44 protein-coding genes are annotated in these 42,002 nt (G+C 70.8%); 32 read left to right on the top strand and 12 right to left on the bottom strand.

The genetic code is table 11. From position 1 onward, the window contains the following. Positions 1–99: 99 nt before the first annotated feature. The 11 genes from ACWEOZ_RS40095 (at position 100) to ACWEOZ_RS40045 (ending at position 11,037) form a co-directional block, all read left to right on the top strand. Entirely contained in the window at positions 100–639 is a 540-nt protein-coding gene (locus ACWEOZ_RS40095; protein ID WP_451915911.1) for a flavin reductase family protein, read from the top strand. Positions 640–748: 109 nt separating this feature from the next. Then, entirely contained in the window at positions 749–1,144 is a 396-nt protein-coding gene (locus tag ACWEOZ_RS40090) for a DUF485 domain-containing protein (RefSeq protein WP_451915910.1), read from the top strand. Beyond that, positions 1,144–2,823, top strand: coding sequence for a solute symporter family protein (locus ACWEOZ_RS40085; protein ID WP_451915909.1), 1,680 nt, complete (start codon positions 1,144–1,146; stop codon positions 2,821–2,823). The genes ACWEOZ_RS40090 and ACWEOZ_RS40085 overlap by 1 nt, the downstream gene beginning before the upstream one ends. Before the next feature lie 71 nt (positions 2,824–2,894). Continuing rightward, positions 2,895–3,860, top strand: coding sequence for an NAD-dependent epimerase/dehydratase family protein (locus ACWEOZ_RS40080; RefSeq protein ID WP_451915908.1), 966 nt, complete (start codon positions 2,895–2,897; stop codon positions 3,858–3,860). Positions 3,861–3,970: 110 nt separating this feature from the next. Continuing rightward, a complete protein-coding gene (locus ACWEOZ_RS40075; protein ID WP_451915907.1) occupies positions 3,971–5,227 on the top strand; it encodes an LCP family protein in 1,257 nt (418 codons plus the stop codon). A 165-nt stretch (positions 5,228–5,392) separates the two neighbouring features. Then, on the top strand, positions 5,393–6,598 hold the full coding sequence (locus ACWEOZ_RS40070) for an LCP family protein (RefSeq protein WP_451915906.1): 1,206 nt from the start codon (positions 5,393–5,395) through the stop codon (positions 6,596–6,598). 15 nt (positions 6,599–6,613) lie between these two features. Next, on the top strand, positions 6,614–6,949 hold the full coding sequence (locus tag ACWEOZ_RS40065; protein ID WP_451915905.1) for a rhodanese-like domain-containing protein: 336 nt from the start codon (positions 6,614–6,616) through the stop codon (positions 6,947–6,949). Next, positions 6,946–7,743: a glycerophosphodiester phosphodiesterase gene (locus ACWEOZ_RS40060; protein WP_451915904.1), complete on the top strand. Its 798-nt coding sequence runs from the start codon at positions 6,946–6,948 to the stop codon at positions 7,741–7,743. The genes ACWEOZ_RS40065 and ACWEOZ_RS40060 overlap by 4 nt, the downstream gene beginning before the upstream one ends. A gap of 85 nt (positions 7,744–7,828) precedes the next feature. Further along, positions 7,829–9,271, top strand: a complete 1,443-nt coding sequence (locus ACWEOZ_RS40055) for a sensor histidine kinase (protein ID WP_451915903.1) — start codon at positions 7,829–7,831, stop codon at positions 9,269–9,271. 71 nt (positions 9,272–9,342) lie between these two features. Continuing rightward, complete coding sequence (locus ACWEOZ_RS40050) at positions 9,343–10,227, top strand: DUF5926 family protein (RefSeq protein ID WP_451915902.1); 885 nt, start codon at positions 9,343–9,345, stop codon at positions 10,225–10,227. A gap of 69 nt (positions 10,228–10,296) precedes the next feature. After that, on the top strand, positions 10,297–11,037 hold the full coding sequence (locus tag ACWEOZ_RS40045) for a glycoside hydrolase family 16 protein (protein WP_451915901.1): 741 nt from the start codon (positions 10,297–10,299) through the stop codon (positions 11,035–11,037). A gap of 6 nt (positions 11,038–11,043) precedes the next feature. Here the strand turns inward: ACWEOZ_RS40045 and ACWEOZ_RS40040 are convergent, their stop codons facing one another. Further along, positions 11,044–12,246 carry an arginine deiminase gene (locus ACWEOZ_RS40040; protein WP_451915900.1) on the bottom strand — a complete coding sequence of 401 codons (1,203 nt, stop codon included), beginning with the start codon at positions 12,244–12,246 and terminating at the stop codon, positions 11,044–11,046. 341 nt (positions 12,247–12,587) lie between these two features. Between ACWEOZ_RS40040 and ACWEOZ_RS40035 the strand changes: the two genes are divergently transcribed. The 5 genes from ACWEOZ_RS40035 (at position 12,588) to pheA (ending at position 16,244) form a co-directional block, all read left to right on the top strand. After that, positions 12,588–13,325, top strand: a complete 738-nt coding sequence (locus ACWEOZ_RS40035) for a hypothetical protein (RefSeq protein WP_451915913.1) — start codon at positions 12,588–12,590, stop codon at positions 13,323–13,325. A 150-nt stretch (positions 13,326–13,475) separates the two neighbouring features. Next, complete coding sequence (locus tag ACWEOZ_RS40030; RefSeq protein ID WP_451915899.1) at positions 13,476–13,964, top strand: hypothetical protein; 489 nt, start codon at positions 13,476–13,478, stop codon at positions 13,962–13,964. A gap of 75 nt (positions 13,965–14,039) precedes the next feature. Next, complete coding sequence (locus ACWEOZ_RS40025) at positions 14,040–14,432, top strand: ACT domain-containing protein (RefSeq protein ID WP_212992339.1); 393 nt, start codon at positions 14,040–14,042, stop codon at positions 14,430–14,432. Positions 14,433–14,598: 166 nt separating this feature from the next. Further along, the gene (locus tag ACWEOZ_RS40020) at positions 14,599–15,243 is read left to right on the top strand and encodes a hypothetical protein (RefSeq protein WP_451915898.1); all 645 of its coding nucleotides are present in this window, start codon (positions 14,599–14,601) and stop codon (positions 15,241–15,243) included. A gap of 44 nt (positions 15,244–15,287) precedes the next feature. After that, entirely contained in the window at positions 15,288–16,244 is a 957-nt protein-coding gene (pheA, locus tag ACWEOZ_RS40015; protein WP_451915897.1) for a prephenate dehydratase, read from the top strand. Between the two features lie 235 nt (positions 16,245–16,479). Here the strand turns inward: pheA and ACWEOZ_RS40010 are convergent, their stop codons facing one another. The 3 genes from ACWEOZ_RS40010 to ACWEOZ_RS40000 all read right to left on the bottom strand — a co-directional run bounded on the left by ACWEOZ_RS40010 (position 16,480) and on the right by ACWEOZ_RS40000 (position 18,113). Then, positions 16,480–17,214, bottom strand: coding sequence for an AIM24 family protein (locus tag ACWEOZ_RS40010; protein WP_451915896.1), 735 nt, complete (start codon positions 17,212–17,214; stop codon positions 16,480–16,482). 63 nt (positions 17,215–17,277) lie between these two features. Next, complete coding sequence (locus ACWEOZ_RS40005; RefSeq protein WP_451915895.1) at positions 17,278–17,640, bottom strand: metallopeptidase family protein; 363 nt, start codon at positions 17,638–17,640, stop codon at positions 17,278–17,280. Between the two features lie 44 nt (positions 17,641–17,684). Beyond that, positions 17,685–18,113 carry an OsmC family protein gene (locus tag ACWEOZ_RS40000; protein WP_360546536.1) on the bottom strand — a complete coding sequence of 143 codons (429 nt, stop codon included), beginning with the start codon at positions 18,111–18,113 and terminating at the stop codon, positions 17,685–17,687. Between the two features lie 67 nt (positions 18,114–18,180). Between ACWEOZ_RS40000 and ACWEOZ_RS39995 the strand changes: the two genes are divergently transcribed. The 4 genes from ACWEOZ_RS39995 to ACWEOZ_RS39980 all read left to right on the top strand — a co-directional run bounded on the left by ACWEOZ_RS39995 (position 18,181) and on the right by ACWEOZ_RS39980 (position 21,989). Continuing rightward, on the top strand, positions 18,181–18,951 hold the full coding sequence (locus ACWEOZ_RS39995; protein WP_451915894.1) for a hypothetical protein: 771 nt from the start codon (positions 18,181–18,183) through the stop codon (positions 18,949–18,951). A gap of 48 nt (positions 18,952–18,999) precedes the next feature. Next, complete coding sequence (gene serS / locus ACWEOZ_RS39990) at positions 19,000–20,262, top strand: serine--tRNA ligase (protein WP_451915893.1); 1,263 nt, start codon at positions 19,000–19,002, stop codon at positions 20,260–20,262. A 108-nt stretch (positions 20,263–20,370) separates the two neighbouring features. Further along, positions 20,371–21,183 (top strand): HAD family hydrolase, encoded by an 813-nt coding sequence (locus tag ACWEOZ_RS39985; RefSeq protein ID WP_451915892.1) that lies wholly within the window; start codon positions 20,371–20,373, stop codon positions 21,181–21,183. Continuing rightward, positions 21,183–21,989 carry an HAD family hydrolase gene (locus ACWEOZ_RS39980; RefSeq protein ID WP_451915891.1) on the top strand — a complete coding sequence of 269 codons (807 nt, stop codon included), beginning with the start codon at positions 21,183–21,185 and terminating at the stop codon, positions 21,987–21,989. The genes ACWEOZ_RS39985 and ACWEOZ_RS39980 overlap by 1 nt, the downstream gene beginning before the upstream one ends. On the opposite strand, the gene ACWEOZ_RS39975 is transcribed toward ACWEOZ_RS39980, so the two are convergent. Further along, positions 21,986–22,561, bottom strand: a complete 576-nt coding sequence (locus ACWEOZ_RS39975; RefSeq protein ID WP_212992349.1) for a bacterial proteasome activator family protein — start codon at positions 22,559–22,561, stop codon at positions 21,986–21,988. The two genes, ACWEOZ_RS39980 and ACWEOZ_RS39975, sit on opposite strands and share 4 nt — an antisense overlap. A gap of 35 nt (positions 22,562–22,596) precedes the next feature. Next, positions 22,597–23,424, bottom strand: coding sequence for a dimethylargininase (ddaH, locus tag ACWEOZ_RS39970; RefSeq protein WP_451915890.1), 828 nt, complete (start codon positions 23,422–23,424; stop codon positions 22,597–22,599). A 68-nt stretch (positions 23,425–23,492) separates the two neighbouring features. On the opposite strand from ddaH, the gene ACWEOZ_RS39965 reads away from it, so the two are divergent. Then, on the top strand, positions 23,493–23,951 hold the full coding sequence (locus ACWEOZ_RS39965) for an Lrp/AsnC family transcriptional regulator (protein WP_451915889.1): 459 nt from the start codon (positions 23,493–23,495) through the stop codon (positions 23,949–23,951). Positions 23,952–23,987: 36 nt separating this feature from the next. Then, positions 23,988–25,835 (top strand): beta-propeller domain-containing protein, encoded by a 1,848-nt coding sequence (locus tag ACWEOZ_RS39960; protein ID WP_451915888.1) that lies wholly within the window; start codon positions 23,988–23,990, stop codon positions 25,833–25,835. Here ACWEOZ_RS39960 and ACWEOZ_RS39955 read toward each other — a convergent pair. The 3 genes from ACWEOZ_RS39955 to mobA all read right to left on the bottom strand — a co-directional run bounded on the left by ACWEOZ_RS39955 (position 25,832) and on the right by mobA (position 27,866). Beyond that, on the bottom strand, positions 25,832–26,920 hold the full coding sequence (locus ACWEOZ_RS39955; RefSeq protein WP_451915887.1) for a T3SS (YopN, CesT) and YbjN peptide-binding chaperone 1: 1,089 nt from the start codon (positions 26,918–26,920) through the stop codon (positions 25,832–25,834). The two genes, ACWEOZ_RS39960 and ACWEOZ_RS39955, sit on opposite strands and share 4 nt — an antisense overlap. A gap of 57 nt (positions 26,921–26,977) precedes the next feature. Next, positions 26,978–27,220, bottom strand: coding sequence for a DUF6457 domain-containing protein (locus ACWEOZ_RS39950; RefSeq protein ID WP_360813900.1), 243 nt, complete (start codon positions 27,218–27,220; stop codon positions 26,978–26,980). A gap of 64 nt (positions 27,221–27,284) precedes the next feature. After that, positions 27,285–27,866: a molybdenum cofactor guanylyltransferase gene (gene mobA, locus ACWEOZ_RS39945; RefSeq protein ID WP_360813934.1), complete on the bottom strand. Its 582-nt coding sequence runs from the start codon at positions 27,864–27,866 to the stop codon at positions 27,285–27,287. A 134-nt stretch (positions 27,867–28,000) separates the two neighbouring features. On the opposite strand from mobA, the gene fdhD reads away from it, so the two are divergent. Both fdhD and ACWEOZ_RS39935 read left to right on the top strand, forming a co-directional pair. Then, positions 28,001–28,828, top strand: a complete 828-nt coding sequence (gene fdhD, locus ACWEOZ_RS39940; RefSeq protein ID WP_451915886.1) for a formate dehydrogenase accessory sulfurtransferase FdhD — start codon at positions 28,001–28,003, stop codon at positions 28,826–28,828. 73 nt (positions 28,829–28,901) lie between these two features. Then, complete coding sequence (locus ACWEOZ_RS39935; protein ID WP_451915885.1) at positions 28,902–30,554, top strand: alkaline phosphatase D family protein; 1,653 nt, start codon at positions 28,902–28,904, stop codon at positions 30,552–30,554. A gap of 212 nt (positions 30,555–30,766) precedes the next feature. Here ACWEOZ_RS39935 and ACWEOZ_RS39930 read toward each other — a convergent pair whose 3' ends face one another. Then, complete coding sequence (locus tag ACWEOZ_RS39930; protein WP_451915912.1) at positions 30,767–32,362, bottom strand: DUF4192 domain-containing protein; 1,596 nt, start codon at positions 32,360–32,362, stop codon at positions 30,767–30,769. Between ACWEOZ_RS39930 and ACWEOZ_RS39925 the strand changes: the two genes are divergently transcribed. Continuing rightward, positions 32,310–32,468, top strand: a complete 159-nt coding sequence (locus ACWEOZ_RS39925) for a hypothetical protein (protein WP_451915914.1) — start codon at positions 32,310–32,312, stop codon at positions 32,466–32,468. The two genes, ACWEOZ_RS39930 and ACWEOZ_RS39925, sit on opposite strands and share 53 nt — an antisense overlap. Positions 32,469–32,503: 35 nt before the next feature. Here ACWEOZ_RS39925 and ACWEOZ_RS39920 read toward each other — a convergent pair whose 3' ends face one another. Then, entirely contained in the window at positions 32,504–33,007 is a 504-nt protein-coding gene (locus ACWEOZ_RS39920; RefSeq protein WP_212992359.1) for a GNAT family N-acetyltransferase, read from the bottom strand. A gap of 56 nt (positions 33,008–33,063) precedes the next feature. On the opposite strand from ACWEOZ_RS39920, the gene ACWEOZ_RS39915 reads away from it, so the two are divergent. From ACWEOZ_RS39915 to ACWEOZ_RS39895, 5 genes are all read left to right on the top strand, one after another. Then, positions 33,064–33,945, top strand: coding sequence for a fructosamine kinase family protein (locus ACWEOZ_RS39915; RefSeq protein WP_451915884.1), 882 nt, complete (start codon positions 33,064–33,066; stop codon positions 33,943–33,945). 146 nt (positions 33,946–34,091) lie between these two features. Beyond that, positions 34,092–35,099 carry a GTP 3',8-cyclase MoaA gene (gene moaA, locus ACWEOZ_RS39910; protein WP_451915883.1) on the top strand — a complete coding sequence of 336 codons (1,008 nt, stop codon included), beginning with the start codon at positions 34,092–34,094 and terminating at the stop codon, positions 35,097–35,099. Position 35,100: 1 nt separating this feature from the next. Further along, on the top strand, positions 35,101–35,358 hold the full coding sequence (locus ACWEOZ_RS39905) for a MoaD/ThiS family protein (RefSeq protein WP_451915882.1): 258 nt from the start codon (positions 35,101–35,103) through the stop codon (positions 35,356–35,358). 2 nt (positions 35,359–35,360) lie between these two features. Then, positions 35,361–36,833: a metallophosphoesterase gene (locus tag ACWEOZ_RS39900; protein ID WP_451915881.1), complete on the top strand. Its 1,473-nt coding sequence runs from the start codon at positions 35,361–35,363 to the stop codon at positions 36,831–36,833. 124 nt (positions 36,834–36,957) lie between these two features. Then, positions 36,958–40,119 carry a UvrD-helicase domain-containing protein gene (locus tag ACWEOZ_RS39895; RefSeq protein WP_451915880.1) on the top strand — a complete coding sequence of 1,054 codons (3,162 nt, stop codon included), beginning with the start codon at positions 36,958–36,960 and terminating at the stop codon, positions 40,117–40,119. On the opposite strand, the gene ACWEOZ_RS39890 is transcribed toward ACWEOZ_RS39895, so the two are convergent. After that, the gene (locus ACWEOZ_RS39890; protein ID WP_451915879.1) at positions 40,116–40,817 is read right to left on the bottom strand and encodes a prepilin peptidase; all 702 of its coding nucleotides are present in this window, start codon (positions 40,815–40,817) and stop codon (positions 40,116–40,118) included. The genes ACWEOZ_RS39895 and ACWEOZ_RS39890 overlap by 4 nt on opposite strands. A gap of 173 nt (positions 40,818–40,990) precedes the next feature. On the opposite strand from ACWEOZ_RS39890, the gene ACWEOZ_RS39885 reads away from it, so the two are divergent. Both ACWEOZ_RS39885 and ACWEOZ_RS39880 read left to right on the top strand, forming a co-directional pair. Next, a complete protein-coding gene (locus tag ACWEOZ_RS39885; protein ID WP_451915878.1) occupies positions 40,991–41,689 on the top strand; it encodes an LppU/SCO3897 family protein in 699 nt (232 codons plus the stop codon). 90 nt (positions 41,690–41,779) lie between these two features. Next, a partial coding sequence (locus ACWEOZ_RS39880) for an ATP-binding protein (RefSeq protein WP_451915877.1) occupies positions 41,780–42,002 on the top strand: 223 nt, incomplete at its 3' end.

The following is a 42,002-nucleotide window of genomic DNA, read 5'->3' as shown; positions in this document are numbered from 1 at the left end:
GGCCCGCGCGTGCGGAAGTGGCAGCCGTCGCTAGGACGGGCGCCAGCTCTGCGGGCACGCGGTGTTCACGCGACCGATATTACCGCCGCGGGCGGCACAATGTTTCCCGTGAAACCTGTCGAGCCCGGCGCGCACATCCACTCGAGTGATCCGTTCGCCACCCCGGAGCAGGACAAGTCGGCGGTACGGCGGCTGCGCGGGCGGCTGGCCGCGCCCGTCACGCTCTGGACCACGCCCGGACCCGCCGGTCTCACCGTTTCCTCCATGCTGGTCGCCGACGGCGAGCCCGGCCGGGTGCTGGGACTGGTCGACGAGGAGAGCGACTTCTGGGACGCCGTCTCGGTGGCCGGGCGTTTCGCCGTCACCCCGCTCGGTCCCGGCGACCAGCAACTGGCTGATCGTTTCGCCGGCCTGATGCCCGCCCCGGGTGGTCTCTTCGCCGGCGACGACTGGACCGATACGGACTACGGCCGGGTGCCGGCGGGCGCGGGCACGTGGGCGGGCTGCCGGCTGGACGGGCAGCGACCGTACGGCTGGGGCCTGCTGGTGGAGGCGACGATCGAGACGATTCAGCTCGATGACGCCGGGCTCGTCCCTTTGCTCCACTTCCGCGGCCGGTACCGCGGGCTCGACCGGTAAGCGCAACAGGGGCGCCGCTCGGCGCACCTGACGACCGGCAGCCAGTGATCGCCACCACTGCTTCGTACGGTGCGGAAAAGACCCGCCCCCACGAAGGTGGTGAGCCACGTTGACAACCGAAGTGACCCCGACCGAGAAGTATCTCGAGGTCCAGCGATCCGATGAATTCGCCGGGTTGCGCCGCAAGCTGCGCAACTTCATTTTCCCCGTGACCGTCGCGTTCTTCCTCTGGTACGCGCTCTACGTCCTGCTCTCGGCGTACGCCCGGGGCTTCATGTCCGTGAAGCTCATCGGGAACATCAACGTCGCGCTGCTGCTCGGCCTGCTGCAGTTCGTCTCGACGTTCGTGATCGCCTGGTACTACTCGCGGTTCGCGGCCCGCCAGATCGACCCGATCGCCGACAAGATCCGTGACGATCTGACGGCCGGCGCCGCGGCCCGCAGCGCGACGCCCGCCACCCGCGCGGACGACGCCCCGGAGACCGACACGGAGGCGGCCAAGTAATGGAACCCCACCTCTACCTCGCGGCCGAGGCCACCTCCTCGACGAGCCGCACCCTGACCATCACGCTGTTCCTGATCTTCGTCGCGATCACCCTGGGCATCACCATCTGGGCGAGCCGGCAGACCAAGACGGCGACCGACTTCTACGCCGGTGGCCGGTCGTTCTCGGGTTTCCAGAACGGCATGGCGATCGGTGGCGACTACATGTCGGCGGCCTCGTTCCTGGGCATCGCCGGCCTGATCGCCCTGTACGGCTACGACGGCTTCCTGTACTCGATCGGCTTCCTGGTCGCCTGGCTCGTCGCGCTGCTGCTGGTGGCCGAGTTCCTGCGCAACTCGGGCCGGTACACGATGGCCGACGTGCTGGCGTTCCGGATGCGTCAGCGCCCGGTGCGTACGGCGGCGTCCGTCTCCACCATCGTGGTGTCGATCTTCTACCTGATCGCCCAGATGGTCGGCGCCGGTGCGCTGGTCAGCCTGCTGCTCGGCATCAAGCCCGGCACCACGTTCCTGGGCATGGACGCCGACACCGCCAAGATCGCCACGATCATCATGGTCGGCGCGCTGATGATCGTGTACGTGGTGGTCGGCGGCATGAAGGGCACCACGTACGTGCAGATCGTCAAGGCGTTCATGCTGATGACGGGCGCCCTGCTGATGGTCCTGCTGGTGCTGGCGCACTACAAGTTCAACCTGTCGTCGCTGCTCGGTGACGCCGCCGAACAGTCCGGCAAGGGTTCCGCGTTCCTGGAACCCGGTCTGCGGTACGGCGTGGAGACAGCCGGTGACGCGGCGAAGACGTTCTACAGCAAGATGGACCTGCTGTCGCTCGGCATCGCCCTGGTGCTCGGCACGGCCGGCCTGCCGCACATCCTGACCCGGTTCTACACGGTGCCGACCAGCAAGATCGCCCGCAAGAGCGTGCTCTGGGCGATCGGCATCATCGGCGTCTTCTACCTGTTCACCCTGGCCCTGGGCTTCGGCGCGGCGGCTCTGGTGGGCGGCAAGGCGATCACCGCGCAGGACAAGGCGGGCAACACGGCCGCACCGCAGCTGGCCCAGGCGCTCGGCATCGACTACTTCGGCGGGGACACCGGCGGCGCGGTGCTGCTGGCGATCATCGCTGCGGTCGCCTTCGCCACCATCCTCGCGGTGGTGGCCGGCCTGACCCTGGCGTCGTCGTCGAGCGTGGCGCACGACTTCTACGCCAGCGTCATCAAGCGCGGCCAGGCGTCGGAGCGCGACGAGGTGCGGGTCGCCCGGATCTCGGCGTTCGTCATCGGCGCCATCGCGATCCTGCTGTCGATCTTCGCCCAGAGCCTGAACGTGGCGTTCCTGGTGGCGCTCGCCTTCGCGGTGGCCGCCTCGGGCAACCTGCCGGCGATCCTCTACAGCCTGTTCTGGAAGCGGTTCAACACCTCCGGTGCGCTGTGGGCGATCTACGGCGGTCTGATCTCCGCCGTGGTGCTGGTGTTCTTCTCGCCCGTCGTCTCCGGCTCGCCGACGGCGATGTTCCCGGACAGTGACTGGCACTGGTTCCCGCTCAGCAACCCCGGCATCATCTCGATCCCGATCGGCTTCCTCTGCGGCTGGATCGGCACGGTGATCTCGAAGGAGACGGACGAGAACAAGTACGCCGAGCTCGAGGTGCGGTCGCTGACCGGCTTCGGCGCTCACTGACGGACAGGTAGCACCCCTCCGGGGCCGACGCGCGGGATGCGCGTCGGCCCCGGTCGCTTAGAGTGGCTTTCATGTCAGTGCAACAGCGGTACGGCGCAGGCCATCGGATTCTCGTCAGCGGCGGCGCCGGCTTCGTGCCGTCCCACGTCGTCGACGCCCTCCTGGACCGGGGCTGCACCGTCGTGGCGATCGACAACTTCGTCACCGGGGCCAAGGAGAACGTGGCCCACCGGGCCGGCGAGCCGCGCTTCACCCTCATCGAGGCCGATCTCACCGAGGGCCTGCCCGCCCACCCGGCCATGGCCGAGCGCTTCGACGCCATCCTGCACATGGCGTCCCCGGCCAGCCCCACCGACTTCGCCAAGCTGCCGCTGGAGATCCTCAAGGTCGGCTCGGTGGGCACCCTCGCGCTGCTCGACCGGGCGGTCGCGGACGCGGCGCGCTTCCTGATGGCGTCGACCTCCGAGGCGTACGGCGACCCGCTGGTGCACCCGCAGCCGGAGACGTACTGGGGCAACGTCAACCCGATCGGCGTGCGGTCCGTCTACGACGAGTCCAAGCGGTTCGCCGAGGCGGCCACGATGGGCTACCACCGCTTCCACAACCTCTCCACCGCGATCGTGCGCATCTTCAACACGTACGGCCCGCGGATGCGCCCCGACGACGGCCGGGCCATCCCCACCTTCATCAGCCAGGCGCTGCGCGGTGCCCCGATCACCGTGCACGGCACCGGCGCCCAGACCCGGTCCATCACCTACGTCGACGACCTGGTCCGCGGCATCCTGCTGCTGCTCGACTCGGACGAGACCGGCCCGATCAACTGCGGCACCGAGCACGAGCTGACCATGCTCGAGCTGGCCGAGCTCATCGTCCGGCTGTGCGGCAGCGACTCGAAGATCGATCTGGTCGAGCGCTCGGCCGACGACCCGGAGAAGCGCCGTCCCGACCTGACCCTGGCCCGCACCCTGCTCGGCTACGAACCGCAGGTCGGGCCGGAAGAGGGCCTGCGCCGCACGATCGACTTCTTCAAGGGCTGAGCATTTCGCCACGGTAGTGAACGTTTCACGAACAGTAATTGTCTCCTCCCTTCGTGCCGCGCCAGTGTCGATGCACGCAATGCCCGGTTCCGGGTACGTAACCTGAAGTCATGTCTGCGACCACGTCCCCTTGGGGTAGCTCCTCCGGCCGGGCTTCCGTGCCGGGCTCGATGAGCCGGGCCTCGGTGCCCGGTTCGGGCCGCGTCGGCGGCGGCGGTCCCGCGTCGGCCCGCGCCGGTGTGCCGCGTGGTTACGACGACTGGCCGCCGCGCGGCTCGGGTGGTGGCCCCGGTGGACCGGCCGGCCCGCCGCGGGGACCCGGTGGCGGCAATTACCCCGGGCGGCCGTACAAGGGCAAGCGCAAGCCGCGCTGGGGCCGGATCGCGATGGTCGTCGGCGCGGTGGTGCTGGTCGGCGGTCTGGTCGCCGGCATCTCGCTGTACGGCTACGCCAACGGCCTCAACGACGATCTCAAGCGCACGGACGCCTTCTCCGACATCACCAAGGGACGTCCGGTCAAGACCGTCGACGGCGCGCTCAACATCCTGCTGGTCGGCAGCGACTCGCGGGACCCGGACGCGACCAAGGACGACACCAACGCCTGGCGCGCGGACACGCTGATCGTCATGCACATCCCGGCCGACCACAAGTCCGCCCAGCTGGTGTCCATCCCCCGTGACCTGTGGGTGCAGATCCCGTCCGGCAACTCGGCGGACTGCAGCAGCGGCAGCCGCGCCAAGATCAATGCGGCGTTCGCCTTCGGTGGCCTGCCCCGGGCCGTCCGCACGGTGGAGTGCATGACCGACGTGCACCTCGACCACGTGCTGGCCATCGACTTCGGCGGCTTCAAGGAGGTCACCGACGCCCTCGGCGGCGTGGACCTCAAGGTCGAGCAGAGCATCACCTCGATCCACAAGCCGTTCCGCAAGTTCAAGAAGGGCACCATGCACATGAACGGTGCCGAGGCGCTCGACTGGATCCGCCAGCGCAAGCAGTTCGCCCGCGGCGACTTCGCCCGCATGCAGCACCAGCAGGAGTTCCTGAAGGCGCTGATGGACAAGGCGGCCAGCTCCGGCACGCTGAGCAACCCGGCCAAGCTCAACGACTTCCTCAAGGCGACCACCAGCGCGATCACCGCCGACCAGGACTTCTCGCTGACCGACATGGCCGTGCAGTTCCGCAGCCTGCGCGGCGAGAACCTCACCTTCATCACGAGCCCCAACCAAGGCAGTCAGACCATTGCCGGACAGAGCGTCGTCGTCTCCGATCGGGAGAAGGCTCTTGCTTTGTACAAGGCGATCGCTGCCGACAAGATGAATGAGTGGATGACCTCGACCAAGACGCCGGCCAGCCAGGCCAACGGCTGATCCGTCGCTAATCCGGGCAAAGGGCGCGGGTCGGCGGTCACCGCCGGCTCGCGCCCCTTTGTTTAACGCTGCGTGTCATCGACATGAAACGCTCAAGGCCTCGCAAGAGATCGAAGTTGAACGTACAGTGATGTCCGCCCGGATCCCGACCCGCTTGGAGAGCGCATGACCGTCCAGACCCCCCGACGTGCTTCGTCGCTGGATCGGGACGCCGTCACGGCCCCCAAGCGCACCGCCCCGGCCGGCCCGCCCGGCCCACCCAAGGGCGGCAAGAAGGGCACCAAGGGCAAGAAGGACCCGATCTGGGCCAAGGCGACGCTGATCTTCGGCGCGGTCCTGATGATGGCCAGCGGCGCCGGCATCGTCGGCACCAAGTGGGTGGTCAGCAGCGCGACGGGCGCGGTCACCCAGGACAACCTGCTGGGCGACACCAAGAAGACGGCGGCCGAGGGCGGCAACAGCCTCAAGGGCCCGATCGACCTGCTGCTGATGGGCGTCGACGCGCGCAAGCGCTGGGCCGTGGACGACCTGCACGCCGACACGATCATCATCCTGCACATCCCGGCCAGCCACGACCAGGCGTACCTCGTCTCGGTCCCGCGTGACACCGAGGTGCAGGTCCCCGCGTTCGCCAAGAGCAAGTATCCGGGCGGCACCGCCAAGGCCACCGAGGCTTTCTTCCACGGCGCCCAGAACGGTGGCGGCTGGGCCGGCGGTGCTCAGCTCATGGCCCAGACGCTGAAGAACACGACGGGCATCAGCTTCGACGGCGCGGCCATCATCGACTTCAACGGCTTCAAGGGCGTCATCGACTCGCTCAAGGGCGTGAAGATGTGCGTGGATCAGCGGGTCAAGTCGCACCACATGGTCAAGGTGGGCGGCAAGCCGATGTATCTCGCGGAGGCCCGCAAGACCGGCAAGTCGCAGACGCCGATCTGGCACGAGAAGGGCTGCCGGGAGATGGAGGGCTGGGAGGCCCTCGACTACGCCCGCCAGCGCTACGGCCTCAAGAACGGCGACTACGACCGCCAGCGCCACCAGCAGCAGCTGATCAAGGCGATGGCCAAGAAGGCCAGCGGCAGCGGCGTGCTGACCAACCCGGTGAAGGTCAGCGGGCTGATGAAGGCCGCCGGCAAGGCGTTCGTGCTGGACACCGGCGGCGTACCGGTCGCGGACTTCATCTTCACCCTCAAGGGGGTGGCCGCCAACGATCTGGTCCTGCTGCGCAGCAACAACGGCTCGTTCGCCGGCAACGGCAAGGGCCGCGAGGCGATCACACCCAAGACGATGGACATGTACCGGGCCGTCAAGCAGGACAAACTCGCCGACTTCATCATCGGCAACCCGGACGTCGTGGCCCCGGAGAAGTAGCTCTACGCTGGTCGGGTGTTCGGACCTCAGGTACCCAGCGTGACGCCGTCCCAGGTGCAGCCCACGGCCTACCTGCTCGACGTGCGGGAGCCCGACGAGTGGACGGCGGGCCACGCGCCCGGCGCCCACCACCTGCCGATGATGGAGGTCCCGGCCCGCATCGCCGAGATCCCCCAGGACACCGAGGTCGTGGTGGTGTGCCGCTCCGGCGGGCGCTCCGGCCAGGTCGTGTCGTACCTGATGGGCAACGGGTGGGACAACGTCCGTAACCTCGACGGCGGCATGCAGGCGTGGGCCGGCGACGGCCGCGATGTCGTCAGCGAGAACGGTCAGCCACCCCAGGTCCTGTGACCTCCGGCCGGCCTCTGGTCTTCGCCCACCGGGGCGGAGCCGACGCGCTGCCGGAGCACACTCTGGCGGCCTATCTGCGAGCCCTCGACGAGGGCGCCGACGGCGTGGAGTGCGACGTCCGGCTGACCCGTGACGGGCATCTGGTGTGTGTGCACGACCGGCGGCTCAACCGGACCAGCAACGGCAGCGGCCTGGTCAGCGCCAAGACCCTGGCCCAGTTGGAGGAGCTGGACTTCGCGTCCTGGCACCCGGCCGCGGCGGCCGAGGAGTGGCTGGACGAGCACGTCCGGCTGCTCACGCTGGAACGGTTGCTCAGTGCCCTGCGTGACCGCGGCCGCCCGGTGCGCCTACTCATCGAGACCAAACACCCGTCACGGTACGGCGCCGAGGTCGAGCGCCGGCTGGTCGAGATGCTGCGCCGGTACGGCCTGGCGGAGCCGAAGCCCGACGATCCCGTCCAGGTGACCGTCATGTCGTTCGCGGCCCTGGCCCTGCGCCGGATCCGCCGGCTGGCCCCGGACATCCCGACCGTCTACCTGCTGGAGATCGTGCCGCCGGGGGTGGGCCGGGGCCGGTTGCCCTTCGGCGCCCGGATCGCCGGTCCCGGGGTCGGCCTGGTCCGGTCCCGCCCGCAGCTGGTCTCCGCGTTGCGGGCCGCCGGTCACCAGACCTACATCTGGACGGTCAACGAGGAGCCGGATCTTGATCTCGTCCTCGCCCAGCAACCCGACGGCATCATCAGCGACCGGCCGAAATTCGTGCTCGATCGCCTCCAGAAGGTACCGCCCGTGTGACCCCGACCACTCTCAACCCGGTTAGCGGCAAGATCCACACCAACCGCTCTGCCCAAAAGCGCGTAAGCGAGGCAGACTCGCAGACATGCCGGATCGTCCCGACTACGCCGCGCTGACGCGAGGGCAGATCGAGCTTCTGCGGCGGATCAACGCCGGTGAGGCCGGCCTGGCCGTGCTGAACCAGCTCGTCCGCCTGGCTCAGGACGTGCTGGGCGGGCTCGGCGCCGGCTTCGCCGAGTACAGCCCCGGACACGGCCGGATCATCGCCGCCAGCGGCATCTGCGCCCGCGCGCTGGGCCGCCGGGTCGACCGCGCGGACGCCCGGCTGACCACCGGCAGCCGCACCCAGCTCGTCCCGCTCGACGACGAGACGGCGGCCCAGCTCGACGGTGAGCACCACCGGGTGCTCGGCGCCCGGTGCGAGATCGGCGGCCTGGTCGTCGGCTCGCTGCACGTCTTCTACGGCGAGCAGGACGGCGAGCCCGGCCCCGAGCACCACGACGTGCTGGAACTGCTCGCCACCAACATCGGCCACATGTACGGCGACCAGGCCGGCCTGCCCGTGCACGGCGACGGCCCGGTGGTGGCCGCCCTCTCCGACGGACTGACCGTCATCGACCGCGACGGCATCGTGCAGCTCTGGAACCCGGCCGCCGAGCAGCTCACCGGCCGTACCGTCGGCGAGATGCTGGGCCGCCCGCTGCAGTTCCCGGTCCCGCCGCCCGGCCAGGTGCTGGTCCACCGGCTGCCGTCAGGCCGGCTGCTCAAGGTCACCGCCGGGGATCTGCCCAACACGGCCGCCATGCGGGTCGTCACGTTCCGGGACTCCACCGACCAGGACCGCCGGCACGAGGACCGCGACCTGTTCGTCGCCGTCACCAGCCACGAGCTGCGCACCCCGGTCACCGTGATCAAGGGGTACGCGGACACCCTCACCAACCACTGGGAGACCCTCGGCGAGGAGGGGCGCCAGGAAGCCGTCCGGGTGATCGGCGCCCGCGCCGGTGAGCTGGCCCGGCTCGTCGACCGGTTGCTGTCGGCCACCAGCGACGACGGTGAGGTCGGCGTCCACCCGCCCGGCCCGTTCGATCTCGTCGACGGCCTGCGGCACGCGGCCGGGCAGCTGCCCGAGGATCTGCGCCGCCGGCTGGTGCTCGACCGGCTGCCGGGCGAGCTGCCCAAGGCGTTCGGCGACCGCGAGTCGCTCGCCACGATCCTCACCGAGCTCGCCACCAACGCGGACAAGTATTCGGCCCGCGACACCGAGGTCGAGCTGAGCGCCGAGGCCGACGAGACGACGGTGACGTTCCGGGTCGCCGACCGCGGCATCGGCGTCAAGCCCGAGCACGTCGAGCGGGCCTTCGAACGCTACTGGCAGGGCGAATCCCACGACCGCGGCCGCAACCCGGGCGCCGGCCTGGGCCTCTACCTGGTCCGCCGCATCGTGGAACGCCAGCACGGCTGGGTCTCGCTGCGCCCCCGCGAGGGTGGCGGCACGGTCGCGGAGGTCCGTCTCCCGCGGGCCTGACCTGATGATCCTTTTCGCCGCGACGGCCCGGAGTGCCTGGATCCCGCGGCCACCGCCTAGGCTGGTTCGCCGTGAGCAAGCGTCGAAACCCCCGCGCCGCGGCCAACGCGGCCCCCAAGCGCCAGAAGGTGCGTGACATCTTCGTCGCCCGGCCGTTCGAAGGCCTGGCCGACGAGCCGGAGTGGATCGCGCTGCGCGAGCTGGTTCCGGCCGCTTCCGCGCCGCTGACCCTCAAACCCGAGATCATCGAGGAGTACGGGGACCGTCCCGTCACGCTCTCGACGGTGCTCCCGATGGCCTGGCCGGCGATGACCCGTCAGGACGGCCGGGTGTTCGTCGGGCTGCAGCGGCACGTGCAGTCCGGGGACGTGTCCCGGGACATCGCCGTGGCGATCCTGTGTGCCCTGCAGACCGAGCCGGGTGACACCGTGGCCGTGCCGGCGCTGCCCGGCGAAGGACCGCGGCTGCAGGACATCCTCGTGGACGGCCCGCTGGACATCACGATGCACGACGGCTTCGAGTACTGGCTCGACGCCGAGCAGGCCGAGGACGCGAACGTGAAGGCGTCGCTGGAGCGGGCCAACGCCTCGATCTACCCGACCGTGCGGCTGGGGGTGCCGGCCGCGTACTGGTGCCGGGTCCAGCCGGACAAGTCGCACGTGCGCTGGGTGCTGCCGCAGGAGGAGGACCCGGCGCTGGACGCGCTGGCCCGCCTCTCCGCGAGCGGCGACCTGCTGCTCGGCGAGAACACGAAGTTCGCCGGCATGTTCCGGGCGCACGGCCTGCTGGTCCCGGTCTGGGACGTCCCGGGTGAGCCCGAGGCCGGCGACTGGGAGGCCCCGCTGGCCGACTTCGCCAAGCGCTACACGGACATCCTGGCCGAGACCGCCCCGCTGGACGCCGCTGCCCGCCGCGCCAAGCAGGGCCTAGTAAGCCGGCAGCTGACGCTGAGATGATGGCCTCGCTCCGCTCGGCGGGATTGCGCCCCGCGAGGTCGCTGTCCGCTGAGGGGATACCTTGCGGTGATGGAGGACCACTTCGCCGGCGACGCGCTCGATCTCTCGGTGTGGTTGCCGCATTATCTGCCGCACTGGAGCTCGCGCGCGTCGTCCGCGGCGACCTACGTGGTCGCCGACGGCGAGCTGCGGCTGAGCATCCCGCCCGAGCAGGGCCTGTGGTGCGAGGGCGTGCACGACGGCCCGCTGCGCGTCTCCGGGATCCAGAGTGCGAGCTTCTCCGGCCCGGTGGGCAGCCCGGTCGGGGGCCAGCCGTTCCGCGACGACCTGCTGGTCGCCAGCGAGGAGCCGGAGTTCTGGGGCTACACCCCGCTCTACGGCCACATCGAGGTACGCGCCCGCGGCGTGCTGTCGCCCCGGTCCATGATGGCCTTCTGGCTCTCCGGCATCGAGGACAAGCCCCAGCACTCCGGCGAGATCTGCGTGATGGAGATCTTCGGTGACGCGGTCCGGCCGGGCTCCGCCGACGTCGGCATCGGCCTGCACAAGTTCCGAGACCCCGGACTGACCGAGCAGTGGTCCACAGTGCCATTGCCCATCGACGTGTCGGAGTTCCACACGTACGCGGTCGACTGGCAGCCGGGATCGCTGGAGTTCACTGTGGACGGCACGCCAGTGCGCACGATCGGCCAATCGCCGAACTACCCGGTGCAGCTCATGCTGGCCGTCTTCGACTTTCCGGACAAGGCCACGGGTGACGACGACGTGCCGGTGCCCGAGATGATCGTCTCGCACGTCCTGGGCACCTGACCGGCCTCAGCCCGGCGTGCGCTCGATGGGGCAGCTCATGCAGCGCGGACCACCCCGGCCGGAACCGAGCTCGGAGCCGCTGATCGCGATCACCTCGATGCCGGCCCGTTCCAGCTGGGCGTTGGTCTCGACGTTGCGCTCGTACGCCACGCAGAGCCGGGGCGCGATGGCCAGCGTGTTGTTGCCGTCGTCCCACTGCTCGCGTTCCGCGGTGACCGGGTCCAGCCCGGTGTCGATGATCCGCAGCCGGTCGATGCCCATCGCCTCCGCCGCCGCGTCCAGGAACGGCCGGGACGGGCCGACCACCGGCTCGCCGTCGAAGCCCGCGGTCACCGGGTACGCCCGCAGGGTGTCGGCGATGTTGGGATACATCACCACCGCGTCGACGTCGACCATCGTGCAGACCGTGTCGAGGTGCATGGTCGCGCGTTCCTGGGCGATCGGGACGGCCAGGATCGTGTGGGCCAGCCCGGCGGCGAAGACCCGGCGGGCGAGGCGCTCGGCCCCGGCCGGGGTGGTGCGCTCGCCGACCCCGATGGCCAGCACGTTCGGCGCCAGCAGCAGCACGTCGCCGCCCTCCACGTGCTCCAGGCCCGGCTGGTAGAGCAGCTCGGTGCCCGCGAACCGCGGGTGGTGGGTGTAGATGGCCCGGGTCAGAGTGGTCTCGCGGTTGCGGGCTGGCATGGCCAGGCTGGTGACCGCGACCTGGTCGCGCACCCAGACCGAGGAGTCGCGGGTGAACAGCAGGTTGGGCAGCGGGTCGATGACGAAGTCGAGGCGGTTCATGAGCTGGTAGACCAGCCCGCCGGACCGCCCGGCACCCGGCTTGACCTCCTCGTGCGCCAGGCCGGCCATGAGCACCTGGGCCAGTTCGCGGGGCGCCAGGTCGGCCAGGTGGGCCGCCACCCGCTCGCGCAGAGTGTCGCCGAGGCGCGGAGTGTCGAGCACGCTCTCGGTCAACGCCGCCCGCGCCGCCTCCACGGCGAGCGTCTCCTCGAGGAGTTCACCCAGGTAGAGGACCTCGACGCCGCGGTCGCGCAGGGCTGCCGCGAACGCGTCGTGCTCCTCCTGGGCCCGGCCGACCCACGGGATGCCGTCGAAGAGCAGGGAATCGTTGTTGCGCGGGGTCAGTCTCGCGAGCTCGGCGCCCGGCCGGTGCAGCATGACCGTGGCTAGCCGGCTCACTTCGCTGTCGACGTAGTGGGCCACGGGTCGAGCCTAGGGGCTGTCGGGCCTCGGGGCGCGCCCACCGGCGAGGCTGAGCACTGGCGAGCCGCACGGCCCGGAGCCATGCTGTGACTTAGCGCGCAGAAACTTGAGACAACGCTGCGCGATCAACGTAGGTAAGGCTAACTTGGCGGGGACGTTTCGGATTCTCGGGGAGCCCTAGGTCGTGTGATGCACCATACGGAAAAAGTACTTGTGCGTGAATGCGGCATTCATCCCCACTCATTCCGCTTTCTTTCCGGTCCGATGACTTGCTTGAGTACCGGGTCCAACACTTACCGTAGTGGAAAGAGAGCCCGATGGACCTTTTGCCGGAGGTCGCAGTGACTGTCTTCCCCGCACGTCCCGCCCTGCCCGTCCCGTCTCGCAACTACCCACCCCCCGCCATCGATCCTCGACGCACCGCACCGCCCGCGGCGCTCGAGCCCCGCCAGAGCCCCGTCGAGTGGGCCCGCCGTCGCCGCGCTGAGCGCGACGCCCGCCGCCTCGAGGCAGCCGGTGCCCGCGCACTGACGCGCCTCGACCGGCTCGGACCCGCCTGGCACATCATCGACTGGCCCCGCACCGACTCGCTGGGCTACGAGAGCGACCCCACCGACGACCGCGCCGGATTCCTCGCGATCGGCCCGGGCGGCGTCTACGCCGTCACCGTCGCCGACCACGGCCGCGCCCGGGTGCTGATCGCCGGGGACGTCGTCCAGATCAACGGCAAGCGCCCGGCGTACGTGGCCGAGGCTCGCCGTGACGCCAAGCGGGCCGGCCGGGCCATGAGCTCCGCCGTCGGGCTGAGCGTGCCCGTCACCCCCGTGCTGGCGTTCGTCGGCTCCGGGGTGATCAGCGTGCACGGCCTGCCCAAGGACTGCCTGGTGGCCACCCACAAGGAGCTCGACCGGCTGCTGATCGCCGGTGGTGCGCGGATCTCACCCGCCACCGCCAGCAAACTCTCAGCGGTGGCACAACACCCGGCCACCTGGGCAAACGCGCCTTATCGGCCGAACGGCGACTACCGGTGGCTGCCAAGCGGCCAAACGGCCGCTGACAAGCGGGCGACCCGCCGGTAACGTTCCCTGCAGAGCACCGCTTGCCGTCGAAGGTTGACGTGAGCGACGCCGGCCGGACACTCGAGGAGCCGAGGCTAAGCTTCGGACCCCGGGCAGTCCGGCCGGAGTCAGGTCACGCCGGGCCGGGCCATACCGGGCGGGACGGCACGGATGAAGAGGGAGGTGCGGGTGGCGCACGTCGAGCTCTCACTCTCGGGAGCGTTTGTGCCGCAGGCGCGTACGCCGGCCGAGTCCGAGTTCGTCTCTAGCGTCGACCGCTGGGCGGCGACGGTCTGGCAGGCTGTCGAGCCCTGCCTGGTCATCGACACGGCGTTCAGGATCGTGGCCGTGTCGCCGTCGGCGAGCGAGCTCCTCGGACTGGGCAAGGGCCTGGACGCGGTCGGGCAGCCACTGCTCGGTGGCGAGGGCTCACTGCGCCTGATCGACTTCACGGCCGGCGGGGGCGACCTCACCGAGCAGGAGATCGAGAAGATCCCGCCGCTGCTCGCCCTCACCAGCGAGCGACTGGCCCGCGGCCTCATGCGCGTGCAGCCCAACGGCGAGGACAGCCACCTCACGGTCGACGCGATCGCGAGCCCGCTGTCCGAGGGCGGCCGGGTGGCGGCGTCCCTGACCTTCTTCTCAGCGATCCGGTACTAGTAACTCGTTCGTGTGGCGATCAACGCACCGGCTACCCATTGGGATCGTGGGGGTCCGGACCGTAGTGTTCCCCTCATGCTCGATCTAGATCTGCTACCAGCGGAGTACGCGGTGTGCCGGCTGCCGGCCGGTTCAGCCCTGCCGGCCTCCCTGAGCAGCGGTCCGGACGACAAAAGCGTCATCTCGGTGACCTGGGCGCCCGACGAGCTCTCGGTGATCTGCCCGGCCGACCGGGTGCCGGAGGGCGCCGTCGTCGAGGCCGCCTGGCGCTGCCTGCGCGTCGTCGGCCCGCTGGACCTCGCGCTCACCGGAGTGCTGGCGTCGCTGATCAGTCCGCTGGCCGCCGCCCGGGTCAACATCGTCGCCTTCTCGACGTACGACACGGACTACCTGCTGATCCCCCAGGTGCGGCTCACCGAGGCGGTCGACACGCTGACCGCCGCGGGTCACCGGCTCGCCTCGGCCTGAGGTCCCCACCCGCGCTCGATCTCGCGCCCGCCTGGTCTCGCGTCGCCCGGTCGCGCGTCCGCATGGTCTCCCGTCGCTCGGTCGCGCGTCAGCCTGGTCTCGCGTCTGCGTGGTTTCACGTCGCCTCAGGGGGGCGTTCCCCGGCCCGACCACCTACCATGGGCCCGTGCTGCGCATCGTCTGCTGCCGATTTCTGGCACTCGCCGGGCTGGTGACGCTGCTCGCCGCGTGCGGGGAGCCACCGGCCCCGGCGCCCACCGCGCTCCCGGCCGCGCCGGGCGGTGCCAGTGCCTCCTCCGGTCCGGCCTATCCGCTGCCCAGCGGCATCACCGCGCCGGCGCCGGGGCCCACCGGCGGGTTGCCGCCGGGCGGCCTCCCGCCGGGTGCCCTGCCGCCGGGCGGCCTGCCGACGCTGCCCTACGTTCCGCAGGCGACGCTGCCGCCGCCGATCGTCACCACGACACCGCCCCGCACCACGATCACGACCGCCGCGCCCACCCCGACCACGAAGCCCGCCCCGAAGTGCCGAAGCGGGCCGACCGCGGCGCAGATGGTCGCGGTCCTGAAGGGCCTGCCCGGGATCCCGGACCGCGAGCTGGCCGTGTCCGACGGGCCGTTCTGTGCGGGGTCGTGGCAGTTCGCCCAGGTGCAGATCGCCGGCGAGGACCCGAAGAAGGCCGAGCAGCTCTTCGTCGTCACGACCGGCACCCCGACGGCCCTCAAGGTGATCGAGGCGGGCACGGACGTCTGCAGCGTCGAGGTCCAGACCAAGGCCCCGGCGGGCGTCCGGGTCCGGGCCTGCGGCGCCTGACCGGTACGGGGTGAGCGGCCCCCGTTGCCGCTAGGCTCGCTGACATGCCGGGAAACCCGCCCACCCGCTTCGTCTACCTCGGTCCCGAAGGCACCTTCACCGAGCAGGCGCTGCGCACCATCCCCGCCGCCGAGCACGGCCTCCGGACGCCCGCCCGCAGCGTCCCCGAGGCGCTGGAGGCGGTCCGCGCGGGTGAGGCCGACGCCGCGCTCGTGCCGCTGGAGAACTCGGTCGGCGGCGCCGTGCCGGTCACCCTGGACGAGCTCGGCACCGGAGCGCCCCTGGTCATCACCCGCGAAGTGGTGCTGCCGGTGGAATTCGTGCTGGCCGCCCGCCAGCTCACCGGCCTGCACCGGATCCGTTCGGTGGCGGCCCACCCGCAGGCCTCCGCCCAGTGCCGCAACTGGCTGAGCACCCACCTCCCCGACGCGGTGGTGGTCGACGTCCTCTCGAACGCGGCCGCGGCGATCAGCGCGGCCACCGGCGAGCACGACGCGGCGATCTGCGCCCCGATCGGCGTACCCCGCAACAACCTGACGATCCTGGCCGAGAAGATCGCGGACCACGCGGACGCGGTGACCCGCTTCGCCCTCCTGACCCGCCCGGGCCGCCCCGCCCCACCCACCGGCGACGACGTGACCTCCCTGGCCGTGATGATCGACCATGACCGCGTCGGAGCGCTGCTGTCGGTGCTGACCGAACTGGCGGTCCGCGGCATCAACCTGTCCCGCATCGAATCCCGCCCGACCGGCGAACAGCTGGGCGTCTACGTCTTCTTCCTGGACTGCACCGGCCACGTCGCGGAGCCCCGGCTCGGCGAGGCACTGCAGGGGCTGCGGCGGATCTGCGCGGAGGTGCGCTTCCTGGGGTCGTACCCCCGGCACCGCTGGTCCAAGGCGGCAGCCGAAGAACCGGCGCCGTCCCAGCCGGGCCTGACCAACGCGGACTTCGCCGACAGCGCGGCCTGGTTGTCCCGCCTCCGCTCCGGCGAGCCCAGCTGACCGGCCCGTCCCACCAGCGGTCCGGGGGATGGTCGCGCGAAGCGCGGCTTTGGAGCGCGTAGCGCGGGGTTTGTCGAGCGGAGCGAGACGAGGGGGACCACGCACGGACCTGGCAGGGTGCGGGCGTCCGCGAGCGAAGCGGCGGATGCCCGCACCCGGTCTCGGCGGGAGCGACGGTCGGTGCCATGCAATCAGGCACGACCGCCTGATTTTGATCTTGCTCTGGGGAAAAAGCTCAGTTCCCCAGCAGATTGCCGAGGATCCCACCCTGCTGCTGCTGGCCCTGCGCTGCGCCGGCGAGGCCGCCCGGCGGCTCCTCCGACGGCTGCACGACCACGAAGCCCTGGCCCGCGAAGCTCATCGTGAAACGCTCGCCCGTGCTGCGGCCCAGCAGGGTGCCCAGGCCCATCTGCTCGGCGCGGTGGTAGCCGGTCTGCAGGTTGGCCGACCAGCAGATCGCCGCCTGCGGGTCCACATAGGTCGGCTGGTCGACGCTCAGCACCACCGGGGTGCCCTTGGTCGTGACGGCGATCCGGCCGTAGCCGGAGAAGACGCAGTTGAACAGGCCCGCGTTGGACATCATGCCGACGCCCTGGACCATTTTGATGTCGTAGTTCAGGGTGCTGTCGAAGGCCAGCACGTTGGCGCCGTTGATGGAGAGGGCGTCGCCCGGCTCGATGTCGATGATGTGGATGTCGGCGGCGTTCTCGGCCAGGAACACGTCGCCGCGGCCGCTCACCTTCATCAGCGGTACGCCTTCGCCGGTGAGCTTCTGCTTGAGGAACTTGCCGATGCCGCCCGAGCCGAGGGCTTCGAACTGCACCTGACCCTGGTACGCGACCATCGTGCCGACCCGAGCCATGAACTCGCCGTTCAGCTCGGCTTTGAGAAGTTTCGAGTTCTGCAGTCGCAGTCCCGGCTGGTTCGATTCCTTCTCGAGGTTCTCGGCCGAGAACAGTTCGCTGCGCATTGGGTCCTCCTGTTGGCGTGGAGTACCAGGGTAGGCGCAGTCAGCAACGGCCGGGTCCGCCTTTCAGCCCCATCCCAGCTCGTGCAACCGCTGATCGTCGATCCCGAAGTGGTGGGCGATCTCGTGGACGACGGTGATCGCCACCTCGTCGACGACGTCCGTCTCCGTGTCGCAGACCTGCAGCGTGGGCAGGCGGTAGATGGTGATCCGGTCGGGCAGCACGCCGGCGTAGTCCCAGCCGCGGTCGGTCAGCGCGGTGCCCTCGTAGAGGCCGAGCAGGCCCATGCTGCCGTCGGGCGGCAGGTCCTCCACCAGGATGACCACGTTGCTCATCACTTTGAGCAGCTCGGGCGGCACTTCGTCGAGGGCCTCGCCGACCAGGTCCTCGAAGCGTTCACGGCTCATCTCGACCGGCACGCCGCCCATTGTGCTCCACCCGCGAGCAGACGCGGGTGGAGCACGGCCGGGCGTCAGGCGAGCTTGGCGCTCAGGGTGATCTCGGCGCCGGGCGACAGCAGCCGGGAGATCGGGCAGTTCTCCTTGGCACCTTCGGCGATCTTGGCGAAGGTGCCCTCGTCGATGCCGGGGACGTCGCCCACGGTCTCGAGGTCGATGCGGGTGACGCCGAAGCCGGCGTCGCCCTTGTCGAGGTGGACCTTGGCGGTGGTCTCGACGGAGGTCGGCGTGAAGCCGGCGTCCGCGAGGCCCTTGGAGAACGCCATCGAGAAGCAGCCGGCGTGCGCGGCGCCGATGAGCTCCTCGGGGTTGGTTCCCTCGCCCTCCTCGAAGCGGGACTTGAAGGAGTAGTTCCCTTCGTACCCGCCCTTACCGGTCTTGATGGTGCCGGAGCCCTCGGTGAGATTGCCCGACCAGCGGGCGGAAGCAGTGCGAATAGGCATACGCCTGACGCTAGTCCATGTCCGTGAGCACTGGCCGGTGGACGGGGTACCGGCAATGATGGATCTCATGCCGGAGACCGGAGAGGCCGTCGTCGAGTTCGGCCCGGACGACAACGCGGAACGCCCGCCGCGACGCCGTGCGGCCGTCGGCGAATTCCTGACCGGGCTCGCCGGTGACCGCCGCGTCGTGCCGCTCGCCGCGGCCCTGGGCGGGGTGGCCCTGTTCGGCTCGCTGGTCTCCGAGTGGCAGCTCACCGAGATCGACGCCACCTTCTGGGGCGACGGCGAGGTGGGCACCCGGGCGGCGCAGACCATGCTCGCCGACCTGGACGGCTGGAGCGGCGGCTATCTGACCGGCCTGTTCCTGCTGATCGCGGCGGCGGTGCTGACGCTGTTCGGTCCGCCCGCCGGCCGCCGGTACGCCCGGCTGGCCGCGCTCAGTGTCGGCGGGACTTTGCTGGCGATGGTGGTGGCCATCGGGTCGTACCTGGGCGACATCAGCGGCTCGGTCGGCCAGCTCACTCTGACCAACCTCAAGGAGGACCAGGTCACCGTCTCGAACGGGCGGGGCCTCTGGTGCGCGGGTGTGGGCGTGGCACTGGTCCTGCTGGCGATGGTGCTGGCCGGACGGCATCAGACTGCTCCGCCCGGGCCGGTCGACGCCCCGGCTGAAACGGCCGAAGCAGCCGAGCCGGTCGAGGCCGCGGCCCCGGTCTGGTCGTGGCGGCGCCCGCCCACCGGCGATGAGGACTTGCGGCCCGACGCGCCGTTCGACCTGACCGTGACCGCCGCGAAGCCGTTCACCACGTCGCAGGACAACACCGACAAGCCCAGCTGAGGCATATCGGGGTGAAAGCGGGACATCGTCGCCGGTAGGCTCGTCGTCGTGATTGACCTGCGTCTCCTCCGTGAGAATCCCGACCTGTTCCGCGCCAGCCAGCGTCTGCGCGGCGAGTCCCCGTCGAAGGTCGACGACCTGCTGCGCGCCGACGAGGAGCGCCGGGCCGCGACCCAGAGGTTCGAGGCCGTCCGGGCGGAGCAGAAGTCCCTGGGCGGCGAGGTGTCGCGGGCCAAGGGCGACGAGCGGGCCGCGCTGCTGGCGCGCACCAAGGAGCTCAGCGCCACGGTCAAGGAGCTGCAGGCGGCGACCGTCCGGGCCGACCAGGCTCTGCGCGAGGCGCACCTGGCGGTGCCCAACCTGGTGCAGGACGGCGTCCCGCCGGGCGGCGAGGACGACTTCGTCGTGCTGCGTGAGGTGGGCGACCTCCCGCAGATCGACGAGCCGAAGGACCACCTGGAGATCGGCGAGGCGCTGCGGGCGATCGACACCGAGCGCGGCGCCAAGGTGTCGGGCTCGCGGTTCTACTTCCTCACCGGGGTGGGTGCCCTGCTGCAGCTGGGCATGTTGCAGCTGGCCATCGCCCAGGCGGTCGAGCACGGCTTCATCCCGTCGATCACCCCGGCGCTGGTCAAGCCCGAGGCGATGGAGGGCACCGGGTTCCTGGGTGCGCACGCGAGCGAGATCTACCGGCTCGAGGCCGACGACCTCTACCTGGTCGGCACGTCGGAGGTGGCGCTGGCGGCGTACCACTCGAACGAGATCCTCGACCTGGACAACGGGCCTGAGCGGTTCGCCGGCTGGTCGTCGTGTTTCCGCCGGGAGGCCGGCTCGCACGGCCGGGACGTCCGGGGCATCCTGCGCGTCCACCAGTTCGACAAGGTGGAGATGTTCTCCTTCTGCAAGCCGGAGGACGCCGCCGACGAGCACCAGCGGCTGCTCGCCATGGAGGAGGAGATGCTCGCCAAGGTCGAGATCCCGTACCGGGTGATCGACGTGGCGGCCGGTGACCTCGGCTCCAGCGCGACCCGCAAGTTCGACTGCGAGGCCTGGGTGCCGTCGCAGGGCCGCTACCGCGAGGTCACCTCGACATCCAATTGCACGACGTTCCAGGCGCGCCGGCTCAACATCCGCTACCGCGACGAGGACGGCAAGCCGCAGACGGCCGCGACGCTGAACGGCACGCTGGCCACGACCCGCTGGCTCATCCCGATCCTGGAGAATCACCAGCAGCCCGACGGCTCGGTACGCGTCCCCAAGGCCCTCCAGCCGTACCTGGGCGGCCGGGACGTCCTCGAGCCCCCACGTTGACCAACTGGTAACCGGCCCGCTACCTCGAGGCATAGCCGCTGGTAGCCGGGCCGGTGTAACGTTTTCCTTCCGCCCTCCGCGGGGGTTGTCACACCCTCGGAGGAACACATGGCCAAGCCTGGACTGCCCAAGCTGATCGCCACGGACCTTGACGGCACGCTCGTGCGCAGTGACGACACCGTGTCCGAGTACACCCATGAGGTCCTGCAGCGGGTCCGGGCCGCCGGCATCCGCATCGTCGGCGCCACCGGCCGTGGCCCCCGTCTGACCAGCCTGGTCCGCAGCGACATCCGGGACGCCGATTTCCTCGTGCTGGCCCAGGGCGGCTGGGTGATCGACCAGCAGGAAGGCCAGATCCTGCGCAGCGAGCGGCTCCCGGGCTCTGACCTGTCCGTCGTCCTGGCCGAGCTGGAGGCGGAGGTCGGACCGCTGTCGGTGATGGTCGAGGCGCTGGAGCATGACGACTCGCCGCTCTGGGGCGACTACGACCCGACCTGGCGCTACCCGGTCGTGGTCGAGCGCCGCTCCCGCGCCGAGTGCCTGACCGGCGACGTGATCAAGGCGTTCGCGCGGTCGTTCGACCACCACGTCGACGACCTGCTCGCCGTGGCCCAGCGGATCGTGCCGCCGGACGTGGCTTCGGTCACTCAGGCCGGCCTGAACTACATCGAGATCTGCCCGCCGGACGTCGACAAGGGCACCGGCCTGGCCGTCGTCGCGCAGGCCGTCGGCGTCGACCCGGCCGACGTGCTGGTGTTCGGCGACATGCCCAACGACCTGCCGATGTTCGCCTGGGCCGGGTGGAGCCGGGTGGCGGTGGCCAACGCCCATCCGACGCTGCTGGCGGTGGCCGACGAGGTCACGCTGGCCAACGACGAGGACGGCGTGGCGGTCTATCTGGACCGGCTACTGTCGAGGTGATGCCACCCTTTCGCCTTGTCGCTTCCGACATCGACGGCACCCTGATCCGGACCGACGGCACGCTCAGTCCCCGCACCATCGGGGTCCTCGACCAGCTGTACACCCGCGGCGTCCCGACCGTCCTGGTGACCGGCCGGCCGGTGCGCTGGCTGCGCCAGCTCTACGACCAGATGGCCGAGCCGCTGCCGGCCGTCTGCGCCAACGGCGCCGTGGTCTACGACCCCGACACCGACGAGATCCTGCGGGCCGCGCCACTCACGGTCGAGCTGCTGATGGACGTGACCCGGCAGCTGCGCGAGGCCGTGCCGGACATCGCGCTGGCCGTCGAGGTCGAGGACGGGCGGAGCTTCTGGTACGAGGAGAAGTGGCCCCTGCACTGGGACGGCGAGCACAAGCAGGTCCGCTTGCTCGCCTCGCCCGAGGAGCTCACGTCCGTGCCCGCGGTCAAGCTGCTCGCCCGCTCGGCCAGTTACGGCCCGGACGACTTCGCCGAGCTGGTCAGCCGCACGCTGGGCGGGATCGCCGAAGCCACCCACTCGTCGTCCTCGGCGCTGGTGGAGATCTCCGCCGCCGGGGTGACCAAGGCGGCCGGGCTGGCCTGGCTCTGCGAGCGGGAGGGTTTCACCGCCGAGGACGTCGTGGCCTTCGGGGACATGCCGAACGACCTGCCCCTGCTGGCCTGGGCAGGCCGTTCCGTGGCGATGGGCAACGCCCATCCCGCCGTCCGTGAGGTCGCCGACGAGGTGACGCTCACGAACGACGAGGACGGCGTGGCCGTCTATCTCGAGAAGCTCTTCGACCTCTAGAGATACTGGCCGGTGCGGCCGCTGCCGTCGCCGGCGCCCTGGCTCGGCATGCCGGGGATGACGCCGTTGGGCCCCATCGGCAGGGCCGGGCGGCCGGCGCCGCCGCCGCGCATCTGCTCGAGCTGGAGCCGCGCCGCCATCTGCTGCGCGACCAGAGCCGCCTGGATGCCGTGGAACAGGCCCTCGAGCCAACCCACGAGCTGGGCCTGAGCGATGCGCAGCTCCGGCTCGCTGGGCGGCGTCTCGCCCTCGAACGGCAGCGACAGCCGTTCCAGCTCCTCCTGCAGCTCGGGCGCGAGGCCGTCCTCGAGCTCCTTGATGGAACGCTGGTGGATCTCGCGCAGCCGGCCCCGGCTCGCCTCGTCCAGCGGGGCGGCCCGGACCTCCTCGAGCAGCTGCTTGATCATGCTGCCGATCCGCATGACCTTGGCGGGCTGCTCGATCAGGTTGCCGGGCTCCTCGGGCTTGAGGTTGCCGTCGGTCCCCACCGTGCCCAGGGGGCGGCCGTCGGGGCCCACCACGATGACGGAGTCGTCTTCCTGCTGGTCTGTGGTGCGGGTGTCGTCGGTCATGCGATCCATCTTGCCGCAGCCGGCCCAGTGCCCGGTCAGGGGCGTAGCTCCGCGACCGCGCATTTGACCGATCCGCCACCGCGCTTGAGCTCGGTGAGCTCCACCAGCACGGGGGTGTAGCCGTGCGCGCGCACCTTGTCGGCCATGGCCGTCGCCTCGGTGTTGAGGATGACGTGATGACCGTCACTGACCAGGTTGAGGCCGAAGGCCTCGGCGTCGGCCCGGTCGGCGATGACCGCGTCCGGGAAGAGCTGGCGCAGCACGCGCTGCGAGGCCGCGGAGAACGCGTCCGGGTAGTAGGTGATGTGCCGGTCGTCCAGCGCGGCCAGTGCGGTGTCGAGGTGGTAGAACGCCGGGTCGACCAGCTTGAGCGAGATCACCGGCCGGCCCAGGACCTCCTGGGCCTCGGCGTGCGCGGCCGGGTCGGTGCGGAAGCCGTGACCGGCCAGGATCAGACCCCCGTACGCGCCGGGCAGGTACGCGAAGTCGCCCTCACCCTCGTTGACGTGCTCGGGGTCGGCGAACGTCCACGGTCCGCCGGCGTAGAACAGCTGATGGGCGGCGGCCTCGGCAGCGCGCTGGGGAAACTTGAACCGCGCCCCGTAGACCCGGCCGTCGACGGAGAAGGCGCCGTTGGCCGCGTAGACCATGTCCGGCAGGCCGGGCCGGGCCTCCAGGACGTGCACGGCATGCCCCAGATCGCTGAGCGTGTCGCGGAGCAGGTGCCACTGTTTGAGCGCCAGGGCCGGGTCGACCGGGACGGTGGTGTCCATCCAGGGGTTGATCGCGTACTCGACCGTGAAGTGCTCGGGCGGACACATGAGATATGTCCTGTTTCGCGGCAAGCGCTCCGTGTGGCTCATGAGGTAAAGGCTAGGTACGCTGGCACGGCGGAAAACAGCCCTAACTCTTGCTCGTCGGAGGCGAATCGTTGCGGATGGACGCCGTTGACCAGCGAATCATTGCGTTGCTCGTGGCGGACGCGCGCGCCTCGTACGCGGAGATCGGCGCCAAGGTCTCGTTGAGCGCGCCCGCGGTGAAACGACGCGTCGACCGGCTGCGTGCCAGCGGGGTCATCAAGGGATTCACGACCGTCATCGAGCCGGCCGCCGTGGGGTGGACCACCGAGGCGTTCGTCGAGCTGTTCTGCACCGGGCGGACCACTCCGGCCCAGATCACCGTGGCCACCCGGCGGCATCCCGAGGTCGTGGGGGCGTACACGGTCTCCGGTCAGGCCGACGCGCTCGTGCACCTGCGGGCGGCCGACATCGGGCACCTGGAGCAGGCCCTGGAGCGGCTGCGGGCCGAGCCGTTCGTGACCTCCACCCGCAGCATGGTGGTGCTGTCCCGGCTGGTCGAGATCCCCACCCCGGTGCCCGCGCCGAATTAGCCGGAACCCGGGACGGTCACGCAGCGTCCCACCCCCATGTCGCGCCGTCTGCTGTTCTGCGCCGTCCTGGCACTCACCGTCCCGCTTGCCGGCTGCACCGCTGATTCCCCGGCACCCCCTTCTCCGCTGCCCACCTCCTCCGGCGGTGACGCGATGCGGCTGGTCGCGTTCGACTCCTGCCGGCAACTCGCCGACGATCTGCGCAGGGCGGCCAAGGCCAGCGTCGGGCCGTACGGCCTGCCCGGCAACCAGCTGGTCTATCCCGAGGTCCTCCGCGGCGGCGCCCGGACCATGGCCGACGCGGCGCCCGCGGCCGACGCGGCGCCGGTGGCCGCGGCCCCGGACTTCTCCGGCACCAACGTGCACGAGCAGGGCGCCGACGAGCCCGACCTGATCAAGACTGATGGACGGCGGATCGTCACCGTCCGCAACGGCACCTTGCGGGTCATCGACGTCGCCACCCGCAAGGAGACCGGCCACGTCGACCTCGAGGCCGGCTGGGGAGGCGATCTCCAGCTGCTGCTGGCCGGCAACTCCGCCCTGGTGCTGGTGCCGACGACCGCCCATCGGACGTCCATCGCCGATGGCCCCGACCTGGGCGAGCAACGGGCCCAGGTGCTGCTGGTCGACCTGACCGGCGCGCCCACTGTGGTCAGCCGCTACCGCGGGGAAGGCAGTCTGATCGACGCCCGGATGACCGGCAGCACGGCCCGGATCGTCCTGCGCAGCGCGCCGCGGATCAAGTTCCCGCTCGACCGCGGCATCGCCGACGAGAAGAAGCGTCTCGCCGAGTACCGCGAGGCGATCGACGCCGCGCCGGCCGAGGCCTGGCTGCCCCGCTGGGAGGTCACCGACAAGACCGGTACGACGAAGGGCCAGGCGGACTGCGGCCGGGTCAGCCGGCCCACCGACTACTCGGGCGCCGCCCTGGTCAGCGTCCTCACCTTCGACCTGACCCGGCCGACCCTGGGCAGTGGCGACCCGGTCTCGGTCGTGGCCGACGGCGACACCGTCTACGCCACGCCGGACAGCCTCTACCTCGCCAACGACGACCGCTGGCGCTTCGACCGGCTCCCCGGGCGCATCCCGGGCCGGGAGAAGCAGCGGACCGAGCTCTTCAAGTTCGCCCTGACCGGCAACCAGCCGCCGGTCTACCGCTCGTCGGGCACCGTGCCGGGCTACCTGATCAACCAGTACGCGATGTCCGAATGGGACGGACACCTGCGCGTCGCCACGACGGACGGCGCGACGGAACGCTCAGCCGTACGGGTGCTCGCGGACCGCGACGGCAAGCTCGTCCAGACCGGGATCGTCGACGGGCTCGGCCAGGGTGAGCGGATCTACTCGGTGCGCTTCATCGGCGCCCGCGGCTACGTAGTCACGTTCAAGCAGACGGATCCGCTCTACAGCCTCGATCTGCGGGACCCGGCGCAGCCCACGGTCACCGGCGAGCTGAAGATCACCGGCTATTCGGCCTACCTGCAGCCGGTCGGCGAGGACCGGCTCATCGGCATCGGCCAGGAGGCGGACAGCAACGGGCGCATCCAGGGCATGCAGGTCTCCCTCTTCGACGTGGCCGACCCGAAGAACCCGAAGCGGCTCGCGCAGCACCACCTGCCGGGCGCCTACTCCAGCGCCGAGTACGACCCGCACGCCCTGCTCTGGTGGCCGGCGACCCGGATGCTGGTCGTGCCGGTGGAGTCCCGCGGCGCGCTGGCCCTGCGGGTGGCCGACGACCTCGAGCTCGCCGCCGAGGTCGACCAGCCCGGGTTGCTGCGCTCGCTGGTCGTCGGGACCGAGCTGTGGACCCTGTCGGAGACCGGCCTGCGGGCCTCCGACCTTTCCACGCTGGACCAGGTGGCCTGGGTGCCGCTGAGAACCTAGAGGTACATCCCCGGCCGGTGGTCGTCGCCGTCCTTGGCGTCCTTCGGCGGGGCCGGCTTGTCACCCTCACCGAAGAACCGCTTGCCGCCGAACTCGCCGTGCAGCCGGTCGTCCAGCTCGTCGGCCAGGCCGGTCATCACCTGCACGGCGAGCATGAGGTGGGTGGCCTGGAAGTTGCGGCCGAAGACCGGGATCGACGCCCACACGGTGTCCTGGGCGCAGTAGAGCCGGCCGATGGGCATCCTGTTGGTCAGCTCGGAGAGCTTGACGTAGAGCTGCTCGGTCGGCTCCACCTCGGTGAGGATCGGCGAGAAGACGTCGACCAGCGGCGGGTTGTCCCGGCACCGCACGAAGACCATCGCCGAGCCGGCCCGGATGCCGATGTCCCCGTCGGTGTCGACCTGCAGCTGGTCGACCGTGGTCTTGCTCATGGTGGCGACGACCGTGCGCACCCGCTCCTCGAGGGGAATGACCTCGTCGGCGGCGTTGGCCAGCGCCTCGGAGAGCACGCCGTCCTCGTCCAGGTCGTCGAGGCTGAGCTCCTCGTCGATGCTGGGCTCGTGCCGGGCGGTGCCGAGCGGTGTCGTCTCGATCGGCTCGTCCTCGTCGTCGTGCACGAGGTAGACCAGGAACGCGGGGTGCGGGGCGCCGTACACGTCGCGCAGGGTGCGGGACACGACCGTGGCCAGCTGCTTGGCGCCGTCGGTGGTGGTCCGCAGGCCGAACGAGTCCCGGGAGCCGGGCAGCACACCCGGCGGGGACCAGCCCAGCGCGACCAGGTCGGCGACCGACGCGCGGTTCATCCGGAAGCCCTCCGGCAGGCCGGCGTTGCCGACCGCGAGTGCCTCGATGACGCCGCCCGGCAGCACCCGGATGCTCACCGAATAAACGGCGGTGCCGGTGCCCGAAGCGGTCGGGTCGAGCGTGATGTCGACGTGCGCGCCCTCGGCCAGCGTGGGCAGCAGCGTGGCCAGCGCGCTCGCGAACTCCCGCCAGGCCTCGGTCACCTTCGCCCGCAGGTCGGCCGTGGTCGGCTCGTCCAGCAGCACGCCCTCAGGCTGGTCAGCAGTGTTCTCCGCCGTCATGATCGGTACCTCCGCCCGCCACCCTATCGAGCGCGCGGCGCGCTCACCGGCCGCGTCTCATTCCCGGCCGTCGGCCGGCCAGTCCAGGGCCAGCGAACTGAGCCGGGCGGCGACATCCGCCGGGTCTGCGCCGCGGCCCACAGCCAGACCCATCAGGTACGCCGTGACGGGCGCACCCGGGCGCACGACGTTGTGGGCGACATCGCGGGCGACATCCAGCACGGCCTTGGCTTCGACGTCGTCGGGGCTGAGGCCGAGCTCATCGCAGGCCGCGGCGATCCAGGTGTCGAGCACGTTCACCGGCTTGCTCCTCCGCGGTCTTCCGCCGTGACCGGGCCGCCCCGCCCCGCCGGGGTGCTCGCGATCACCGAGCCCATTCCTCGGCGGTCCGGAGGTCGTCGTCGGTGTCGCAGTCGAACCAGGGCGGGGGTCCGGGGCGGCGCCAGGACACCTCGATGAAGCGCAACTGGTCCATGAGCGCGTGCATCGGGGCGCCGTGCAGGCTGCCCCGCTCCTCGGCGACCCGCTTCAACGCGTCCCGCAGCGCCGTCGTCCGCCAGACCCCGCAGAGCGACTGCAGGCGGCCCTCGGCGTCCCGGTAGACCGCGCCCTGCATCGGCGCCGACTCGACGGTGAGCCGCAGCACGTCGATGGCCTCGCCGGTGAGCAGCGGCAGGTCGGCGGCCAGCAACGCGGTGAAGCTGACGTCCGCGGGAACCAGCTCCAGGCCGGCAGCGGTCGCGGCGACCGGGCCACCACCGGGCGGCTGCTCCGTGGTGGAGGCGACCGGCACGGGCAGATCGGGAGGCACGCGCCCGACCACCACCTGCGGGTCGGCATCGTGCACCGCGGCCAGGACACGCGTCAGCATCGACTGCCCGGCCACCGGGATGGTGGGCTTGTCCGCACCACCCATCCGACGTGCCGCACCGCCGGCCAACACCACCGCCGCGAATCCCCCCACGTACGTACCGTATCCCGTGGGGGACATGAGCGTGACTGTGCGGACGGCATTGCGCCGTGCGCGGGTGCCGGCTTGCGCCCTGACGTGGGCCGCAGCGGCCGACATACGCTCGGGTGATGGCGCGCACGATGAACCGGCGACCCGTGATGAAGATCGACCTTGATGGGGCGGCCGAGCCGCGCCGGCGACCGGACGACCTGGCCGCCGAGGAGCCGCTGGAGATCCGGCTGCGCAAGACCCCGCTGGCGGTGACGATGCGGACGCCGGGGCAGGACATCGACCTGGCCATGGGCTTCCTGCTGACCGAGGGCATCATTCGTACGGCGGCCGACGTGGTCACCGCCCAGTTGTGCGCGGGCACGGACACGCCGAACACGTACAACGTGGTCGACGTGGTGCTCGGTGCCGACGTGCCGCCGCCGGTGACCGACCCGAGCCGCAACTTTTACACGACCAGCTCGTGCGGGGTGTGCGGCAAGGCCAGCATCGACGCGGTCCGCACCCGCTCGCAGTTCGACGTGGCCGCGGACGCCGGCACCGTGCCGGCCCGGGTTCTCGCCGAGCTGCCGGACCGGCTCCGGGCGGCGCAGCGCACCTTCGACCGTACGGGCGGGCTGCACGCCGCCGGCCTGTTCACGGCCGCGGGCGAGCTGGTGGTGATGCGCGAGGACGTCGGGCGGCACAACGCCGTCGACAAGGTGATCGGCTGGGCGCTGCGCGAGGGGCGGCTGCCGCTGACCGGGCATGTGCTGCTGGTCTCCGGCCGGGCCAGCTTCGAGCTGACCCAGAAAGCCTGGATGGCAGGGATTCCGCTGCTGGCGGCCGTGTCGGCGCCGAGCACCCTGGCGGCCGAGCTGGCCGACGAGGCGGGGATGACGCTGGTCGGTTTCCTGCGCGGGCAGACCATGAACGTGTACGCGGGGACGCAACGCGTGACCGTCTGAGCTTCGTACGGTCTTCCACGGCCCTTCACCCCGGCCACGTGGGCCGGACATTCACAGTCATGAGGCTGCCGGCATGGCACTCTCACGACGTACTCTCCTGCTCAGCAGCGCCGCGGTGGGCGCGGCCGGCGCCGCGAGCGTCTGGCCGTTGGCTGCCTCGGCGGCGCCGTACCGCGGGCCGCTGCGCGCCGATCCGTTCACCCTCGGAGTGGCCTCCGGCGACCCGGAACACGACGGCTTCGTGCTCTGGACCCGGCTGGCCCCGACCCCGCTCGCCGACGACGGCCTGGGCGGCATGCCGTCCCGCGACGTGCCGGTGAAGTGGGAGATCGCCGCGGACGCCCGCTTCCGCCGGGTCGTGCGCCGCGGCGTCGCCGTCGCCCGGGCCGCGGCGGCGCACACCGTGCACGTCGAACTGCACGGACTGGCGCCGGCCCGCGAATACTTCTACCGCTTCAAGGCGGAGCGGTACGTGTCACCGACCGGCCGTACCCGCACGGCACCGGCGCCGTGGGCGAGCGGCGGCACCCTGGCGATGTCGTTCGTGTCCTGCTCGCAGTACGAGCACGGCTACTTCACCGCGTACCGGCGGCTGGCCGAGGACGAACCGCAGCTGATCCTGCACCTGGGCGACTACCAGTACGAGTACGGGCCGGACACGTACAACATCCCCGGCGGCAACCCGCGCGACCACCAGGGCCCGGAGACGGTGACCCTGGCGAACTACCGCCAACGGCACGCCCAGTACAAGAGCGACCCGGACCTGCAGGCCGCGCACGCGGTCGCGCCGTGGGCGGTGGTCTTCGACGACCACGAGATCGAGAACAACTGGGCGGACGAGGTCCCGGAGCAGCCGGACCCGAACTTCCTGGCCCGCCGCGCCGCGGCCTTCCGGGCCTACTACGAGAACATGCCGCTGCGCCGCACCTCGATCCCCCGCGGCATCGACATGCAGCTGTACCGGCGCCTGCACTGGGGACGGCTGGCGACGTTCCACATGCTCGACACCCGCCAGTTCCGCGACGACCAGGGCTGCGGCGACGGCTACCAGGACTGCCCGGCCGCAACGGACCCGGCCCGCTCGATCACCGGCGCGGAGCAGGAGAAGTGGCTGCTGGACGGCTTCCACCGCTCGACGGCCCGCTGGGACATCCTGGGTCAGCAGGTCTTCTTCGGCCAGCGCGACAACAACGCGGGCCCGGCGAAGGTGGTGAGCATGGACTCGTGGGACGGCTACGCGGCGTCCCGCGACCGCATCACCCGCGGCTGGGTGGACGCCGGGGTCCGCAACCCGGTGGTCCTGACCGGCGACGTGCACGCCCACTGGGCGGACGAGCTGAAGCTGGACTACACGGACCCGACGTCACGCACGGTCGGTACCGAACTGGTGTGCTCGTCGATCACCTCCACGGGAGACGGGGCGGACGTGCCCTCGGGGCAGCACCCATGGGCGGCCTGGAACCCGCACCTGCGCTTCTACAACAACCAGCGGGGTTACGTCCGGACGACGATCACGAAGGACGCGATGACGGCGGACTTCCAGGTGGTGCCGTATGTGACCCGGCCGGGGGCGGCTGTGCATACGCGGGCGAGCTTTGTGATCGAGGACCGGGTGCCTGGGTTGCAGCAGATCGCGGACAACCCGACGCCGGGTGGGGCTGCCGCTTTGCGGAGTGCTGGGGATCTGGGGGCCGCTACGGTTCGGCAGGAGTCTGAGAGGCCTTGATCGGTTGGCCGGGCCATCTCGTTGATCTTGGATGGCCCGGCCGGCGGTGGGCTGGCCGGTTGGTTTCCTGGGGGGGCGTCTCGACCGCCCAGTTGGCGTCTCGATCGGCCGGCTGGCGTCTCGATCGGCCGGCTGGTCGGATCTTGGAAATGGGCATCGCCGGCCGGGTCGGTCAGGTGTGGTCATCGCGGCCTCCGGGCGCGAGATCGGATTCAGATCGGGCGGTGAGCTGCTCGGCGAGGACGGGAGCCTCGTCGTTCATGCTTTCCCGCTCCGTCGCCGGGCCGGGTTTCGGGCTTGGCGGACGAAGCGTCGGGGCCGACCCGGACCGGGAGCTTCTCGCGGCACTTGACGGTGTCCGGCTTCGGGGCGTGGCCGACCGGCCGGGGCATGCCCGGGCTGTCCGCCAGAGGTTCGGCTCGGTCCATCGCTTCCCTCGCGGACTGTGGTGCGGCTGGATCGGTTGCCCTTCTTGCGGCCGTCCCCTCCGAGCCGGTCGGGAGGTGGGGCGTCGACTTCCCGGACTGCGCTTGCCAGGAGCCAACGCTGTCGTTAGGCGCTTCGGCTTCGGCTTCGGCTTCGGCGGAATCGTCCACTGCTGGCAGGCCTTCCACGGCCGGCCAGCCGTCGAGCGCCGACGGGGGCAGCCCGGAGATGAGGGCGGCCTGCATCAGCAACCCCAGCTGGTAATGCTCCTGGTATTCCAAGGCCCGTTCCACGGCGACGCCGGCCAGCGGACCCATTCCGCTGCGCCACGCCACGAACGCCAGCAGGCCCGCCGGCGCCGAGCGGTAGCGCGGCTCCACCCGGCGCACCAGGTCCGACCAGAGCGCCAGCTCCCAGTCCTCTGTTCGGGTGCGGACCCAGGCGTAGTCCCGAATCGGCATGTGCAGCAACAGCACGCCGAGCCATGCGGCGTCGTCATCGCTGAGCCGCCCGCCGGTGCTGTAGCAGCGCTCCGCCTCCCGCACCGCCAACCGGCCCGCCCGTCGCACCAGGGCGAAGAAGTAGTCCTCGTCCGACATCAGGTCCGGTCGTTCGGCGGCCTCGTCCGGCGCTTCCGGCAACGGCGTTTTCAGACCGAGGCTGGCCCAGAGCACGTTGCCCAGGCGCAGCTCGGCAGATCCGGGACGGCTCCAGCCGCGGGCGGCCGCCGCAGCCTGCTGGGCCGTCGCGTCGTGGAAGCGCGCAGGCCGGGTCGGCTCGCTGCGGCCACCGTCGGTCGGCGAAGCGCCGTCCGGATGTGGGCCATCAGGCGTTCCGGCTTCCCGGGGCGGCGGACCTTCGCCGGCCAGGGACGCCAGGCGCAGGACCGCCCGCGCCGTTGCCGCCTCCATCGCCTCGCGGTCGTCACCCGTCACCGGTGCGAGCTGCTCCGAGAAGGCTTCCCGGTCCGGCAGCGCCACTGCCCCCGCGAAGGTCGCTTCGGCTGCCACCACGCTGTGGGGCGGTTCGCAGGGCTGACCCTCCGGTGGGCAGCACGATGAATCCGTGCACAGGTATGACCAGAACCGGCCGTCTTCCACGTGCAGCTCGTCAACGACCGTCGCGCCGGCCTTGCGGAATGCGTCCGAGATGCGCATTACTGCTGGTGCCACGCGGGGCTCTTCGCCGTACCCGACGATCGTGACCGCCTCGGCGTCCTGGCGCAGCACGACCGTCGCCAGGTGCAGCACCGCGGCCAGGGCCTCTTCTTCGGGTGCGTTGACCTCGGGCAGGTCGATGCGCACGGCGAAGGTGATGAGCGTGCCCTGCATGGCCACCACGACGAGGCTGTCCGCCGGGTGGAAGCCGATCAGGAACGGCACGGTGGAGATGAGCTCGGCCGGTGAACTGACCATCTGCTTTTTCATGCCCGGCAGCGTGGCCGACTTCAGCCCGCCGCCGCCTGCCGAATTCAGCGCCTGTGGATAACCGGGTTATCCACAGGCCTTCCCCACGACCTCGGGTCAGGAACGAAACTGCAACTCATGCAACTCGAGCCCGTCCTGCTGCCAGTCATGGGCATGCCGGTCCAGGTCCATGGTCAGTTCGATCGACGACACCACGTCGTACCCGGCCGCGTGCAGGCTGCGGATCGCGTCGACGTTGCGCGACGACGGCGAGATCGTCAGCGAGACCATGTTGCGCTTCTTGGCTTCCGCAGCGACGTGCCGCAGCAGCTTGCGACCAACACCCTTGTGCCGGTGGGAGCCGGTCACGACCACCGGCTCGACCTCGCCGGCGCGGCCGCGCATGATGAGCCCGACCAGGCCGATCACCCCGTCATCGGCGTGGTCGGCGACCCAGAGCCCGCTCAGGTCCAGCCGGGTGAGGTATTCCTCGAAACCCGCGCCGGCGTCGTTGGCGGCATCGCCGTACATCTGGTTGTGCTGATTGGTCAGCTCCGACCACAGGCGGCGACCAGCGCTGTGGTCGCTCGGCCGGTACGAACGCACCGCGACAGGTGTCATGCCGACATTTTGACTCCGATCCGGGCACGCCGTAACCCGAAGTGGAAGATAAGGCGGTGGATCTGGCGTACCTGCGCGCGCACCCCCAGCATCTCCCGACATTTCTCACCCACCAGCGGATCCGGGAAACCCCCGTCGGGGGCGGTGACGTATGCACCGCATCCCGCCTGACCTTGGACGATGGCGCGTCACTGTTCACCAAGACGTGGCCCTCCGGCAGCGCTCCCGAGCATTTCTTCGCCACCGAGGCGGCCGGCCTGCAATGGCTTCGGGAGGCGGGGACCGTGCCGATCCCGGAGGTGCTGGTGGCGCTTCCGGAAATGCTCGCGCTCGAATGGATCGACTCGGGCCCGGCGTCCCCGGCCGCCGCCGAGCGGTTCGGGCGGGAGTTGGCCGGGCTGCATCGCCGGGGCGCGGATGCCTTCGGCGCGCCCTGGCCTGGGTTCATCGGGCCGTTGACTCAGGACAACACGCCCTCCGCCGGGCCGTGGGGGCCCTGGTTCGCGGAACGGCGGCTGCGGCCGTACCTGAAGATCTCGGCCGACAGCGGTGCGCTCTCACCGGCGGACGTCGCGGTCGTGGAGCAGGTCATCGAGCGGATCGAGGGGTACGGCGGGGACGAAGCGCCGGCCCGGATCCACGGCGACCTGTGGCCGGGGAACGTCCTGTGGGGCGCCGGCGGGCGGGCATGGCTGGTCGATCCCGCTGCGCACGGTGGGCACCGGGAGACCGACCTGGCGCAGCTCGCGCTCTTCGGCGGGGCGCCGCATCTGGAGACGATCCTGCGGGCGTACGCGGAGGAGTGGCCCCCGGCGGACGGCTGGCGCGAACGCGTACCTGTGCATCAGCTGCACCTTCTGCTGGTGCACACGGCGGCGTTCGGCGGGACTTACCGCAGCTCAGTGCGCTCCACGGCCGACGCCGCGCTGCGGGGGTGAGCGCTCCGCGTGCCCCGAACCACAAGACGGGCGACGCCAAATGTCACATCCAAGCGCTACGTTCGATCAATGAGCGAGTGTGCCGGGCGATCCGGGTGGCACCGAGCTCCTGCCGACGTGGCCTACCAGCGGGGCGAGGGGTCGACATGAGTGTGCTCGCTGACCGCTTCGGGCGGGTCGCGACCGATCTGCGGGTATCGTTGACCGACCGGTGCAACCTGCGCTGCTCGTACTGCATGCCCGAGGAGGGCCTCGCGTGGATGCCGCGTGAGCAGCAGCTGACCGACGACGAGGTCAGCCGCCTGATCCGGATCGCGGTTGAGCAGCTCGGTGTCACCGACGTGCGGTTCACGGGCGGCGAGCCGCTGATCCGGCGAGGGCTGACGGGCATCATCGCCGCGGCCGCCGCCCTCGAACCGCGGCCGAAGCTCTCCATCACCACCAACGGCATCGGGCTCGATCGGCTCGCGGGTGCGCTGCGGGACGCCGGCCTGAACCGCGTCAACGTCTCCCTCGACACCCTGTCGCCGGCCCGGTTCCTGGAACTCACCCACCGCGACCGGCATGCCGACGTGCTGAAGGGCCTGGCCGGGGCCGCCCGGGCCGGACTCACCCCGGTGAAGATCAATACCGTGCTCATGCGCGGGGTCAACGACGACGAGGCTCCGGCACTGCTGCGCTTCGCACTCGACCACGGTTACCAGCTCAGGTTCATCGAGCAGATGCCGCTCGACGCGCAGCACAAGTGGGACCGGCACGAGATGGTCACCGCCGAGGCGATCCTGGCCTCGCTCGAGCCGTACGGGCTGCTACCTGATTCGGTTTCACGTGGAACAGCGCCGGCCGAGACCTGGCTCGTGCCCGGCTACGTCGACGCGGCGGGCAATCCGGCCCGGGTCGGCGTGATCGGCAGTGTGACCAGGCCCTTCTGTGGGGACTGCGACCGCACCCGGCTCACCGCGGACGGCCAGGTCCGCAACTGCCTCTTCGCCACGGAGGAGTCGGATCTGCGCGGGTTGCTGCGCTCGGGGCGGCCGGACGCGGATATCGCCAAGGCTTGGCAGGCCGCGATGTGGGGCAAGCGAGCGGGTCACGGGATCGACGACCCTTCCTTCCTGCAGCCGGTCCGGCCGATGTCGGCGATCGGGGGCTGACGTGCCGGGCGGCGCAGGCGTGGTGGAGATCAGATACTTCGCGGGGGCGCGGGCAGCGGCCGGCTGTTCGGCGGAAAGTGTCGCGGCCGCGTCAGTCGAGGACCTCACTGTGGTTCTGGCGCAGCGGCACGGCGAGCGGCTGGCGATGGTGCTGAAGGCGGCCAGCTTCCTGGTGGACGGGCTCGCCTGTCATGATCGAAAAGCGGCACTGCCCGCCGGCGCGACGGTGGACGTCCTGCCGCCGTTCGCTGGGGGTTGAGCTTGCTCGCGTTCGTCGCGCTCATCATCGTCGTCATCGGCCTGATCCACTTCTACCTGTGGAAGCGGCTGGTGCGGGACCCGTTCCGCGCCGGGCGGGTGCGGAGGTTCGGCGGCTTTGTGGCGGTTGCGCTGGCCGTGCTGGTGCCGGCGACTTTGATCGGCGTGCGGGCCGGGTATGTCGAGTGGCTGGCCTGGCCGGGGTACCTCTGGATCGCGCTGATGTTCTACCTGCTGGTCACGCTGGCGGTCCTGGAGATCCCGCGGCTGGCGATCAACCTCTGGATCCGGGCCACGAGCAAATCCACCGATCCAGCCAAGGTCCACCCTGGCGCCGAGGCCACAGCCACGACGGCCGCCGCGCGGCCCGTGCACCCGCCGGCCAACGCGGGAGCCGAGCACAACACGATCGGCGCGGGAACAGCCGGGCCACCTCCGGCCACGGCAGGACCCGTGCACACGCCGGCCAGGACGGGAGCCGAGCACACGCCGGCCGCGACGGGCTCCGAGCACTCCCCGGCCAGGGCGGGAGTCGAGAGCAGCGCGGTAGCTGCGGGAGCAGCCCCGCTCGCACCCGCCGCGGGCTTCGCAACTGGAGCCGACCCGGAAGACGCACGCAAGCCCGAGCCCACCCCGGACCCCTCCAGCTCGCAAGGGATCGACCGAAGGCTCCTCCTCGCCCGCGGCGCAGCGATCTTCGCCGGGCTCACCGCCGCCGGCATCACCGGTTACGGCGTCAAGACCGCCCTCGGCCCCCCGCAGCTCGACCGGGTCCAGCTCCCCATGGCCAAGCTGCCCCGCGCCATGGACGGCACCCGCCTCGCTGTCGTCTCCGACATCCACCTCGGCCCGCTGACCGGCGCCAACCACGCCGCCCGGATCGTCGATCTCATCAACTCCGTCAACGCCGACATCGTCTGTGTCGTCGGGGACCTGGTCGACGGCAGTGTCGCCGAGCTGGGACGGTTCGCCGCGCCGCTCGCCGACATCCAGTCGCGCCGTGGCGCATACTTCGTCACCGGGAACCACGAGTACTACTCCGGTTATCAGGAGTGGGTCGCCGAGGTGGCCCGGCTCGGGGTCAAGCCGCTGCGCAACGAGCGGCTCGAGCTGGACGGGCTCGACCTGGCCGGGGTCAACGACATCGGCGGCGCCGACTTCGGGGACGGGCCTGATCTGCGGCGGGCTCTCGGGGACCGGGACACCAGCCGCCCCGTTGTGCTCATGGCTCATCAGCCCGTCGTGGCCCGGGACGCTGCTCCGTTCGGTGTCGACCTTCAGGTTTCCGGGCACACGCACGGCGGTCAGATGGCTCCGTTCAACCTGCTCGTCAAGCTTCAGCAGCCGGTGGTCAGTGGGTTCGGCACGGTCGACGGTGTGCCGGTCTACGTCACCAACGGGGCCGGTTTCTGGGGTCCGCCCGTGCGGGTGGGCGCGCCGCCGCAGGTCACTGTCATCGAGCTGCGTACCCCTTAGCAGTGAATCTTGGGGGTTGCGCTGAGCCACGGGGCACATCTCCGCAGGATTCAATCGTGGATCGGTTATGTCACTTCGCGCGTGGCGGCTCGTGGCGCGCCGGGCGCTCGTGACAGGATGCAGCGTGCCCTCGGTTAGCGCAGGGTCCTCGGTCACCGCGGACACATACGTCGCGGATCTGCACATCCACTCCAAGTATTCGCGGGCCTGCAGCCGCGACCTCACCCTGCCGAACCTGGCCTGGTGGGCTCGCCGCAAAGGCATCGCCGTGCTCGGCACCGGGGACTTCACGCATCCCGCCTGGTTCGACCACCTGCGGGAAAATCTGGTCCCCGCCGACGAGCCCGGCCTCTACCGGCTCGGCTCCGACGCCGAGCAGGAAGTCAGCCGCAAGCTGCCGCCGATCCTGCAGAGCAGCACCGACGCGCGGTTCATGCTCAGCGTCGAGATCTCCACGATCTACAAACGGGACGACCGCACCCGCAAGGTCCACCACCTGATCTACATGCCGGACCTGGCCGCCGCGGCCCGGTTCAACACCGCGCTCGGCCGGATCGGCAACCTCACCGCGGACGGCCGCCCGATTCTCGGCCTCGACTCCCGCGACCTGCTCGAGATCGTGCTCGAGGCCAGCCCCGACGGCTACCTCGTCCCCGCGCACATCTGGACCCCGTGGTTCTCCGCGCTGGGTTCGAAGTCCGGCTTCGACGCCATCGCCGACTGCTACGCCGACCTCGCCGAGCACATCACCGCCGTGGAGACCGGGCTCTCCTCCGACCCGGCGATGAACTGGCGGGTCTCCAGCCTCGACCGCTACCGGCTGGTGTCCAATTCGGACGCGCACTCGCCCGCGGCGCTGGCCCGGGAGGCGACGCTCTTCGCCGGCACGCCGGACTACTTCGCGATCAAGGCCGGCGAGACCCTGGCGGGCACGATCGAGTTCTTCCCCGAAGAGGGCAAGTACCACGCGGACGGGCACCGGGCCTGCGGCATCAACTGGGCTCCGCAGCAGACGCGGGAGCACGGCGGCCGCTGCCCCGAGTGCGGCAAGCCGCTGACCGTCGGCGTGCTCAACCGCGTCGAGGAGCTGGCCGACCGGACCGACGGCGGCGAACGCGATCAGCAGGTCGTCCACCTCATCCAGCTCGCCGAGATCCTGGGCGAGATCAACGGCGTCGGCCCGAAGTCGAAGACCGTCGACGGCCGGCTCAACCACGTGGTCGCCACCCTCGGCGCGGAGCTCGACATCCTGCGCAATGTCCCGCTCGACGACATCGGCCAGGCCGGCGGCGAGCAGCTGCGCGAGGCCATCGACCGGCTGCGGCGCGGCGACGTGCGGCGGATCTCCGGGTACGACGGTGAGTACGGCGTCATCACCCTCTTCGAGCCCGGCGAACTGCGCAACAAGCAGAGCGCTCCGCAGGCCGAGACGCTGTTCGACATGCTCCCCGTACCGGTGCCGCAGCAGCGCAAGGCCGAGCCGGCGATCGGCCGCGCCCCGGTCCCGAAGGCCGCCAAGGAGCCGAAGAAGAAGGCGCCGCCGCTGCCCCCGCCGGCGAGCCCGCACGAGCCGTTCGAGCCGATGCTGGCCGGCATGGAAGAGGTCGGCACCGGGCTGCTGGACCGCCTCGACGCCATGCAGCGGGTGGCCGCCTCCGCGCCCGGCGGTCCACTGCTGATCGTGGCCGGGCCCGGCACCGGCAAGACCCGCACGCTCACGCACCGGATCGCGTACCTCTGCGCTGAGCTGGGCGTCTTCCCCGAGCGCTGCCTGGCGATCACCTTCACCCGGCGCGCCGCCGAGGAGATGCGCCATCGGCTCGACGCGCTGATCCCGGACGTGGCCGAGGACATCACGGTCGGCACGTTCCACTCGCTCGGCCTGACCATCCTCAAGGAGAACGCCAAGGCGGCCGGGCTCGGCGCGAGCTGGCGGATCGCCGACGACGCCGAACGCGCGGCGGCCCGTGAGCAGGCCGGCGACGACGACCACGCGTACGCGAAACTGCTCCGTCAGCAGGACCTCGTCGACCTGGACGACCTGCTCACGATGCCCGTCGCCCTGCTGCGTGACGAGCCGGAGCTGGTCGAGCGCTACCGCAAGCGCTGGCAGTGGATCTTCGTGGACGAGTACCAGGACGTCGACGACACGCAGTACGAGCTCCTCCGCCTGCTCGCCCCGGCCGATGGCAACCTGTGCGCCATCGGTGACCCGGATCAGGCGATCTACTCCTTCCGCGGCGCCGACGTGGGGTATTTCCTGCGCTTCAGCCGCGACTTCACCGACGCCCGGCTGGTCCGGCTCACCCGCAACTACCGCTCGTCGGCGCCGATCCTGGCCGCCGCTGTGCAGGCGATCGCGCCGACCACGCTGGTGCAGGGCCGCCGGCTGGACCCGGCCCGGGTCAACCCGGAGTCGCCGCTGGTCGGTCGCTACTTCGCCGGCAGCGTGGCGGACGAGGCCGACTTCGTCGTCCGTACCGTCGATGAGCTGGTCGGTGGCCTGTCGCACCGCTCGCTCGACTCCGGCCGCATCGACTCCCGCGCGGTCGCGCCGGGCACCCTGTCCTTCGCGGACATCGCTGTGCTCTACCGCACGGACTCGCAGGCTCAGGCTGTGGTGGACGCGCTGTCGCGGGCCGGCGTACCGGTGCAGAAGCGGTCACACAATCGCCTGCGGGACCGGCCCGGTGTCCAGGTGCTCGCGCGCGAGCTGCGGCACGCCGACGGTCTGGGCGGATCGCTCGCCGCCCGGGTGAAGCTGACCGCGCAGGTCCTGGCTCAGCGGTACGCGGCGCCGACCCTGGACGCCGAGCAACTGGCGCCGGAGGACGTGTGGACGGCGGCTGACCTGCTCATGCCGCTCGCCCACCGGATCGGCGAGGACATGACCCGCTTCCTGCAGGAGATCGCCACGGGCGCCGAGGTCGACGCGCTCGACCCGCGGGCGGAGGCCGTCAACCTGCTGACCCTGCACGCGGCGAAGGGGTTGGAGTTCCCCGTCGTGTTCCTGGTCGGTTGTGAGGACGGGCTGCTGCCGTTGCGCTGGCCGGGCAGCAAGCCGACGGATGACGAGACGGCCGAGGAACGACGCTTGTTCTTCGTGGGGCTGACACGGGCCCAGGACCGGCTCTATGTGAGCCACACGGCGCGGCGCTTCCGGCACGGCAAGGAACGCGAGCAGTCACCGACCCCGTTCCTGGACGCGATCGATGCGGGGCTGTTCGAGCGCATGGGTGACGCCGTGCCGTCCCGCCCCAAGGATCGCCAGCTGCGGCTCCTCTAGGCGATCAGGCAGCCCAGCAGCGCGCCGGTCAGCAGGGCCGGCCCCAGCGGCAAGGCGGTCCGGCGTTCTGCTCGTCGGGTGAGGAGGAGGGTCAGCGCGAGCGGGCCGTTGATCAGGTGTGGCGTCAGCAGCCCGACGGCCAGGGCCGGCCAGCCCAGGAAGCCCAGGGTGAAGCCGAGGACCGTGGCGAGCTTCACGTCACCCAGGCCGAGGCCGGCCCCGGGCAGCAACGCGATGATCAGATAGATGCCGCCGCTGAGGACAGCCGCCAGAGTCGCCCGTACGAGGACAGCAAGCTCTCCGGTCAGCAGAGCAACCACGCCGAGAGGCACCACCGTGCCCACCGCCAGCAAGGCCACCAGCGGGTCCGGCAGGCGCAGGCAGCGCAGGTCGATCAGAGCCAGCAGGATGCCCAGCAGCGCCGCGGGAAGCAGCACCACCAGCAGCGGCGCGGGCCCGATCGTGGCGCCCAGCATGCCCCCGACCAGCGCACCTGTCGTCAACGTCCACACCGGTGCGCGGGCGCAGTCGCACGATGCTCCCGCCCGTACCCAGGTCGGCAGGGTGGCCGTGCAGTCGGCGCAGGTTGATCTCGGCCGGCTGCCGCGGGGCACCGCCAGGCGGTACGCCAGGCAAGGGACGAAGGCGGCTGAAGCGCCGCCGAAGATCGCCGAACAAACCGTCACCGTGAACGACATGGGGCTGAACGGTAGTGGTCCGGCGTCCCCCGCGATGGTCGCGTTGCCGACAGACGAGGCGAATGGCCCTCTTGTAGCCGAGTTGAGCCCAGGTCGGCGCGATTCCGGGAGAGAACGATCCGGGCCTGCACGCTACGGTGGCGTACAGCGAACCCGCGCCTGGAGGAACCCCGATGTCGCAGAACGGCCCCTACCCCGGCCAGGGCTGGTCGGCCGGCGGACCGCCGGGTTCCGACGAGCCGTACACCGAGCCGGCCGACCCATGGGGCGACGCCGCGACGCATTCGTCGCCGGTGCCCGAGACGGCCTGGGGCGGCCAGCCGATGTCGGTGCCCCCCTCGCAGGAGAATTCCACCGGCTTCCACGGCGGCTATCCCGTGGCGCCGATGAACGGCGTGCCGCCCGTCTGGCAGCAGCCACCGGCGCCGCCACCGCGCAAGCGCAACACTCCAATCATCGCCCTGGTGGTCGTGCTCGCCCTTCTCATCATCGGCGGGCTGGCGACCGCCGGCTGGCTGGTGCAGCGGGCCGGCAACCAGGAGGCCGGGCGGTCGGCCCAGCCCACCGCGTCGGCGAGCGCCACCAACGGCTCGGTGCCCGAGCCGCAGAGCAGCGAGGACGCGCGCTTCGTGGGCAAGGGCCAGTGCGTGCGCAACGAGGGTACGGCGGACGACAGCCCCGACCTCAAGATCGTGGCCTGCACCAGCGGCACGTATCAGGTGCTCAAGCGGGTGGACGGCCGCACCACCGGCGAGGCTGACGCCGAGTCCAAGTGCAGCAAGGTCCAGAAGTACACGAAGTGGTACTTCTACGACAGCGAGCTGGACAGCCTCGACTTCGTGCTCTGCCTCAAGGAGTATGGGGTCGACTAGGCCTCTCTAGGGCTGACGCTAGACACTCGTAGAGAGCGTTCGATTGCGAAGTCTAGCTTTTCGGCTAGAGAGCCCGATACGGTGCTATCCGTGGATCCGGTCCGCAACCCGTACGCGCCCGGCGCCGGCCAACGCCCGCCCGAGCTGGCCGGTCGCGGCCGTGAGCTGGACGCCTTCGACGTCGTCCTGGAACGCGTCGCCCGGGGCCGCCCCGAACGCAGCCTGGTCCTGACCGGACTCCGCGGAGTCGGCAAGACCGTCCTGCTCAACACCCTGCGCTCGGCCGCCATCGGCCGGCTCTGGGGCACCGGCA

The sequence above is a fragment of the Actinoplanes sp. NPDC004185 genome (genome assembly GCF_053603475.1).
Note: the sequence above shows the minus strand (reverse complement) of the source record. Positions and strands in the feature narration are given on the sequence as shown.

Bases quoted from the DNA above. Each gene is read 5' to 3' on its own strand.
- ACWEOZ_RS40045 (WP_451915901.1), top strand. From the start codon at position 10,297: ATGGAGGACCACTTCGCCGGCGACGCGCTCGATCTCTCGGTGTGGTTG.
- ACWEOZ_RS40095 (WP_451915911.1), top strand. From the start codon at position 100: ATGTTTCCCGTGAAACCTGTCGAGCCCGGCGCGCACATCCACTCGAGT.
- ACWEOZ_RS40010 (WP_451915896.1), bottom strand. From the start codon at position 17,214: ATGCGCAGCGAACTGTTCTCGGCCGAGAACCTCGAGAAGGAATCGAAC.
- ACWEOZ_RS39975 (WP_212992349.1), bottom strand. From the start codon at position 22,561: ATGACCGACGACACCCGCACCACAGACCAGCAGGAAGACGACTCCGTC.
- ACWEOZ_RS39885 (WP_451915878.1), top strand. From the start codon at position 40,991: ATGTCGCAGAACGGCCCCTACCCCGGCCAGGGCTGGTCGGCCGGCGGA.
- ACWEOZ_RS40085 (WP_451915909.1), top strand. From the start codon at position 1,144: ATGGAACCCCACCTCTACCTCGCGGCCGAGGCCACCTCCTCGACGAGC.
- ACWEOZ_RS39980 (WP_451915891.1), top strand. From the start codon at position 21,183: ATGCCACCCTTTCGCCTTGTCGCTTCCGACATCGACGGCACCCTGATC.
- ACWEOZ_RS40080 (WP_451915908.1), top strand. From the start codon at position 2,895: ATGTCAGTGCAACAGCGGTACGGCGCAGGCCATCGGATTCTCGTCAGC.
- ACWEOZ_RS40025 (WP_212992339.1), top strand. From the start codon at position 14,040: ATGCTCGATCTAGATCTGCTACCAGCGGAGTACGCGGTGTGCCGGCTG.
- fdhD (WP_451915886.1), top strand. From the start codon at position 28,001: ATGGCGCGCACGATGAACCGGCGACCCGTGATGAAGATCGACCTTGAT.
- ACWEOZ_RS39985 (WP_451915892.1), top strand. From the start codon at position 20,371: ATGGCCAAGCCTGGACTGCCCAAGCTGATCGCCACGGACCTTGACGGC.
- moaA (WP_451915883.1), top strand. From the start codon at position 34,092: ATGAGTGTGCTCGCTGACCGCTTCGGGCGGGTCGCGACCGATCTGCGG.
- ACWEOZ_RS40055 (WP_451915903.1), top strand. From the start codon at position 7,829: ATGCCGGATCGTCCCGACTACGCCGCGCTGACGCGAGGGCAGATCGAG.
- ACWEOZ_RS39890 (WP_451915879.1), bottom strand. From the start codon at position 40,817: ATGTCGTTCACGGTGACGGTTTGTTCGGCGATCTTCGGCGGCGCTTCA.
- pheA (WP_451915897.1), top strand. From the start codon at position 15,288: ATGCCGGGAAACCCGCCCACCCGCTTCGTCTACCTCGGTCCCGAAGGC.
- ACWEOZ_RS40005 (WP_451915895.1), bottom strand. From the start codon at position 17,640: ATGGGCGGCGTGCCGGTCGAGATGAGCCGTGAACGCTTCGAGGACCTG.
- ACWEOZ_RS39955 (WP_451915887.1), bottom strand. From the start codon at position 26,920: ATGACGGCGGAGAACACTGCTGACCAGCCTGAGGGCGTGCTGCTGGAC.
- ACWEOZ_RS40070 (WP_451915906.1), top strand. From the start codon at position 5,393: ATGACCGTCCAGACCCCCCGACGTGCTTCGTCGCTGGATCGGGACGCC.
- ddaH (WP_451915890.1), bottom strand. From the start codon at position 23,424: ATGAGCCACACGGAGCGCTTGCCGCGAAACAGGACATATCTCATGTGT.
- ACWEOZ_RS39935 (WP_451915885.1), top strand. From the start codon at position 28,902: ATGGCACTCTCACGACGTACTCTCCTGCTCAGCAGCGCCGCGGTGGGC.
- ACWEOZ_RS39960 (WP_451915888.1), top strand. From the start codon at position 23,988: ATGTCGCGCCGTCTGCTGTTCTGCGCCGTCCTGGCACTCACCGTCCCG.
- ACWEOZ_RS40075 (WP_451915907.1), top strand. From the start codon at position 3,971: ATGTCTGCGACCACGTCCCCTTGGGGTAGCTCCTCCGGCCGGGCTTCC.
- ACWEOZ_RS39995 (WP_451915894.1), top strand. From the start codon at position 18,181: ATGCCGGAGACCGGAGAGGCCGTCGTCGAGTTCGGCCCGGACGACAAC.
- ACWEOZ_RS40000 (WP_360546536.1), bottom strand. From the start codon at position 18,113: ATGCCTATTCGCACTGCTTCCGCCCGCTGGTCGGGCAATCTCACCGAG.
- ACWEOZ_RS39920 (WP_212992359.1), bottom strand. From the start codon at position 33,007: ATGACACCTGTCGCGGTGCGTTCGTACCGGCCGAGCGACCACAGCGCT.
- ACWEOZ_RS40030 (WP_451915899.1), top strand. From the start codon at position 13,476: ATGAAGAGGGAGGTGCGGGTGGCGCACGTCGAGCTCTCACTCTCGGGA.
- ACWEOZ_RS39925 (WP_451915914.1), top strand. From the start codon at position 32,310: ATGGCCACCACGACGAGGCTGTCCGCCGGGTGGAAGCCGATCAGGAAC.